The sequence below is a fragment of the Marinifaba aquimaris genome (assembly GCF_013328345.1).
GTDB lineage: Bacteria > Pseudomonadota > Gammaproteobacteria > Enterobacterales > Alteromonadaceae > Marinifaba > Marinifaba aquimaris.
In genome coordinates, this window is record NZ_JABULX010000034.1 from 1 (window position 1) to 43,226 (window position 43,226).

The 43,226-nt window shown below is 38.4% G+C and carries 45 protein-coding genes and 7 pseudogenes; 43 read left to right on the plus strand and 9 right to left on the minus strand.

The genetic code is table 11. The features are described 5' to 3' along the window. Window positions 1-277: 277 nt before the first annotated feature. Window positions 278-598 (plus strand): hypothetical protein, encoded by a 321-nt coding sequence (locus HR060_RS19220; RefSeq protein WP_217434961.1) that lies wholly within the window; start codon window positions 278-280, stop codon window positions 596-598. Window positions 599-620: 22 nt separating this feature from the next. Here HR060_RS19220 and HR060_RS16575 read toward each other — a convergent pair. Next, window positions 621-1,577: pseudogene (locus HR060_RS16575) on the minus strand (IS110 family RNA-guided transposase). Window positions 1,578-1,924: 347 nt separating this feature from the next. Between HR060_RS16575 and HR060_RS16580 the strand changes: the two are divergent. Continuing rightward, window positions 1,925-2,881: a glycerophosphodiester phosphodiesterase family protein gene (locus HR060_RS16580; RefSeq protein WP_174201406.1), complete on the plus strand. Its 957-nt coding sequence runs from the start codon at window positions 1,925-1,927 to the stop codon at window positions 2,879-2,881. A 62-nt stretch (window positions 2,882-2,943) separates the two neighbouring features. Here HR060_RS16580 and HR060_RS16585 read toward each other — a convergent pair whose 3' ends face one another. After that, window positions 2,944-4,008 (minus strand): RelA/SpoT domain-containing protein, encoded by a 1,065-nt coding sequence (locus HR060_RS16585; protein WP_174201407.1) that lies wholly within the window; start codon window positions 4,006-4,008, stop codon window positions 2,944-2,946. Between the two features lie 267 nt (window positions 4,009-4,275). Here HR060_RS16585 and HR060_RS16590 point away from each other — a divergent pair, with 267 nt between their 5' ends. Beyond that, a complete protein-coding gene (locus HR060_RS16590; protein WP_174201408.1) occupies window positions 4,276-4,389 on the plus strand; it encodes a transposase in 114 nt (37 codons plus the stop codon). Window positions 4,390-4,818: 429 nt separating this feature from the next. On the opposite strand, the pseudogene HR060_RS16595 reads toward HR060_RS16590, so the two are convergent. Then, a pseudogene (locus tag HR060_RS16595) lies at window positions 4,819-5,001 on the minus strand (tyrosine-type recombinase/integrase); the annotation flags it as partial. Window positions 5,002-5,589: 588 nt separating this feature from the next. On the opposite strand from HR060_RS16595, the gene HR060_RS16600 reads away from it, so the two are divergent. The 4 genes and pseudogenes from HR060_RS16600 (at window position 5,590) to HR060_RS16610 (ending at window position 7,271) form a co-directional block, all read left to right on the plus strand. Next, a complete protein-coding gene (locus HR060_RS16600) occupies window positions 5,590-6,324 on the plus strand; it encodes a PEP-CTERM sorting domain-containing protein (protein WP_174201410.1) in 735 nt (244 codons plus the stop codon). Between the two features lie 174 nt (window positions 6,325-6,498). Next, window positions 6,499-6,621: pseudogene (locus HR060_RS19895) on the plus strand (IS3 family transposase); the annotation flags it as partial. A gap of 139 nt (window positions 6,622-6,760) precedes the next feature. Then, the gene (locus tag HR060_RS16605) at window positions 6,761-7,015 is read left to right on the plus strand and encodes a type II toxin-antitoxin system Phd/YefM family antitoxin (RefSeq protein WP_174201411.1); all 255 of its coding nucleotides are present in this window, start codon (window positions 6,761-6,763) and stop codon (window positions 7,013-7,015) included. Then, window positions 7,008-7,271 carry a Txe/YoeB family addiction module toxin gene (locus tag HR060_RS16610; protein WP_174201412.1) on the plus strand — a complete coding sequence of 88 codons (264 nt, stop codon included), beginning with the start codon at window positions 7,008-7,010 and terminating at the stop codon, window positions 7,269-7,271. Before HR060_RS16605 ends, HR060_RS16610 begins: the two co-directional genes overlap by 8 nt. A gap of 412 nt (window positions 7,272-7,683) precedes the next feature. Here HR060_RS16610 and HR060_RS16615 read toward each other — a convergent pair. Continuing rightward, window positions 7,684-8,160, minus strand: a pseudogene (locus HR060_RS16615) (IS110 family transposase); the annotation flags it as partial. A gap of 117 nt (window positions 8,161-8,277) precedes the next feature. Here HR060_RS16615 and HR060_RS16620 point away from each other — a divergent pair. The 25 genes from HR060_RS16620 to HR060_RS16740 all read left to right on the plus strand — a co-directional run bounded on the left by HR060_RS16620 (window position 8,278) and on the right by HR060_RS16740 (window position 27,169). Beyond that, on the plus strand, window positions 8,278-8,781 hold the full coding sequence (locus HR060_RS16620) for a GNAT family N-acetyltransferase (RefSeq protein ID WP_174201413.1): 504 nt from the start codon (window positions 8,278-8,280) through the stop codon (window positions 8,779-8,781). Window positions 8,782-8,894: 113 nt separating this feature from the next. Further along, complete coding sequence (locus tag HR060_RS16625; RefSeq protein WP_174201414.1) at window positions 8,895-10,103, plus strand: lactonase family protein; 1,209 nt, start codon at window positions 8,895-8,897, stop codon at window positions 10,101-10,103. Window positions 10,104-10,157: 54 nt separating this feature from the next. Further along, the gene (locus tag HR060_RS16630; RefSeq protein WP_174201415.1) at window positions 10,158-10,412 is read left to right on the plus strand and encodes a hypothetical protein; all 255 of its coding nucleotides are present in this window, start codon (window positions 10,158-10,160) and stop codon (window positions 10,410-10,412) included. 339 nt (window positions 10,413-10,751) lie between these two features. Then, complete coding sequence (locus HR060_RS16635) at window positions 10,752-11,294, plus strand: M23 family metallopeptidase (RefSeq protein WP_174201416.1); 543 nt, start codon at window positions 10,752-10,754, stop codon at window positions 11,292-11,294. 120 nt (window positions 11,295-11,414) lie between these two features. Then, entirely contained in the window at window positions 11,415-11,816 is a 402-nt protein-coding gene (locus HR060_RS16640) for a hypothetical protein (RefSeq protein WP_174201417.1), read from the plus strand. 224 nt (window positions 11,817-12,040) lie between these two features. Continuing rightward, the gene (locus HR060_RS16645; protein ID WP_174201418.1) at window positions 12,041-12,559 is read left to right on the plus strand and encodes a GrpB family protein; all 519 of its coding nucleotides are present in this window, start codon (window positions 12,041-12,043) and stop codon (window positions 12,557-12,559) included. 29 nt (window positions 12,560-12,588) lie between these two features. Then, window positions 12,589-12,996 carry an Asp23/Gls24 family envelope stress response protein gene (locus HR060_RS16650; protein WP_174201419.1) on the plus strand — a complete coding sequence of 136 codons (408 nt, stop codon included), beginning with the start codon at window positions 12,589-12,591 and terminating at the stop codon, window positions 12,994-12,996. 285 nt (window positions 12,997-13,281) lie between these two features. Further along, window positions 13,282-13,875, plus strand: coding sequence for a Crp/Fnr family transcriptional regulator (locus tag HR060_RS16655; RefSeq protein WP_174201420.1), 594 nt, complete (start codon window positions 13,282-13,284; stop codon window positions 13,873-13,875). 166 nt (window positions 13,876-14,041) lie between these two features. Continuing rightward, window positions 14,042-14,479 carry a hydrogenase gene (locus HR060_RS16660; protein WP_174201421.1) on the plus strand — a complete coding sequence of 146 codons (438 nt, stop codon included), beginning with the start codon at window positions 14,042-14,044 and terminating at the stop codon, window positions 14,477-14,479. A 214-nt stretch (window positions 14,480-14,693) separates the two neighbouring features. Beyond that, the gene (locus tag HR060_RS16665; RefSeq protein ID WP_174201422.1) at window positions 14,694-15,182 is read left to right on the plus strand and encodes a GNAT family N-acetyltransferase; all 489 of its coding nucleotides are present in this window, start codon (window positions 14,694-14,696) and stop codon (window positions 15,180-15,182) included. A gap of 163 nt (window positions 15,183-15,345) precedes the next feature. Then, a complete protein-coding gene (locus HR060_RS16670; RefSeq protein WP_174201423.1) occupies window positions 15,346-16,095 on the plus strand; it encodes a DJ-1/PfpI family protein in 750 nt (249 codons plus the stop codon). A 118-nt stretch (window positions 16,096-16,213) separates the two neighbouring features. After that, complete coding sequence (locus HR060_RS16675) at window positions 16,214-16,561, plus strand: hypothetical protein (protein WP_174201424.1); 348 nt, start codon at window positions 16,214-16,216, stop codon at window positions 16,559-16,561. Between the two features lie 16 nt (window positions 16,562-16,577). Further along, window positions 16,578-17,204: a DUF2306 domain-containing protein gene (locus HR060_RS16680; protein WP_174201425.1), complete on the plus strand. Its 627-nt coding sequence runs from the start codon at window positions 16,578-16,580 to the stop codon at window positions 17,202-17,204. Window positions 17,205-17,251: 47 nt separating this feature from the next. Beyond that, a complete protein-coding gene (locus tag HR060_RS16685; protein ID WP_217434963.1) occupies window positions 17,252-17,914 on the plus strand; it encodes a glycine-rich domain-containing protein in 663 nt (220 codons plus the stop codon). Then, window positions 17,865-18,875: an alpha/beta hydrolase gene (locus HR060_RS16690; RefSeq protein WP_343044262.1), complete on the plus strand. Its 1,011-nt coding sequence runs from the start codon at window positions 17,865-17,867 to the stop codon at window positions 18,873-18,875. Before HR060_RS16685 ends, HR060_RS16690 begins: the two co-directional genes overlap by 50 nt. A 149-nt stretch (window positions 18,876-19,024) precedes the next feature. Then, on the plus strand, window positions 19,025-20,017 hold the full coding sequence (locus HR060_RS16695; RefSeq protein ID WP_174201426.1) for a CHAT domain-containing protein: 993 nt from the start codon (window positions 19,025-19,027) through the stop codon (window positions 20,015-20,017). Window positions 20,018-20,228: 211 nt separating this feature from the next. After that, on the plus strand, window positions 20,229-20,588 hold the full coding sequence (locus tag HR060_RS16700) for a VOC family protein (RefSeq protein WP_174201427.1): 360 nt from the start codon (window positions 20,229-20,231) through the stop codon (window positions 20,586-20,588). A gap of 694 nt (window positions 20,589-21,282) precedes the next feature. After that, window positions 21,283-22,266 (plus strand): glycerophosphodiester phosphodiesterase family protein, encoded by a 984-nt coding sequence (locus HR060_RS16705; protein WP_174201428.1) that lies wholly within the window; start codon window positions 21,283-21,285, stop codon window positions 22,264-22,266. A gap of 20 nt (window positions 22,267-22,286) precedes the next feature. Then, complete coding sequence (locus HR060_RS16710; RefSeq protein WP_174201429.1) at window positions 22,287-22,577, plus strand: DUF1330 domain-containing protein; 291 nt, start codon at window positions 22,287-22,289, stop codon at window positions 22,575-22,577. A 26-nt stretch (window positions 22,578-22,603) separates the two neighbouring features. Next, window positions 22,604-23,071: a DUF3291 domain-containing protein gene (locus tag HR060_RS16715; protein WP_174201430.1), complete on the plus strand. Its 468-nt coding sequence runs from the start codon at window positions 22,604-22,606 to the stop codon at window positions 23,069-23,071. Window positions 23,072-23,217: 146 nt separating this feature from the next. Beyond that, window positions 23,218-24,159 (plus strand): hypothetical protein, encoded by a 942-nt coding sequence (locus HR060_RS16720; RefSeq protein ID WP_174201431.1) that lies wholly within the window; start codon window positions 23,218-23,220, stop codon window positions 24,157-24,159. A gap of 8 nt (window positions 24,160-24,167) precedes the next feature. After that, on the plus strand, window positions 24,168-24,770 hold the full coding sequence (locus HR060_RS16725; protein ID WP_174201432.1) for a hypothetical protein: 603 nt from the start codon (window positions 24,168-24,170) through the stop codon (window positions 24,768-24,770). 10 nt (window positions 24,771-24,780) lie between these two features. After that, entirely contained in the window at window positions 24,781-26,382 is a 1,602-nt protein-coding gene (locus HR060_RS16730; RefSeq protein WP_174201433.1) for a sensor histidine kinase, read from the plus strand. A gap of 157 nt (window positions 26,383-26,539) precedes the next feature. Continuing rightward, a complete protein-coding gene (locus HR060_RS16735; protein WP_174201434.1) occupies window positions 26,540-26,725 on the plus strand; it encodes a hypothetical protein in 186 nt (61 codons plus the stop codon). A 60-nt stretch (window positions 26,726-26,785) separates the two neighbouring features. Then, the gene (locus HR060_RS16740; protein ID WP_174201435.1) at window positions 26,786-27,169 is read left to right on the plus strand and encodes a nuclear transport factor 2 family protein; all 384 of its coding nucleotides are present in this window, start codon (window positions 26,786-26,788) and stop codon (window positions 27,167-27,169) included. Window positions 27,170-27,245: 76 nt separating this feature from the next. Here the strand turns inward: HR060_RS16740 and HR060_RS16745 are convergent, their stop codons facing one another. The 3 genes from HR060_RS16745 to HR060_RS19805 form a co-directional block, all read right to left on the minus strand. Then, complete coding sequence (locus tag HR060_RS16745) at window positions 27,246-27,521, minus strand: hypothetical protein (RefSeq protein ID WP_174201436.1); 276 nt, start codon at window positions 27,519-27,521, stop codon at window positions 27,246-27,248. Beyond that, complete coding sequence (locus HR060_RS16750) at window positions 27,521-27,667, minus strand: hypothetical protein (protein ID WP_174201437.1); 147 nt, start codon at window positions 27,665-27,667, stop codon at window positions 27,521-27,523. The genes HR060_RS16745 and HR060_RS16750 overlap by 1 nt, the downstream gene beginning before the upstream one ends. Window positions 27,668-27,850: 183 nt before the next feature. Continuing rightward, on the minus strand, window positions 27,851-31,549 hold the full coding sequence (locus tag HR060_RS19805) for a methyl-accepting chemotaxis protein (protein ID WP_174201438.1): 3,699 nt from the start codon (window positions 31,547-31,549) through the stop codon (window positions 27,851-27,853). Between the two features lie 363 nt (window positions 31,550-31,912). On the opposite strand from HR060_RS19805, the gene HR060_RS16760 reads away from it, so the two are divergent. The 4 genes from HR060_RS16760 to HR060_RS16775 all read left to right on the plus strand — a co-directional run bounded on the left by HR060_RS16760 (window position 31,913) and on the right by HR060_RS16775 (window position 36,210). Then, on the plus strand, window positions 31,913-32,182 hold the full coding sequence (locus HR060_RS16760; protein ID WP_174201439.1) for a hypothetical protein: 270 nt from the start codon (window positions 31,913-31,915) through the stop codon (window positions 32,180-32,182). An 11-nt stretch (window positions 32,183-32,193) separates the two neighbouring features. Continuing rightward, window positions 32,194-33,645: a methyl-accepting chemotaxis protein gene (locus HR060_RS16765; RefSeq protein WP_174201440.1), complete on the plus strand. Its 1,452-nt coding sequence runs from the start codon at window positions 32,194-32,196 to the stop codon at window positions 33,643-33,645. A gap of 212 nt (window positions 33,646-33,857) precedes the next feature. Beyond that, a complete protein-coding gene (locus HR060_RS16770; protein ID WP_174201441.1) occupies window positions 33,858-35,672 on the plus strand; it encodes a hypothetical protein in 1,815 nt (604 codons plus the stop codon). A gap of 91 nt (window positions 35,673-35,763) precedes the next feature. After that, window positions 35,764-36,210: a hypothetical protein gene (locus HR060_RS16775; RefSeq protein ID WP_174201442.1), complete on the plus strand. Its 447-nt coding sequence runs from the start codon at window positions 35,764-35,766 to the stop codon at window positions 36,208-36,210. Between the two features lie 2 nt (window positions 36,211-36,212). Here the strand turns inward: HR060_RS16775 and HR060_RS16780 are convergent, their stop codons facing one another. Then, entirely contained in the window at window positions 36,213-36,455 is a 243-nt protein-coding gene (locus tag HR060_RS16780; RefSeq protein WP_174201443.1) for a TIGR03643 family protein, read from the minus strand. Window positions 36,456-36,636: 181 nt separating this feature from the next. Here HR060_RS16780 and HR060_RS16785 point away from each other — a divergent pair. From HR060_RS16785 to HR060_RS19525, 3 genes and pseudogenes are all read left to right on the plus strand, one after another. Beyond that, window positions 36,637-37,715 (plus strand): annotated as a pseudogene (locus tag HR060_RS16785) (IS3 family transposase). Window positions 37,716-38,164: 449 nt separating this feature from the next. Beyond that, window positions 38,165-38,626 carry a hypothetical protein gene (locus HR060_RS16790; RefSeq protein WP_174201444.1) on the plus strand — a complete coding sequence of 154 codons (462 nt, stop codon included), beginning with the start codon at window positions 38,165-38,167 and terminating at the stop codon, window positions 38,624-38,626. Window positions 38,627-38,882: 256 nt separating this feature from the next. Further along, window positions 38,883-39,137: pseudogene (locus HR060_RS19525) on the plus strand (transposase); the annotation flags it as partial. Window positions 39,138-39,446: 309 nt separating this feature from the next. Here the strand turns inward: HR060_RS19525 and HR060_RS16800 are convergent. Continuing rightward, window positions 39,447-39,893 carry a hypothetical protein gene (locus tag HR060_RS16800; RefSeq protein WP_174201445.1) on the minus strand — a complete coding sequence of 149 codons (447 nt, stop codon included), beginning with the start codon at window positions 39,891-39,893 and terminating at the stop codon, window positions 39,447-39,449. Window positions 39,894-40,034: 141 nt separating this feature from the next. Between HR060_RS16800 and HR060_RS16805 the strand changes: the two genes are divergently transcribed. The 4 genes and pseudogenes from HR060_RS16805 (at window position 40,035) to HR060_RS16815 (ending at window position 42,738) form a co-directional block, all read left to right on the plus strand. Further along, on the plus strand, window positions 40,035-40,526 hold the full coding sequence (locus HR060_RS16805; protein WP_246283202.1) for a hypothetical protein: 492 nt from the start codon (window positions 40,035-40,037) through the stop codon (window positions 40,524-40,526). A gap of 201 nt (window positions 40,527-40,727) precedes the next feature. Next, complete coding sequence (gene tnpA / locus HR060_RS19900) at window positions 40,728-40,907, plus strand: IS66 family insertion sequence element accessory protein TnpA (protein WP_425487466.1); 180 nt, start codon at window positions 40,728-40,730, stop codon at window positions 40,905-40,907. A 217-nt stretch (window positions 40,908-41,124) separates the two neighbouring features. Then, window positions 41,125-42,209: pseudogene (locus tag HR060_RS16810) on the plus strand (IS3 family transposase). Window positions 42,210-42,342: 133 nt separating this feature from the next. Further along, a complete protein-coding gene (locus tag HR060_RS16815; RefSeq protein ID WP_174201446.1) occupies window positions 42,343-42,738 on the plus strand; it encodes a VOC family protein in 396 nt (131 codons plus the stop codon). The last annotated feature ends 488 nt before the right edge of the window (window positions 42,739-43,226 follow it).

Sequence of the window (43,226 nt, forward strand, 5' to 3'; positions counted from 1 at the left end):
TTTGGGCTATTTAAGCCCAATGGGATATGAGCAACGATACGCTTAATATGATGTCCACTTTTGGTGGGTAAGACCAGCGTCACGGAGGATTTAAGTGTACGAATTAATAAAAACCTTACCTTATTGGCTACAGGTTTCACTACTCATCGTTCCTGTGTTAAGTTTTTTAATAGCCGCTTGTGCATTTGCAATAAATGTAAATCAGACAATATTAACCAATAAACTAAGTAGAGCCAAAATCGTGTCTGATTCTCTCCACTCGTTCATGGATGATGACATGATGCACTCTGCGTTTTATAAAATTGAATATAGTCAATTCCATTATGACAATGGGTTTCACGATTCTAAAGAGGAGCGTGAAATCGATAAGTTGTTGAGACATTTTTCAAATTTGGCGCTAATGTGGCAGGACGATTTGTTGACTCTAGATGATATGCATCCTGTTCAATATTTTATTTTACGAACTGTGAATGATCCAGAAATAGTAAAGTATTTATCTTTTATAGACTCTTGGGCAGAGCAAGCGGGAACAGGTGCGCACCCATACTCATCACTTAATAAACTATCAAAAAGTCTAAACGGGAAAGTGAGCGCCTAACAAGAGACTATGGCGTCAATAGTTAATTTTGACATATTGTTTCATCCCACATGACGCCATCTCTCAACATCGAATTGAGTATGACAACCGTTTTCCTCACACAGGCAATTATCGCTACCTTTTTGGGTTTACCATCTGCTACAAGTTTTTGATAAGTTGCCTTAAATACCGGATTACTCTGTATGGCAGACATCATGGCCATATACAAAACGGTTCTCACTTGAGCTCGCCCACCTTGTATTTTCCTCAGCCCTTTATAACGTCCACTTTCTTTGTTCATAGGCGCAACACCAATGAGTGCACTGGCTTGTTTATTGGTGATGTAACCCAATTCCGGGACATTACTAATGATTGATGCAGAAGCGACTTTCCCAATACCCGGCATACTTTGTAAAAGCGTATTTTTTGCCTTAAATTCATCATTATTTTCGATAAGCTTTAGGATTTTTTCTTCAATTTTATCGACCTGATTTTTAATCGCGGTCAATATTGGTTTTATTGTCATCGCTAGTGCTTTAGGTAAAATTTGGATTCGATTCTTTTCCATTGTTTGCATGACTAACAGCTGATTTCGGCGGAGCACTAAATCAGCCATAAGCCTCATATCATCTGGCTTGATATTAGATAAAGCGGGTTTAATTGCTTGCGCGTAATGCGCAATTAGTTGGGCATCGAGTTTGTCGGTTTTAGCGCGTTGACCAATGGCACCTGCAAAGCGTTTTACATGAATTGGGTTAGTAATTACAAAAGGTAAACCTGCTTTATCACATGCCATAATGAAGGGCATTTCTAATCTACCGGTGGCTTAGATAATAATGCGTTCAGGTTTATGTTTTTTAATCTTATTAACGGCTTCTCTAATGCCTTTATCATCGTTGGAAACAGTAAAGTAAATATCTAAAGGTCGAATATAAATATCGAGTTGACATTTACCGGTATCGACGCCGATGTTAATGCTTTGATTTGTTTTGGTATTCATATAAGCTAACTCTTGCATTGCATAATGCGGGCTCGAGGCCCAGTAGACTATTCGAGTATTTTGCTTGGAGTCTTTTAAAGCGTTCGTTCTTGTTATCGGTCTCTCAACTGAGGAGCCTTTGCTCAATCGAACTACTGTAAAAGAAGGCCTTAGTTGCAGCTAAGGCTTGGGTCTCACTTTACCGAAATAGTTTTGAAATGTGTGGGGAATTATCCATACAAGGTGCTCAAGAAAGGACGCAGAAAGCTTGGCTTGCGCTCATTCTTCGCTAATTATAGCCAAGCGTTTTGCGCCGCTTAGCAAGGCGTTAGCTTTCATCGAATATCGAGCAAGGATTCAGGTAATAAATGCTTATAAAAATAGTTAAGACATTTTTGATTTCTCTGTCTTGCATAATTACTCTAGGAGTTTTAAATGCTTATGTGTTCGTTCCTGATCTACAGCGACATGGCGAGATCGTGGCCTATCGAGGAGGCGGAAGCGCAGTTAACTATGAAAAATTAAATAAAACTGGCTGTACCTCCCTTTCAATAAAAGCATCAAGAGTCAATTATGTTGAGAATACACTAGAAGCTGTTGCTTCTTCCGTTGCAGCCGGAGCTAACGTAATTCATCTAAATGTTCACAGAACTAGTGATGATCAACTGGTTGTTTTTCATGACTGGACGTTAGATTGTGCTACAAACGGGTCTGGGCCGTTACATAAAACATCATTTGAGCAGCTGAAAAATATTGATGCAGGGTATGGATATACGTTTGATGATGGTGCGACTTTCCCATTTAGAGGAAAAGGTTTTGGGATTTCCAAGTTAGACGCGTTTTACAAACGGTATCCAAAGCATGAGTTTTGGTTAAACCTAAAGAATAACGACATACGTTCATTCGAAACTCTATATGAGTATCTATCTGGAAAAAAGTCTAGCCATATTATAATTACCTCTTCAAAAGGTATAGAGTGGTTTGGAAACAAGGATTCGTCTCTACGGTTAGCAAGCGTTGATAGTGTAAAGAGTTGCGGAATAGATTATCTCTTAATTGGATGGGCGGGATTAGTTCCTGAGTCCTGTAGGAATACCGTTCTTTTTATACCTCCATCGATGGCAAAGTATTTTTGGGGCTATCCTGAACGCCTAGCATCAAGATTGCAGAGCTATGGTTCGGATGTTTATCTTTGGTCTCGACATGAATCGATTACCCAATCCTACCATGATGTTGTCGCATCGGGTATTGGAGTTATCACTAGTGATCTTGATTTTATTCGTGCAACACAAGCTAACAAACGCGTCAATCAGGACGCTCGCTAGCTCGCGCCTATCGCGCGGGCGTTAGCTTTATCGGGGAAATTTCAACTTCCCCTACTAATAGATTACGATAGTAATATACGACTAAATTCAGCAAGGAATTCTGAAGTATCATTGATGTAGTTTGGGTAAGCTTTTTCTATAGATTTCAAGTCACTCCCAGCAACTAAAAGAACGTTAACATTATTGTCTTGTTCTAGCTCAGCATAACGTTTGAGTGCAGCAATTTTTTTACTTGATGAGTATAGAAAAGCGTTACCTGTTTGGGCTTCGTTATCATATACAAGTAACGTAAAACCAGAACTTTTTGACTTGTCTTTTATCTCGTCCATTTTAAATGCACTGTTGAAAGCATCTAATTTATGATAAGCGGAGAGCTGTGAGTTAAGCTGTGTTAGTTCCGTTTTATATTCTTGTTTTTGTTGATCTGAAATCTCCCATGAAGCATCTTTTAAAGCAAGGAATTCACCCATAATAACAAACAGACGCTTCCAATTAGAACTTGCTGCTTGTGGATTAGTTTTAAGAGTTTCCTTTTCGATAATATCGACAATTTCTACAGTTGTTGCCCATAGGTGTTGAAGTCTAGTCCTTAACTGAACTTCAATTTGGAAACCTTTCCATTCATGTTTGTCTTCGTTTGCATAACATTTGTATACGCGGTGAATTCCACGGTAGCCAGTTGTCTTTGGTTGTTGGATGTAATCGTAGACTTTTACATCATGAACAGTACGGCTAGAGTCGAGGCTTTTACCTAGTCGTTCAAGATCATCAAGAGTATCTACAATTACACGACATCCACCAATATCATGCATTCTCTTTAAACTAATAGCATTGTCGCTTGTGCCATCTAACGACTTTCTCTGAAGCTTATCGATAATTGTTGGTAAACGCTTTAGACGTCTCACAACTGTAGCTGTTTCGAGTAATTCAAGCTTCCGGACATGTTTCCAAACTAAATTTTTTATGATTTGCAATGGATATAAATGAGCAGCACGATAATTTTGGATTACTTCAATGGCATGCTCGTAGTCTCCTTCGTTCTTACGAATAACTCGACCAGCTTTTTCTACTTGCTTCCTAGAAAACGTCAAAGGTTGCTTTGTTTTTTCGTAGCTCTCGTTAACCATTGAAATGTTTAAACCTATGTATATTTGATCACTACATGATACTACTTGACATCAAATAAAGCTAACAAAGCGTTTAAGACGGATTCCCAACGCAGGGTGGCTTCAGTTTCAAGATATGCATTAGTGTTTATGGCATGATGTCTTAAATGTAGTGGTAGCGTTGCTCACCACATAACGCGGCGTTAGCTTTCGGACTTACCCAAAAAAAGTGGACTGATCTTCCCCTGAATAACTAGACATCTTTTATAGTTAGATAAGAGGTGATTTATGACCAGTAAAAAGAAAAATCAAAGCTACACAGAAGAGTTTCGTAAAGAGGCTGTTCGTCGTGCATACCAACCCGGTAATACGAATGCAACAGTGGCCGCTGACTTGCAATAAGAGAATTACTTTCTAAAAAAGGCAGCTGCGTACTTTGCGAAAAACCAGGAGTAAAGTATGCCCTAATACAGCAGTTTGTAGGACAATTTCGTATCACTATTATGTGTAAAGCGATGAAAGTCTCACGCTCTGGCTATTATCAGTTTATTCACCGTAAACCGAGCGATAAAGCCAAATGTCAATCAGCCCCTTAAATTAGTGTTGTATTTATTGTCTGACATACGGAATTTGAATATGGATTTACAGTCACAAGAAGCTTTTGAACATATAAAAGACCTTTGCAAAAAAGAATTCTTTACTTGCTACCCAAACTTTGAAGCCCCCATGCTAAGTGAATCGGACGCTGATGAGACACACCAAAGCGGTCGGACATAGAAATTCATCCAGATTAATTTTAAGTTTAAAAGCGGACATTAGCCCGCTGATGTTTCAGCTGTCTGTTAGACTAATAGTGCCAGAGGAGTGCTGGCCGAGGACATGAGTGTATATTTGAGTGGTGCGGAGGTCGTTGTGACCTAAAAGTTCCTGAACAGTACGAATGTAGGCGCCGGATAACAGCAATTGTGTTGTAAAAGAATGGCGAAAAATATGCGCAGTCACATGTTTGTTGACAGCCTAATCGAGAATATAGTGAACCTAATTCTAGCTGTGCTGCTAAATGATCCTGGCGAGCTGCTTTTTCCAACCATTCGAGCGCAAGCCTATTACCCTTCTTATCGACATCTATGCCATTTTAGTATGCCAGTCCAAGTTGATATTGAGCATTTGAATTGCCTTCTTCTGTTTTATGTCTAATGGACTCAATTGAATCTTTCACAGTCTTTACTCTTAGACTGATTATTTGGACTTACACACTGCCTAACATTGTAAGGAGAAATTCAGCCAGAGGAATCCTTTTGTTAGACGTCAAACTATCTTGGCCGGCCGGTCTTTTTGATTGTCGCCGAACATACGTTGTCTTTTGTCGATATACCGGTTTTCGTGATCAAACAAGTAAACGATTGACCCAGCCCCTTGTAAAAGAATGTTGAGTGTCAGTTGATTTTACACGTTTGTAGCATTGTGGGATCTGTTCTTTTTTGTATTTTCAAGAAATACCAATAAAAACAGTCTAGTAAGCGTGACCTTAATTATTGGTATGGAATGTGCTCTAGGTATGTAAGTGTGTTGGATTATTAACTGAGCCTAAAAACTTAAATCTTGGAGTCACATATGAAATTGAAAATTACGAGTATTGCTTTAACCTTAGGTCTGGCTGCGCAGTCTCATGCAGGCATCATCGCGTACACAGATTATTCTGCTTGGCAAGCTGCTTTAGGTAGCTCTTCACAAGTGACAGAAAATTTCAATGGTAGTGCAAGTAATTTCTCTGCCAATAGTACAGGCAATTCTATTGGAACATACACGACGTTGGATCTGATTGGCGGTGTGGGTGACCCAGGACCGACGGGGTTAACTGGCAACGGTTTTTTAGAAGGTGAAGTAGACTCAAGTTCTTTCTCTACAGACGATGGGCTTAGTTTACAGTTTAATGCTTCTAATATTCTTGGCTTTGGTATTCTTGGCCTGCAAAGCGACAGTAGCAGTTCACCAGGTGGTCTAGATCTTGAGGAAGTTGGTATCGAGTTTGGTGGCGAGAGTTTTTTGGTTAGTGATATATTAGGTTTAACAAATTCCTCCGATGGAAATTCTGTTTCAAGTGTAGAAAATAGCCAGCCTATTCCATTTATTGGTTTTCTGTCTGACACGCCAGCTTCTAGTTTCAGCTTTGTTCATGGTGATCGTGTCGCTCTGGGAGAAGTTAGCGGAGGAACTGAAGCATTCTATATCGATAGCTTGGTGCTGGCCCGGGTTGATGTTCCAGAACCTCCAGCAATTGCATTACTGGCGTTAGGGCTCACTGGGCTCGTTTTAATGCGTCGTAAGAATGCATGAGTTAGTTTGTCTGAACAGTTTGATTGTTGTCAAAGAGAGCCCATCGGGCTCATTTTTGTCTCTTCTGCCGTACCACCTTTCTACTTCTACTTCGCTAGCGCCAAAGTCGCTACAATTCGATTCTTCTGCTCAGCTCTCTTACCCAGACCCAGTTTTTAAAGTCTACAATCAAAACGCGAATTTAAAGCCTGTTTACCTAATACAAAATGGGTATCCGATATCACGTACATTCGGTTTAAAGGCCAGTGGCTTTATCTTGCCACCGTAATGGGTTTATTTTCCCGCGCCATTCTCGGTTGATCATCGAATACGAGTATGACCGAAGAACTGATACGGACTTACCCAAAAAATGGATATCTTTTATTGTTCCATAACCTGTACATGTGAAATAAATAAAACTACACTTGTCCTATTAATTGTACAACTCGAGGTTAATATGAAAATAGTGTCTTTTACTGAAGCGAGAAATGGCTTAAAAGCTGTTTTAGATAGCGTTGTTAACGATGCGGATACAACCGTGATCACACGAAGAGATTCTGAAGATGCTGTTGTTATGTCATTAGATTATTACAACAGCCTTATGGAAACAGTGCATTTATTACGCTCACCAGCAAACGCTGAACACCTTAATCGTTCAATAGCGCAATATAAATCAGGCAAAGTAAATCATAGGGAACTTATTGATGAGTAGTCGTTTGCTTTCATGGACAGATGAAGCTTGGGAGTCTTATGTGCATTGGCAAACGCAGGATAAAAAAACACTGAAGCGTATTAATAAATTGATCGCAGATGTTAAACGCTCACCTTTTGAAGGTATTGGTAAACCAGAACCTTTAAAAGAGAATTTAACCGGTTTTTGGTCTAGACGTATTGATGACACCAATCGTTTAGTCTATGCAGTTGATGATTATGCGGTAACAATAATTTCATGTCGTTACCACTATTAAAAAACTAACAGTAATCGGCAGCTAACAAACCCATTATGCGGGCGTTGGTATGACTCCCCCTGTCAATAAGCGCACAATATTTCCTGCTCTTAGTTCAAACCATAATTCGTTTTCTGTCGCTCAATGAAATTGAGTTAATGCAGAATGAAGTCAGTACTTTCGTCGGTTTACATGCTGATATTCTGAGGTTATTCACTTTCGTGAACAGAGCTGGCCTTACTTGTTCCGTCGTGGTATATATCTTCAGTCACCGCTCTTGGCATCCTGCCTCCGCTGGCACTCGTATGCATGCTCTTAGGTCTATGAAGCGGTTAAGCCCCATAGCTATCATAAAGCTTCCGCTCCTGCTCACGCTCCTTACCTACATCCATGTAGGCAACGCCGTCGGTGTTTATACCACTGCCGTGACTTCTCTCAGCAGTAAGGCTTTGAGTTGGTACTTCGCATCTTTTAGGTCTTTCATGGCCGTTTCACGGGCACGTGATAAATCACGCACCGCTTCATCTTCTGGCTCTGGCACATAGATAGGGCTTAAATCTTCTGATTTGAGTAATTTAGCCAGTTTTAATGCATCTCGTCTGTCCGTTTTGACGCGCTCACCGGGTTTCTTAGGGATAAGGGATGGAGCGACCACATAACAACAGTGCCCAAGTGATGTCAGCAAACGATATATCCAATAGCCACAAGGACCTGCCTCATAAACAAAGTGTAATGTGGCATTGGGGTATTTAGATTGCATCTGCGTCGCAAATTTTTTTATAGGGACTTTGCTATTCGGTATACGCCCGTAATGCTCCGCTTGCTTACCTCTTTGGTCTTCAATGTAAGCCGCTTCATTAAATGCTTTATGGGTATCCAAGCCAATGAATATTATGCTATTTTTAGACATGTTAGCCTCCAAGTTTAGTTCTTTGACAAACTAATTATGGCTCTGGCTTTGCTAACCCACGACATTGGAGGCTAACACCTTGTGGGGAGTCATTATATCTAGGCTTACTTTAAAATTATGATTCCAACAATTGAGACAGAAAGACTAAAACTAGTTCCACCAAGCGTAGATTGTTTTGAAGTATATGAAAAATTCTATACTGATGCAGACGCCTCAAAAGCTTACGGTGGACCAATAGGGAAAGAGCAAGTATGGGCTAGATTAAAGGCTGATATTGGATCTTGGTACTTGCTAGGTTTTGGTGTTTGGGTAATCCAACGTAAGTCAGATAATAATTACATTGGCACTTGTGGCTTTTGGCAAGGAAATGAGTGGCCGAGAGAACTGACTTGGTGGATAACACCAGAAGGAAGAGGGCAAGGAATTGCAACAGAAGCATCAAATGCAGCTTTGATACATGCATATAGCGAGTTTAACTGGGGCATAGTTGAAACCTATATGAATGATGATAATTTAGCAGCTCGAGCGCTTGTAGAAAAACTTGGTGGTAAAAAAACTAGACGAGAGATTTTTAATGATGGTTTGAGTCGAGATATTTATCAAATACCTAAACCAGCCTGACAAGTTACTCAGAAGGACGTAAAACACTTGGCTAATGCTCCTTCGTTGCCTATTTTAGCCAAGCATTTATGCGCCCATTAGTAAGGCGTTCTATTTCTTAAATTATCTGGCCAATGCTCAATAACAAAATATTAATATTATTTTTAATCTTTATCACAACTATTGTATCTAATGCATCAATGGCTAGTTCGTCGAACGATATTGAGCTTATCCAAATCCTAAAAGATGATGTTGGTGGAATTGATGGATTAGGCAATCCTAGAAGCATTAAAGTTACTTCTGATAACTCTATGGCTTTTGTCTCTAGTGGAGATGATAATGCATTTGCTATTTTCAGTTTGGATAATGAATTTAGCTTTTCATTCAGTCAAATTTTTAAAAACTCTTCCGCTGACATAAATGGACTTAAAGGTGCTTCAGGACTGATATATTTAGACCATGGGAATCAAGTAATCGTTACTGGGTTTTACGATGGCGCTTTGACCTTATTTTCTCGTAAAGATAAGCATTATAGTTTTAAAGAAATCATCAGCGACGGCCTGAGTTATGAACGGGTGATTGATAGTGATGAGCCAGTCGGAGATTTGGATAGCCTTGGACTACTTGGTGCATGGGATGTAATCAATACACGTGATGAAAAGCAACTCTTAGTGGCCAGCTATATGAGTAACAGCATTTCTATATTTGATATAACTCACGATGGAACGGTAACTTTCAATAGGGTTGTAAAAGACGCTAAACCATTTGAAGATGATTTGGGCAAACCAACTAGTCTCGCATTATCCTTTTTGAATAATGAACTCTATGTCTTAGGGTTTGAAGGCAATCAATTAACTATCTTTGATAGAAACAAAGAAGGTAATTTGCTGGCAAAGCAAGTTATAAAAAATGGTGTTGATGGTGTAAAACAGCTTGTTAACCCTCAAAAGATTGTTGTTTCACCAAATGGAATGTTCTTGTACATTGCATGTGCAGGAAGCAATTCTATTGTGGTCTTTAACAGGCTAGATAACGGACAATATAGATTTTTACAGTCTATAGATAATTCTCATATCGGTGGTTCGGGACTCGAGGGTGCTAGTAGTTTATCTATTTCGCCAGATGGAGCATTAATTTATGCGGCAGGGGAATTGGGAGTAGGCCTCTATTTGTTTAATGTAGAGGATAATGGAACGCTTAGTTTTAAGAGTAAACTATTAAGCGTACGTGATAATGAATTAAAAAAAATATCTTCAATTACACTTACGCCAGATAACCGACACCTTATGGTGGCTACCGGAAAGGAAAACTCGGTCTTTGTCTTTAAAATTGAGCCAAGGTAGCTGTAAAGAAACATAACTATGCTGTTTAACGCGGCGTTATTTTAAGGACGTAAGATGAATAGAAATAATCCAGATATAGAAACATGGCTTGTAGTAACTTTGTTCATTCTAGCTATCAGCTTACCTATAATTGTAGGGGTAGCATTTTATAAAATTTTCAGAAAATTCAAGCCCACTGAAGAAGCAACAGAAGAGTACGTTAGTATTAGTGCAAGTCGAAATGGTGATGGTTTTGCAAAAACATATTTCACAGGGCTTCTGCTAACTGCGCCATTTTACTACCTAGTTGCAAACATGCTTGGCTATTAAAATATAACAAGTCACTAAAGCGGGATAAATAAAGCTTGGCTTTTGTCTCGTCGCTCAACATTAAAGCCAAGTTAGTTATTCTCCCTGTTTTGGGGGTAAATAAGTAGGGACGCACATAGTTGTAAATGACGAGTTACAACAGGCTATTTAACAAGGGCTGAACACTGTTGGCTTTTGCTGCTGCTTTGTTTAATCTTACTGTGTATATTTTGCCCACCTCTAGGGTGTTAGATAAATTAAGTAAGGACGCATATGTATCATAGGAATTTGATAGCAATATTTAGCTTTTTTTTGCTTATATCATGTAATTCAACAAGAGCTAAAATTGATAAAAATTGTATGGAGCAACATTCATCTCGATTTTCTGAACCTGAAAACTCACTTTACAACTTACCATTTGGTGTAGGCGAAAGTTATGAACTGAGACAAGGTAATTGCACTTTTCATACTCATTCAGTTGAAAATAAAAATGAATTTGCATTTGATTTTATCATGGATATTGGAACGCCCATTCATGCGGCTCGTGCAGGGCAAGTGGCTGCAATTGAGGAGCGTTTTTTCGATGGTAATAATAAGACCAGTGATTTCAATTATGTCGCCATTGCACATGAAGATGGTACATTTGCATTCTACATACATATTACCAATAGTGGCGTGACTGTTGAGCTGGGCGAATTTGTCGAGCAAGGTGATGTGATTGCCTACAGTGGCGATACGGGTATGGAGTCAATTCCTCACTTACACTTTCATGTTATAGAACTCGATGATTCTTGCGTAGAAAATAATGTTATAGGCGCATGTTCATCTATCCCTATTTCTTTTAAAAATGCGAGCCCCAATGACAAAGTACTTCAGCAAGGGGTAACATACACTGCAATGTAACTAAGCTTACAAACTATTGAAGCGAGACTGCTGAAATTTGGCTCGGTTTCGCTTTGCTACAGATTTTAGCCAAATATCATCACCCCTTAATTATTTATTGTATTTTTTGAGGACAACTTTATGTTTAGACGAATAATATTAAGCAGTTTACTCTTATCTAGCATTTCTTATGCAGATGAGCAGGTGCTTTCCATTGAACCAAGGCTACCCGGCAATTTTGAATTGGCTTACCCAAATGAGTCGGCCACTTTTCCAGAGATCAGCGAATTCGAAGTATTAAACTTTGCTCCAATGAGTAACGAAAAAGGTGAGAGATGGGCTGTTATTACTATTAATAATCTGGCTTCTGGTCGAAGAACACTCAATCATAAACATCTATTAGGTTTAGTTGCAGATGGAAACAGAATACATCCGCAAGAAATCTCGCAGAGCTTTCTGGCAAACGAAACGCTTTCTATTGTTGTTAACTTTGGCGAAAATAAGTTTCCACTACTCGATGTCTATTCAAGGACACAAACATAAGAGGGCACTCAATTTCAGACGCAAAAAGTTTAGCTTGCGCTCCTTCGTCACTAATTTTAGCCAAATACTTTCCGGATCTTAGGGGGGATATACCGTACTTACCCAAAAAATGGACATCTCTTATAGCTAGCTAAGAGGTGATTTATTTTCAGTAACAAGAAAAACAAACCTACACATCTTAAAGAGGCTGCTTTATATGCTGAATATTGCCAATGGAAAATAAATTGAATAATAGAGTTATTGAGTTAGTTGACTACGATTCTAGTTGGCAGAAAAAATTCGAACATGAAAAGTTACTGCTTATAAAAGCGATTGGCGCTAATGCAGTAAATATTGAACACATTGGAAGTACTTCTATTGTGTGTTTGGCCGCAAAGCCAGTCATTGATATTTTAATTGAAGTTTCAAGCTTAACAGAGCTAGATTTTGCCAATGAAAAATTGGAAGGCTTTGGTTATGAAGCATTAGGTGAAAATGGTATTCCAGGCCGTCGATACTTTCAAAAAGGCGGCAATCAACGCACGCACCATGTTCATGCGTTTTTATCTGGTGATAAAAACTTAATACGACATCGTGCGTTCAAAGAGTACTTGATAGCCCACTCCGAAATAGCAAAACGATATGGAGATATCAAAAAGCATGCAGCTTTCTGTTGTAATGACGATATTGAAAGGTATATGTCCATGAAAAATGGATTTATTGAAAAATATGAACCACTGGCATTGGATTGGTATGGCATCTAACTAACTTTTAAGCAAGGGTATTATTGCTTATGACGCTTATTTTTAAAGTATTAATATTAGTTGAAGCATTAATTTGTTTTGGCCCGCTATTAATTTTTATAGGATTTGGCCTTATCGTAATTCCTTTTTCAGTTATGAGAGTTTTGGCAGGGCAGTTTGAAGTTTTGTTTCTTGTCGCTATCGAGATAGGAGGAATACTAGGCCTGGTCGCTTTGATTTGTGTTTTTCTGCATATTTTTAATCCAACCCAACAGTACATTTCGCCTACCAAAATACGTTACTTTATTGTTGCTGGCTTTCTATCCTTATTTACATATGCATGTACAGTTGAATTAAACCTTGGCTGGTACATTTATTTACTTGCTACTATCTTGGTGTGTATCCACTTTTTGTACTTAGGCCGTCGCTATGTGTTTTACAATATTTATCAATCATAACCGTGAAAAAGTATAACCAACATTGTTTAGACGACAGTTAAGGCGGAACGTTTTTATTAGAGTCAGCATTTTAATTTAATTGCTGATTTTCTATGTAGTTGCGGTGAAGGGCGCATAACACCTGAAAGCTATATTGATATTTTTCAAAAAATAGCTCTAATGGGTGGCTGTTTTTTATGAATTTTATAAAGCGAAAAAGTGTTAACCAAAGACTTAAACGAAGTTAATTAGTCCTGAAATCGTTCCTTGGAAATAAGAAAAACTCAACCCAATATTTGTAGTGCTATGAAATACTTTAGAAAAATGATTGAGCAGCATATTGCTGTCAATGATGATGAATGGGCTGATGCGTGCAGTATTTTTGATATTAAACGCGTCAAAAAAGGTACTACTGTGCATCATGCAGGTGAGGTATTTAGTCAGATATGGTTGATAAAAAGCGGTTTAGCCCGATCGTACTTAACGGATCTGAATGGAAAAGATCATACTTGGCAACTGTATTTTCGCGGTAAAAGTAAGCATGGATTAAATCACTTTATGGATGATAGTGTCAGCTTTTTTGAAAAAACAGGTTCAATGCTTAATTTTGAAGTACTTGAAGATGCTGTTTTTTATGTCACGTCACTCGATAAACTCAATGCGTTTATGTCACAGGATAAAAAGTGGGCGTTTTTAGCCACTGCCTGGATACACAACACCTATTATTCGGCCACATACAAACGTGTGCTTTCTTTGATGTCAGAGACGGCCGCAAAGCGATATGAGCGGTTACTCGATGAATACCCATTTATATTCAAACAAGTGAAGTCTTACCATATTGCCTCTTATCTTGGTGTTGCTCCGCAGACATTAAGTAAATTAAAAAATGAATCTAGGTGAATGAATTGGGTAATTTAGTTGTTTAGTCTGTGTTTTTTTAACGGAGCTTATCAATGAATTACCTGCAAATTGTTTACTTTGAGTACCTAGTACAATCATCTCTTTTAAAATTACTACAGACAAATCACATCGCTGTAACGGGCACTAAGCTTAGCCGAGGTCTGTCATGATAGAACTGACCAAAATTGGGGCGCAGCTTATTTTTATCGGAATCGCTTTTTTCACAGTCGGTCTAATTCAAGGCGCATTTATACCAAAAGTTAAAAATTCGCGAATGGCGTTGTCTGGTCATTTGACGGCGGTGCAATGCGCGATGGCGCTGGCTATTTTTGGTGTTATTTGGTCGCAGGTTGTGCTGCCTTTACTTTTAGCGCAGTTTGTTGCCTATGGCACGGCTTTGGGTTTTGTACTTATTTGGTTGGGGATCACATTGGCATCGCTCACTGGGGCAAGTACAGCCCTGCCAATTGCAGGCGCTGGTTTTTCTGCAAGCGATAGCATTGAGAAGGCGGTGATGATTTTGGTTCGTTTGGGGTCAATACTCTCATTAATCACTTGCACCGTTTTGGTTGTTGGATTAATACCCATTCTCGGTTTGTTTTAAAAATACCGGCCATCGAACTAAGTTTAATGCCGCTTTTCATTCAGTATCGTCATACATGTTCAAACAAACGCTTAAAACCGTTTGTTTGACGAGTAAATTAGTATGGTTTGAGATGAATCGATAAGGTAAAAATCTTCAGCAAGATTAACAGCGCTTATAAGGCCTGTTGTTCCACTTTTAAGTTTTATCAAATATCTTACTTTAGAGGATACGTATGCCCATTAGTCCAATTGAAGCGAAACATTGGAATAATATTTTAGAAATTCAGCATGCTTCTTATCAAGAGATTGGCGCGGAAAAGTTAACTGTTCTTAAAAGTAAAAATGAAGCCTCGCCTGATACTTGCTTTGTAAGCTTATCTGATACCGGGTTGGTGAATGGCTATTTACTAGCGCACCCATGGCGTGGATTATCCCCACCAAAATTATTTAAGCCTTTACCTGATATTAAAACCTCTGAGTATTTATACCTGCATGATATGGCGATAAAGCCTGAATTTAAAGGAAAGGGAATAGGGCGTTCGCTTGCTTTAAAACTGTTTGAAGTCGCAAAAAACAAAGGTGTTAACTGCGTTAATCTGGTGGCGGTACAAGGCGCTGAAACCTTTTGGCTGAGAATGGGATTTAAACCGGTTAAGGACGTTAATCTATGTTCAAGTTATGGCAAAGATGCAGTGCTAATGCAAAAGTTAATTGCTGATTAATGAGTAGCAATTAAATAGCATTGAAGGTTCAGAGCATTTTTGTTTTCCCAACTTTTCATTTAAGCTTCGCGCCAGTTCAATATTAATCGTAAATTGAATTTAAACCTTTTCAGCCATTGGTTGCGTCTAACCTTTGGTAGTCGTCATCTATAAAAGGAAAATAATGAAGTTTTTAACCCGCATTCTAATAATAGCCCTGTTTTTTTCTAGCCACGCAATAGCAGAACCTGCGAAAAAGGTATTGATTGTTGCCTCTAATATGCTTGATATGGGTGACCCTGAAAAGCACGACGCGAGAAATAATTTATGGGAATTTGCGCCGCCTTATCACACCTTTTTCAGCCATGGCTATGACATTGACTTTGTATCACCAAAAGGTGGAAAAGTTGAATTTATGATGCAGCCTCTTGGCATCAGCAGCTACACAATAAAATATGAAGGTTTTTTAGATAAAGCCAACCGTTCATTTTCGCCTGAACAAATTAATCCTGATGACTATTGGGGCGTTTATATTGGTGGCGGTTATGGTGTGATGTTTGATGTGGCTGATAACAAAAAAATACATGCCATTATTCGTCGTATTTATGAATCTGGCGGTATGGTTGGTGTAGGCGGTCATGGCGCGGGTGCGATTGCTAATGTGACTTTATCTGACGGTGACTTTTTAGTAAAAGGTAAAAAAGTAGCAGGTTTTCCTAACTCGACAGAAAAATCTAAACCATGGGCCAAACAGGGTACACTTTTACCCTTTTTTATAGAAACTCAGCTCAATAAAAATGGGGCGTTGGCGCAAAATAAACAGACACTTAAAGACAAACACGCAGTGATCACGGATAAGCGAATTGTATCGACGATGTTTTTACCATCTGCTGCATTGGTTGCAAAAGAAATGATACTTTCAAAGCCGCAATAAGCCTTGTCTTTATTACAGCAAATATCTTTTTTAGTGGCGATGAGAATGCACTTGTGCAGACTTTATCGCCATTAGCTTTTTTACCTTTGTAATATTGATTTAACCCTGTAAATAAAAGATGCGCTATTTAATTAAAATAACTTTAATACTGGGTGCTTTAGTAACGCTTATCTATCAGGTTTGTTTTTATCTGATGCCGAGTATCACTGTGGTTAATCTGTCTGGTAGTGTGATAAAAAGTGCCAAGGTTATTTTGCCGAGCAACCAACTCGATTTTGGTCAGCTGGCGGATAAAGAAACAAACACGTTATATTATTCACTTGAACAAGCTGATGGTGTCTATCAATATAGGTTCTCACTCGCTAGTCAGGTTGTACTTGAGGGGCGTTGCGGTTATGTCACGCAAAGTGAATACAATAAACGTGTTGTGATGACGGTTAGCGACCATAAAGTCAGGTGTGAATAAGTATCAAGGACGGTATATGAATAAAAGTATCTTGTGGGGAATAATGGTTGTCTCTGCCATTGTTGTCGCCAGTTATGCCGTTATATTGCTAATAGCGCCCGCTATTAGACCGCCGTTTATTCAAAACTTATTTTCAAATTTCCCGAGTATTACCCGTATTCATCTCGCTGGTGGAGCGATTGCAATTGTAACGGGGGCTTGGCAATTTAATACGACATTCAGGCAAAAGTACTTGTCACTCCATAAGTTACTGGGGCGTTTTTATGTCGGCGCTATTGTCTTTAGCGCAGTGACAGGTTTTATTTTGGCATTAAACTCGGTTGGTGGTTTTTATGCCCAACTCGGTTTTGGTCTAATGGCTATTTTTTGGCTGGTGATCACCTTAAAGGCCTATGCTGTTATACGCCAAGGTGATGTTAAGTTGCATGAGCGTTGGATGATTCGAAGTTACGCGGTCACATTGGCGGGCGTCACGTTAAGACTGTACCTTGGTATCAGCATTGTTTTAGGGATTCAATTTTCAGTTATCTACCCCGTTTTAGCCTGGCTGTGCTGGGTACCCAATCTTTTCTTTGCGCAGTGGTTTATTTCGACTAAAACAAAGACTGGTCATACTTTTAAAAAGCAAATAAACATTAACTGAGCTGTTTAACTAGCATCATCTTTAATTTGTCATCAGAGGAAGTTTTTTTGGAATTTACGCTACAAGGTTACATATTCGTTATTACTTTTGTATTAGTGTTTTTGTTATTGCTATACAGAAGACACAGAATAAAAACGAATCAGAGACGATTAGCATTTATCGACGGTTTTCAGTTTCCTGATAACGTTAAAATTAAAGTTCAAGAAAAGTATAATCACCTAACTGACAGTGATTTAGCGCTAGTTGAGAAAGGCTTGAAGGAATGGTTTTACATTTCTTTTTATGCCAAAGGAAAAGCGGCCTCTATGCCTTCACAAGTGGTTGATGTGGCATGGCATGAATTTATCCTCTTTACAAAAATGTACCAGGGATTTTGCGATAGCGCTTTTGGCTATTTTTTGCATCACACCCCCTCCGAAGCAATGAAATCGCAAAAAAGTGCTCAAAAAGGGATCAAGCTTACTTGGAAAATAGCGTGCACCAGAGAGAACATCTCGCCCAGTACCCCAAAAAAGCTACCTGTTTTATTTGGTATTGATGCCCGACTGAAAATTCCTGATGGTTTTAAGTACTCATTAAATTGTGATGGCCCACGAAGCCAAGGATATTGTGCAACACATATAGGTTGTACATCTACTCCATCTTGCTTTGGCGGTGACAGTGATTCAGGTAGTAGCGGTTGCAGCAGTTGTGGTGGTGGGGGTGATTAGCCGCATCAATACCACCAAGAATAAAGTGATTAAGCTTGCTTTATGTCAATACCTTGTTCAATTGCTTTTAAACCGTGCGATAACTTTTATGCGTTCAATACCTAGTAGAGTATTTATGAAGTATTTATTTTCTGCCTTAGTTTTATTTATCTCTTTTACTACTGTTGCGGATAGCGCACAGAAGATAAAGCCTTTTGAAATTCCTCGTAGCCATGTGATCGAGATTGACGACCCCGATTCAAATCGGGTGTATCCGCTTTTTATCAAATTACCACGCTCCTACCACAAACAAAAAGAGAAGACTTATCCTGTTATTTATTTAACCGATGCTTGGTATAGTTTTCAGATCGTCTCTGGTGCCACGCGATTTCCAATGAACAGTGGAAAAATGCAAGAAGCTATTCTTGTTGCTATTTCATACGAAAAAGATTCTAAAGGGCCGTCTAGTAGAATTCGCGATTATACCCACATCGAAGATAAAAGCTGGAAGTTAGCGACAGGGCAAGCTAACGCTCATATGACGTTTATTGAAAAATCAGTATTTTCGTTTATCGAAAAAAACTATCGAGTCAATGCGTCTCGCACTTATGTCGGTAATTCTTTAGGCGGACTATTTGGTGCCTATATTTTAATGACCAAGCCACAAATGTTTGATGATTATGTATTAGGTAGCCCATCTGTGTGGTTTAAAGATAATGATATTCTTAAGTTAAATACCAAGTTGAATCCAAATCACCACAGGGTATTTATTGGTGTTGGCACACAAGAAACACCTGCATTTAACACAAGTAAACACGATATGGTTCTGGGAGCAAAAGCGTTGGCTGCTAAACTATCAAGTGAACTTTTTCCTAATACCGAAGTTAAATTTTTGGCCATTGACGGGGCTGTACATGAAACAGCTTTTCCCACAACGGCTACCCAAGGATTGTACTGGCTGTTGAAAACAAACACGAACTAATACGCATTACACTGATAAACATGGATGTTTTTTCATTTTTGCTATGAACAATACGCCTTATCTGCTTTAACGTGCTGTTTAGCTTATTGGTGCTTTTCGTTAATTTAACGCCTTGTATTATCACACTAAATTTAATAATTAGTGCGCTGATGCAAAAAGTATCTGTTTTAATTCTCTTCTTTGTCGCTTTATTGAATGTCCCGTTTGCTTATGCCAACAAGGACAATGTGTTGTATGTGCAGTTGCAATCAACAGGTGAGCATCTTCATGTTAAGGCTAATCTTGATAATGATGTAATAGCATTTGAAGTCAGTGATGCTTTAACACAACTTGAAGCTGACTTTGGGCAACTTTGGGGCGAGCTTGATACTTGGCAGGTAAACAAAAAAAATGTAGCGCATTTGGTTTCTCAGTATGAAGCATCATTGCTGACACCGTTAAATCGATTACTTGAAAACGCTAAGCAGGTTCATTTCATCATAGATGAAACGAGCTTTGACTATGCGCTAGGTTTGATCCCTTATCGCGGTCAGCCACTGTTTTTGCAATATCCCATTTCTTACAGCACTGACAACGTTAAGGTACTAACAAAAAGCTATTATTCAGAGAATTGGCGCGGTTTATCCATTTCAGATGAAACCGCCGATCCAGATAATGCCGCTGCATTTATTGGCAGTTTTTTAACCCGTAGTGAGCACTATAAAATGGAAGAGGTGAACTACAGCCAATTTAAACAATTTGAAGCTAAAGATTTATTAGTTTTTAGTCTTCATGGGGTAAAAACAGATGCAAGTGCCATTATGACCTTAAATGAAGAATCAATAACGGCAGAGGATTTTGCGCACTTTAATAGTCAGTTAATCTACCTTGATTCATGCCAAATGGGCGCGTCTTTAAATTTTGCTAATGGACTTAAAAACTACGGAAATGAGTTTTTGATTGCTCCACTTTTTAGTAATGAGGCAGGAGGGTCTTCAAGTGAAACCATTAATGGCTTTTTCTCTCATTTAAAAGCGGGCCATTCACCCGCTGTGGCTATGTTCAAAGTTAGAAAAGCACTCTTTGAAAAATATAGCCAAGCACAAAACCCCGACGATGCTTATTGGAAAGCGTTTCCGTTTAGGGTTTATCAACAGATTTAAGCTATCTCGGAAACTTGTTTTACTAACACACATAATTGCGTTATTTGATTAAATGTTTGCCATTATCATCAAGCCTATTTTATTGTATTCGAGGTATGGTTAACTTGGCCTTAAAAAGGCACCTTAATAAAAAACAGAGCAAGTCACAATCTTGCAAGTTGTATCAGGTTTAGCTTGTTTTTATTCCGTATATTTTAAAAGGAAGATTAAAATGTCAGTAAAAAATGTAAGTAGCGTCATTTCTATTTTACCGGTTCAAAATTTTGAGCAGGCACTCACTTGGTATCAAACCTTGATGGGGCGCACTCCAGATATCGTGCCGATGGAAGGGATAGCTGAATGGCAAATTGTTGAAAATGCTTGGATACAAGTGTCGTTTGATCCAGAGCGAGCAGGGCAAACCACAGTGGTACTTTGTGTTGATAATTTAGCGGCTCAATATCAAAGGTGTATCGATGCTAATTTAGCTATTGGTGAAATTGTAGAATACCCTGAAATTATCAAAATGGCTGAGGTGAATGATCCTGAGGGAAACAAACTGTCTTTTGTTGAAGATATATCAACGAAGTAAAAGCGCTGCCTGCAAATCAGCTGTAAAAGCGAAGTAGTCATGCATCTGCCTCTGCTTCGCTAAGACAGTGTTATTTCATTCACTTACCTTTTAGGGCGACTTTTCTTTAAGCATGAAAATCATTTTTAAATCACTTATCAGTATTTTTTTGCTCTATCCATACTCATTTCTCATCGTTTGGCATTTTACCCTCAGCGATTCGGGCTTGGATGATGCCCTAAAAGGTCTACCCGGTATCTTATTTGAGGTAAGTGCTGTCATAGCGCTGATTTCAATGTGGGCTTTTACTTGGTTTATTCAAACTCGACACTATGCGGTTAAAGGTTTCTGGCTTGCCTTGGTGATTTATAGCGTTTTTCTGTGGCTGAGTTATCCAAAATCTTTTGTTATCAGTTTGGCAATTATTCCGCTTGTTATTTTTGCAATCGCTTGTATTAGCTATTCAAAAAAAACACTTTTTAACGGCTCAAGAAAATGGCTAACAAAGGCGAATAACAGTGAATGTGAAAGGTTACGCAAAATGGTCAACTTGATGACCAAATTAAAGATATTTAAGACCAAAACGCGAGGGTGATGAATTATTCTGGATGGAATCTTCTTATTTATTCCTGACTGACAAGTGGTTAGATTGATAATTAATAGGGCGAATGGCTTAAAAGACAGAACAAAATATGAATATTATTGGATATAAAGCATGGAAAGAAAAAAAATAATAGGTACCACTTTAATAGCACTATCCATTGTTTATCTTTTAAATGCCTCTTGGTTAGCTCCCAGAAGTGAAAGAAACCTGCAACTTTTGGCACACCGTGGATTACATCAAACATTTGAACCTGCAGGGGTATCAAATGATACTTGTACTGCCTATCATATACACCCCCCAACTCATCAATACATAGAAAATACCCTTTCCTCCATGCATCAAGCATTAAAAATGGGCGCTGATATTATTGAATTTGATATTCATCCCACTATTGATGGTGAATTTGTTGTCTTTCATGATTGGGAGCTAGAGTGTCGTACCAATGGAAAAGGTGTGGTGCGCGAACAAACGATAAGCTATTTGAAGACACTGGATGTCGGTTATGGTTACACAGCTGATAGTGGCCGAAGTTATCCTTTTAGAGGAAAATTTATTGGCAAGATGCCAACTTTAAATGAGGTGTTAACTGAATTTCCCCAGACTGAGTTTTGGGTCAATATTAAGAGCAAGTCCAATAAAGAGGTAGAGGCCCTGACGCACTACCTTGCAAAGAATAAAACGCTGAACCGGAAGAAACTTACCATATATGGCGCCGCCGAAAATATTGATTTATTTAATAAGCTCAATCCTGACATGAAAACTTTTTCAATGCAGCAAGCAAAAGACTGTATAAAGTCTTATATTATTTACGGTTGGCTAGGGCTATTGCCTGACAGTTGCCATAACAATATTATTGCTGTCCCAGTTAATTATCAGTGGTTAATTTGGGGCTGGCCAAAACGATTTGAAGCACGACTAAAAACAGTTAATAGTAGGGCTGTCATCATTGGTCCACTTATCAAAGGCCAAGTAAATCAAGGTATTGATAGCCTTGAAATATTTCATGATGTTAATGCTAATTTTCGTGGCATAGTAATGACTAATCGGATTGATATTCTGGCTAGCAAGAATGATTTGAGCAATCAATGCGAATAACAAAAACAATGGAGTAGAGCGTGAAAGGGTATTTAATATTAGATTTTTCAATAAAAGACTTTAGTAAATTTAAAGAATACATTGAGAAAATTCCAGCATTTATAAATAAGCATGGTGGCAGATACATAGTCCAGGGGGTGGTTCCTGAAGCGATTGAAGGAGACTGGCAACCTGAAAGAGTGGTGGTGTTAGAGTTTCCCAGTAACAAGCATGCTAAAGCCTTTCTTGCGGACCCCGATGCTCAACCTTTATTTTCTATTCGTCACTCGACAACACAAAGTAAACTTATATTAGCTGAAGGTTGTTTGTAAATTTATTATTTATCACGGAGGATACTATGCACTTAGCTCAACTTAATATTGCTGATACTAAATACGCTTTAGATGCGCATGAAATGAAAGACTTTGTTGATAATTTAGCGCCTATTAACGCCATTGCAGAATCGAGCCAAGGCTTTATTTGGCGATTAAAAGACGAAGCAGGCGACGCTACTCATATTCAGTATTTTGATGATCCCAATATCATCATCAACATGTCTGTGTGGGATTCAGTTGATGCGTTAAAAAGTTTTATGTTTAAAACCCACCACCGAGATTTTCTTCGCCGTAAAAAAGAGTGGTTTAACCCTATTGCTGAAGCGAGTTATGTTATGTGGTGGATACCTGAAGGTCATATTCCAACGCTGGATCATGCCGTTGAAAAACTAAAACTGCTTCGCGATAAAGGCGATAGCCCTGCAGCATTTAGCTTTAAAAACCCTTACAGTGCTGATGAATATATAAAAAGTAAATCGCTAGCTGTTTAGTCAAAAAGACTGATTTTTGTTGCTTTGTTATGAGAGGTTTATTAAACCTCAAATTATAGGTAAGCATATAAAAGATAAAGATTTTTAAAAAATATAAATTTATTCAACTATGCTTTTATTATGCAGGCATATATAGGGAATAGGAATTGAATAAATTCTTAATTGCAGTTTTGTCGATTATTTTTAGTCACAGCATTCATGCAGAAAGTAATGCACGACTAAAGTTTGATATAAGTACTCGGTTGTCGCTAAATCAAACTAACGACGAAATAGGCAGTATGACCCCACTTGGCTTTGATTACCACAATACGATCGCTGATACGCACAGTGATGTCGGCACCTTCGTTTTACAATTGTATGCTACAAAAATTAATAACCTATCGCCACACCCTCCATTTTTTGATGAAGAAAATGATTTCAAATTAGTCACGCGAATTTTTAATTTTAATTACACTGGTCTGGGGCGTTCATTACCAAATGTAAAAGTCGGCCATATAGAGCTGCCTTATGGCATTGAATATCGGGTAAATACCAACGGAACCTTGAGACAATACAGCCATGGTATGAATCTTGGGCCAAAGGCAGATTGGGGGATAAGCCTCAATAAACAACATGAAAACTTAGAGTATGAATTCTCACTAACCACAGGCGGTGGGCAAGATTTTACCAACCAAAATAATTCCTATGTTTTTACAGGTTATATTGGTACACCATCCCATCATAATTTTCACTATGGCGTTTCAGTTAATAAAAGCGAAATTAATCGCTTTGAGCGGGAAAGTTTAGCTTTTGATGCTGCTTACTATTATCAACTTTGGAGCATGTTTTTAGAAATCCAAGTAGGTAGTAAAGGAGGCTTAGATCATCACCAAGCGTTTGCTGAATTAAACTATACAACTTCATCTCATGATTGGCTTTTTTATCTTCAAACTCGTTATACCGAAACAGAAAATACAACTACCCGAAAGGATTTAATCGTCGGCGGCAAATACCGTTTGACAACAGATTTATCCGGAAGTGTTCAAGTTATTGAATTTATTGAGCAAAATACTACTCAAGTTCTAGCCCAACTAAGATATCGGTTTTAACAATGGTCATGAAAATAATACTCTTCTTTCTCACTTTGGTATTTAGTAGTCAATTATGGGCCGAAGCCTATTGTGGTTTACGGGATCCAGTATCGATCATCAGTAAGTTATACCCATCCTTTACCGGTTTTCGCTCAATAGTGCGAACAATAGACGCAGAAACTCGTATTCAAGTAGCAAAAGAATTACCAGGTATGCCTCTGCACTTTGGTGAGCTAGGCCGGCATACCTTATATGTTATTCAGCGTAACAATAACATTTTAGGATTTGTACACGTGCGGTCTGAACAGTCCCGTTGGGGGTTGATTGAAGTCGCTTGGGCAATAACACCTGATATGAAAATTAAAAGTTACGAATTTCAGCGTTGTCGCCACACGGATAGGAAAATGCTAGAAACAAAGTTAGCTAAAAGCCTTTTTTCTGGGAAAAGTTTATCTGAATTAATGAGTGAATATGACTTTAATGAGAACAAGGTCAGGTCTCAGTTTTATGATGGTATTGACTATGATGGTGATTTAGCAATTAGTGTTTTTAAATGTGCAATGAAAACGTTACTTGTTACACAACTTGTTTGGCAGCAAGAAATTGAAGTTCTAAACCAATCACATTGAGCAGGGATTTATGAAAATTGCAGTACAGAGCCAAATGTTAGTGATGAGTTGTTTTGTTGTTAGCTTGATTTCGTTCAGTTTACTGGGGGTTCAATTTTATAAAAGTTCTACCTTGCAAACTCGCTCTGTATCCATTGATTTAGAAAATACGGAGATACATCATTTAGAGAGCATGTTGGGTCAATGGTTTACAACGATTGATTTGTTTTTTAACAACAGGCAAAGCTACTTGTTAATTGGCATTGAGCAACAGGGAGCGCAGATCATAAGTAAATTAAACAGTCTACCTAAAAGTCAAAAATACATCCCTAGAGCTATTGATACCCTAAAAGTCGAACTTACTGAAACCCTAGCATTAGTTAATGCTGCAGCCATTATTGGACCAGAAGATAAAAATAACTGGTTGATTAAATTAGATAAAATAGACATTAAAACCAGCAAGATAATTACGAATTATGAGTTGATAGCTAGACAACTAGACGCTTTGTCTAAATTGAGCCATGAAGATTATTTAACGCAAAGAGGATATCTAGTTAGTTCTTTTTACATAGCAATGTTTTTAACCATATGTTTACTTACTTTATTAGGAGTGTGGAATAGTAAAAAAATTATTTTGCCTCTGAAAAAATTAAGCGATTTAACACAACAAAATTCAAGTAGTACCGTTAATACAGAGTTAAAAAATGCACCGGATGAAATAAAGCTCATCTATAAAAGGTTAACAACTTCTTTTATGCATTTGGCTGAAGGTAAAAAGCAGGCTGAAAAAGATAGTATTAAAATCAAAGAGCAAAATTTAGCCTTACAACAAAACATCAATCGGCTGGAAGAAACCCGAAAGCAATTAGTTGCGAGTGAAAAACTTGCCTCTATTGGGCAATTGGCAGCGGGTGTTGCACATGAGATAAACAACCCTGTTGGTTTTGTACTGTCAAATTTAAGTAGTCTTAATGATTATCATCAAGACATAGCTTTGTATATAAGGAACACCATCCCCTTACTCGCTGCTAACCCTAAACTGCAAGAGAGTTTTAAAACCAATGATGTAGAGTATATTCTCAATGATTTGGCACCACTTATCAGTAACTCAATGACCGGACTAGAACGTGTAAAGGCGATTGTGAATGATCTAAAAGTGGTCAGTTATAATATGCCTGAAGAAACACATGACGTGCATATTGAAAAGGTGATTGAACAAGCCGTTAACTTGGTTAAACCCAGTTTGAGTCAGAAAATTAAAATTATAGAAGAGATTACATCTTGCCCAGTTATAAAAGGGTCAGAAACAAAACTGATTCAAGTATTTGTAAATCTGATTATGAATGCGGTTGATGCCATTGAGGTTAATAGTGATTCACCTGGTGAAGTTTTCATCGTTACAGAAAGTGATGATAAATATACTTCAATAAATGTTATAGATAATGGTTGTGGCATGGACAGCGATACCATTAAGCAAATTTTTGACCCTTTTTACACCACTAAAGAAGTTGGAAAAGGCACGGGACTTGGCTTACATATCTGTCATTCTATCGTACAGAGCTATCATGGTGAAATTGAAGTGAGCAGTACTCTAAATTTAGGAACAACATTTAAGGTTACTTTTAGACATTAAGTTATTTTTAAGTCACTGTACTATTGGAAAAAGACAGAGAAAAACCACTTATCTATAGATGATGTCAAATCAGCGGGTTGAATGAGCACAAAATTAAAACATTGTGTTAGAACTAAGTCATGAGCTTGTTATTAAAAGCAATTGTTAAGGAAAAATTATGAATAAATCGACATTAGCCAACCCATTATTAATTGCTGGCGGCATTATCTTTTTTAACGGTGTCGCGGTTTCGGTTATTACGCTTGCTACGCAAAGTATGGGGTTTTCGGGTGTTGGCATTGGCTCTATTATTACAGGCCTAGCCCTGAGTGTGCTGGGTTTAACTTATAAATCGAGTAATTAATACTAATCGATTAATGCCGATCGAACTTTAATTTTTTAACCGATTGAAAAAGGACTTATTTTGGATAACACAATTAAACAACAGCTGATTGAAACCTACATTAACGCCTACAATCGTTTTGAAATTGATAAGATGCTTACTGTATTAACTGACGATGTCACTTTTGAAAACCTAGATAATGACACTGTCACTGCAAAAGCAGATAACAAAGCAGAATTTGCTGAACTGGCTCAGCAAGCTAAAGTGGCTTTTGCAGAGCGAGAGCAAAAAATAATGGCTATCGAACACCTAGATAATCTTTCAATAATTGCTATAAATTACTCAGGCACATTAGCGATAGACCTCTCCAATGGTTTAAATGCAGGTGAGACCATAATTTTAACCGGCCAGTCAGAATTTAAATTCAAAAACGGGTTCATTTCATCAATTAGAGATATCAGTTAAATCACATTTTGAATTGAAAAATTGCGTTTAAACCTTGTTAAAGCTTAAACGCAGTGAGTTTGAATTAAAGTTTTGCCTACTGAATGCGGCGCCAAATTTCAAACTCTTTTGTGCCGTTTACTTCACCTTCGTGATACCAGTATTCAACGTTTACTCCATTTTCTTTTTTAGTCTCAATCCAGCCCTTAAACTTATAACGTTTGCCGTGATGCTCGCTGCGCGTGCCTTCTTTGATGGCTTCTGTGTAGTATTGACCGTCTACTTCAAAGTTACCGGCTAAATAGCCAAGAAATACGCCATTTTCAGTATTGGTCAGTGAAAAAATATCATCTTTTACTGATTTTACAGCCACTAAAGACTGGTTATTTGCAAACAGTTTTCTCCATCTGGTTTTATGTACTCGCCTTTGACAAAGTACCAGTTGCCATTGAATGTATGAGCTAATGAGTTGAAACTCAGTAACGTTAATGCACATAAACCTATGAGTATATTTTTCATTTCCTCCCCTTTTTTATTGCTTGTTTTGCAATTACAGCATATCAATTGTGCTTGATTTTGAACGGGCTGCTTATCTTAAGTGAGGGGTCATTGAACGATTATCAGTGCAGGGTAGAGATAAAAAAGCGGCTGCTTTAAATCTATAAGCAGCCGCTTGTCATTAAGTGAAAGGTAATACTGAGGTTAGTAGGAGGATGGCAATAAGTGCTGGCGATTAGATTGATCTGTAGTGAAAAAATCCATCATCACTTGCATTTGCCGTGCTTGTTCAGCCATAGCAGAGCTCGCTGCCGTTGCTTCTTCTACTAATGCCGCATTTTGCTGCGTCATTTGATCCATTTGATTAATCGCTTGGTTAACCTGACTAATCCCTTTGCTTTGCTCATCAGCTGACAAACTAATGGCTTCGATAATACTGTTTACTTTAGCCACCGAGTCGATAATTTGATTGAGTCTATCACCTGATTCATTAACCATCTTAGTGCCAAGATCCACTTTTTCGACACTATTTTGGATCAGGGTTTTGATTTGTTTAGCTGAATCAGCCGAACGTTGGGCTAAGTTTCTGACTTCACCTGCAACAACGGCAAAGCCTTTACCTTGCTCACCCGCACGAGCCGCTTCTACAGCTGCATTTAGTGCGAGTAGGTTAGTCTGAAAAGCGATTTCATCTATGGTACTGATGATATCGACAATTTCATTACTGGCTTGGTTGATTTCACTCATGGCGTTGATGGCATTTTTTACCACTTGGCCGCCATCACTGGCTAAGGTCGATGCATCTTTTGCCAACTGATTTGCCTTATCAGCATTGTCAGCATTGGTTTTAACGCTTGATGTCATTTCATCCATACTCGCGGCGGTTTCTTCTAAACTGGCTGCTTGCTCTTCTGTACGCTGGCTTAAATTCAGATTGCCTTGTGCGATTTCATTCGCGCCCGTACTGACCGTGCTACATGAAGTTAAAATACCGTTGATGATTTCAGTCAGTTTGGTGCTGGTCGTATTGGCATCATTTTTCAATTGCTCGAATGCGCCGGAAAAATCTTGATTAATGCGATAGGTTAAATCACCTTGGCTCATTTTTGATAAGGCATTGCCTGTTTCCTCGATGATACCTTGTGCACTTTCAACTAAATGATTAAGGCCCGTTGCTAAAGTTAAGAAGAAATCACGCTTGTTGGTTAAGTCGATGCGCTCCGTTAAATCGCCATTTGATGCTGCATCAACTAAATGATCAATTTCTTTTTCAATCGCTACTTCTTCAGTACGGTCGAGCCATTCAACAACCGAACCTAAACGCTGTCCTTGGCTGTCAAAGACAGGGTTGGCCGTTAGCGCAAATGTTAAACCGTTAACGGCAATTTCAGTTTGATAAGTAGCTGTTAAGTCAGCAAGCATTTTGGCTTGGTGAGCGGGGTCTTGATGGAATTGATCCATGTTTTTACCTACTAAATGACTGGCATCAAAATCCGGTAAAGCGGCTTTTAACTTATCTTCATTGCGCATAAACATGTTTTGCATCGACTGATTGCAATACACTATTTTACGATTGGCATCGGCTACCATCGCGTTGGTCGATACATAATCGAGCGCGGCTTTGATGCGGGCATTTTCATCGGCAACGCGGCGCTCTTCAATTTGTTTTGCCAGGGCTTCTGTAATGTTATCCCACTCGATAACCGTGCCTAAGCGCTCCGTTTGCTCTGAAAATATAGGTGTTGCTGTAATATCTAAGGTCAGTTCGTTAATACGGTAACGGTTTTGTTCAACTTGCTTTAACTGCTCAATACGCGATATTTCAGTCTCTGGTGTTTGATATAAATGCTGAAGCGGTGAACCCAGTAATTGGTCGGCATTAAATTGCGGTAGCACTTGTGCTAACTGGTCGGACAGCTCATTCATTAAGTTTTGAATTGAGTGATTGAGATAAATGATATTTTGTTCATTATCGGCCACCATAACGGGTGTATTAGCCACATCAAGCGACTGACGAATACGCGCATTTTCGTTGGCTAGGGCACGCTCTTTTGCCTGTTGCGCCAATGTTTCAGTTAAATCTTGCCATTCAACGACATAACCAATTTTTTCTTGTTGATCATTGAATATTGGCGCAATGGTTACTTCAATAGTATTGCCATTAATTAACAGCTGTTCGTTATGAATAGAGGTGAGGCTATTGAGCAACTGGCGTTGTAGGTTCGCATCTTGGCTAAATTGTTCAAGTTGATATTGATTGAGTTCTGCAGCATTAAAATTGGGGATTAATTGATTAATAGATGATGATAATCGTTGCACTAATGCATTCATCGAATCGTTGAAATAAATTATATTATTACGATCATCTGCAACCATGACCGACGTATTAGCCACATCAAGCGATTGTCTGATACGTGCGTTTTCATTGGCAATAATGCGCTCTTGTTGCTGCTTTTGTTTTTCTCTAGCAAGTTGGGCTAGCGCCTCTGTTCTATCTAGCCATTCAAATACCAAGCCTAAACGCTCATTTTGTTCATCAAAAATAGGGGTCGTGTTAATGGCAATGGTGTGCTCTGCAAACATCACTTCAGTCGAGCGGTTTGTTTTAAGTGCTATTAACGCTTGAGTCTCATTATTTTTATCTGCAGCAAATTCAACAACAGGCATACCAATTAATTGGCTTGAATCAAAATGACTTAATGTTTGTTTAATGGCTGGGGTTAATTCAGCCATTAATTGGCTGATTGAATGATTAGCATAAATGATATTTAAATCGGCATCGGCCACCATGACGGGGGTATTGGCCGCATCGAGTGCTTGTTTGATACGCTCAGATTTTGCGTGCTCATCGGCAATCTTGGTATAGAGGGTTTCGATTTCACAGCCTAGTTGTAAGGTACTTTGACTAATTTGTGCAAATTCATCTTTACCTGTAAATGATAAATCTTGAATACCTTTAATTTGATTGTTTTGTACTCTTTTTTGCAGCATTTCTACGAAATTAACTGCTTTTTTAGAGCGTGAATAGGTTTGACGTATCACTAAAATAAGCAAGGCCAAAATCAGCGAAACTAAGCCAATGAAAATGATCTTAGTGGTTTTGTTTTGTTCATCAGCACTTTTTTGACTTGATACAATTAAGTGTGCGATTTCGTCTCTTAATATGATTTCAAGCTCATGAACAGATGCGCGCATCGAACCGCGAAAACCCTTATCACTATTCAAGCCTATAGCTTGTTTAGCACTGACTAAGGCTTGCAATTTGATTTGATAATTGATTAAGCCATTTTTAATCGCGTCGGTGGCTTTTAAATTAGCAGATGCTAAGTCATCTAATGTGCGCTCAAGCTGCAGTTGATGATCTTCTATGTACTTCATCTCATGACGAATCAAGAAATCTTTTTCTAAACGGCGCAAGGTTAAAACATCTATCAATAATTTAGGGTTGTTCTCGGTCTTAATCAGTGCTTCGACTTCTTTTATTGCTAGTCTAAGCTCTGCGCGAAGTCCTAAGTCTTTGTTTAAACCCATTACGACATAGCTTTGAACCATTTGGTCAAAGTAACCAAAATATTGAGCAAGTTTTTCGTTAACCGTTTTTGCAGACCAATCTTCGGCCAATTCATCTGATAGCGCTGTGATCTTTGAGACGTCTTTATTTATTTGAGGTCGCAAATCTTCATGGCGTTTTTTGTATTTCATTGTTAAACGCGCTAAAAAATCTTTTTCATGCCGCCTTAGCATTAGCATATCGGCTTTTAAGATCTGAAGTTCTTGTACTAATGTTTGATATTTTTGCTGTTTAGCTTGATTGAATTCGGTTAGGAAGAAAATGCCAACCATGGCTAGAGAAACTAAAAAACCAACCATAATAAGTAGTTGGCGAAAAGTTAAGCTATTCACAAATGAGACCTATATTATTGATATTGATAATCAATTTTATTATAGGCAGAGAATTGGCAATCTCTACTATATTGCAGAAATATGACAAAAATAATTGAGTGGTTTGTTAGTAGAACAAATTTGTTGTTATTTTTAAGCAGTTATCAGTTAAAGAATAAGCAGGCTGATTGAGCTCGACTATATTTAAGTGATTACAGATGTGTGAATTAAGTTAAGTGACTGCTTCGTTAATAAAGTCGGTCTAAGAATTAAATGTAGTATCACTTAACATGCTTGGGGCAGAACATGTTAAGCAACATAAAAATATCGACTCGCTTGTAGTTGGGTTTTGGTACGATACTCGTTCTTTTGGCATTAATTGCTATGTTCAGCATTATTGCACTGAACAAAGCCACGCATAACTTTTCTGATTATCGGTCTCTCGCTCGCAACACCAACTATGCAGGACTTATCCAAGCCAATTTACTCAGTGTCAGAATTGCAGCACTTGATTACATCAATGAAGCATTAAATATTCAAAAACAGCGTTTCAACGCGTTATTAGATTTATTAGAAAGTGCTAAAAAAGAAGCCATTAGCCAAGAAGAAATCAAAACCTTCAATGAGATAGAAAGACTACTATATACTACTTAGAAACGTTTGAGATGATTGAGGGTAAAATTGCGCAACGTCATCAATTAGTCAATGGCACACTCAATGTAATTGGTCCAACAATGGAGCGAAAACTATCTGATATTTTAGTCAGTGCGCGCAATGATGGCGATATGGAAGCGGCTTATAACGCGTCATTAGCGATGCGAAATTTATTGTTAGCTAGGCTTTATGTGATTAAGTTTCTCGATACAAATGCTGTGGCAGATGAGCAAAGGGTAAAAAAAGAGTACGCAGAATTTGAGCGCAACCTGAATAACCTCGACCTAGACCTACAAAACCCCACTCGCAGACGATTATTAATTGATATTAAGCAATATAAAAGTGATTACATTAATAGTTTTTATAAAGTGGTCGATGCTATTAATACCCGTAACACGCTTAAAACTGAACATCTCGATAAAACAGGTCGGCAAGTTGCAATGGTTGCCGAGGATCTTAAGTTATCCATCAAAGCGATGGAAGATAAATTTGGGCCAGCTTTACTGGAAGAAAAAAGATACTCGAGATGGATGGTGACACTCGTCAGCTTGTCTGCTTTTATTTTGGCTGGCTTTTTGGCTTATTTACTTTCTCGTTCAATCACCATTCCTATTCACAAGGCTGTCATTGTTGCTAACAAGTTGGCTGAGGGCGATTTAACCACCAAAATCGAACGCACATCTAAAGATGAAACTGGCCAGTTATTAGATGCGATAAACAATTTAGTTGATAACCTATCGAATATCATTCAGGAAGTGAGGGAAAACTCTGATGATCTGACACATGCAGCCCATTCATTAAATCAAACTTCACAGTCGATTAGCCGCTCAGCTAATGAGCAAGCGACCAATGTATCGACCAATACACAATCGGTCACATCGATGACGAATTCACTTAACGATACGACCAATAATTCCATTAAAACTGGCGAAATTGCCAATGATGCAGCAGTTGAAGCGCTTGAAGGTGGCAAAGCAGTAAAACAAACACTGCAAGCGATGAATGTGATCGCTGATAAAATTAAGGTGATTGATGATATTGCTTATCAAACCAATTTATTAGCTTTGAATGCAACAATAGAAGCTTCTCGCGCAGGTGAGTACGGTAAAGGTTTTACCGTGGTTGCTGCAGAAGTTAGAAAACTCGCAGAGCGCAGCCAACTTGCCGCTCAAGAGATAGGCTCGACTGCCAGTACTAGTCTGAAGTTGGCGCAAAGAGCAGGTGAGTTGCTAGAGCGTATCGTCCCTTCAATTAACGAAACTGCACAGCTGGTGCAATCAATATCCATTGCTTCACAGTCGCAATCTCGCGATGTAAATCAAATTAACTTATCCATGGATAGGCTCAATGCATTTACCAAAGACAACAATAGTTCGAGCCAGTCGTTATTGGTGACATCACAAGGGTTAAAGTCTCAAGCTGAGAGGTTACAAGCTGCCGTATCATTTTTTAAAACGGTTTAACTTTACTCGCTTAAATTAATTTTCAATATTGAAATAGGGGATGTGTAATGACGTACCCCTATTTTTAGGTGTTATTCTAAATCATTGATTTTATTTGTTTTTCTATTTTTTATTTTTGCATTGTTTTCTATTTGCATTACCTGAACCTTGTCTATACTGAGAAAGGCTTGCCCAGCGATAGGGCCCTTTAATAATCAATAAGGTGATATGGAATGAGTAATGCAACATGGCGTGAAACAGCTGTAGATACTTGGTGGAACAATGATGAAAATTGGAGTACCAATGAGGTTCCATGGGATATAGCTAGGTTTTCTGAGACAAACATCAATACGGTCAGTTTTGATCCAAATAAGGCCGCGATCATAGATAGTATTAACTTTGATGAAGATGCTTGTGCATATAATTTTTATTTTACTACCTCAGATAACCCTTCATTAACGGTTAAAGGAGAGGGGGTTTTTAATCACTCTCAGTACACTCAAAATTTCTGTGTCATGGCTTTGAGTCATGGCATGAATAACCCGCAACTACTTTTTAAGAATAAAGCCGTTGCGGGTGGTCAGAATATTCGTTATCACGCAGGCCCCGTTAACTTCGAAGACGCAGGTGGTGGGGTAATTCGATTCATTGATGAATCTAATGCAGGTGCAGCACAATTTTATATTTATACGGGTGCTAAAAAACCACAATCAGGTTATACCGTAGGCGCGGAAGTTAGCTTTGGTGATAATGCTAAAGCGGGCACGGCTTCTTTTACTGTTTACGGTACATTAGGTACAGATGGCGATACCTTTGGCAATGCTGTCTTTCATGATGAGTCGAGTGCTGAAAATGCAACTTTCACTAATCAGGGTGGAACGGTAGACAGCGGTGATGGTGGCAATACACAGTTCTATCAAACCGCCACTGCAGCCAATGCTTGCTTTTACAATAAGGGAGCAACACATCCAACTGCATTTGGCGGCGATGTCGCTTTTGATAGCCAAGCATCAGGTGGTTTTGGTACTTTTCACAATTATGCATCAAGTGTGAATACCGGTTATGGTGGTGTAACCAGCTTTAATAACAATCCGCCACAAGTTTCTGGTGTTGGTGCTTCAGCAGGGCATGGTAAATTTTATAATTATGGCGCAGTGAGTGGAGATAAATGCGGTGGCGGCCACTGTGAATTTAGCTCAAAAAATGGCAGCCCCACAGCAGAACATGGCACTTTTTATAATTATGGTTCCAAAGTTATTGCGCAAAGTCCATCTACCGCGGGACATACTATCTTTTCTTTAAATGCGGGCAGTAGTTACACACCAACAGCTGGCTCTGCAACTTTTTATAACTTTTCTGCTGAGGTAGCAGGTGGCACAGCTGGCTACACTGAGTTTACAATTTATGGTCAGCCTACAGGCTCAGAAACGCCTCCAACAGCAGGCAACGCGCATATTTATAATCACGGCAGTAACCAACAAGGTGCCTATGGAGGTTATACCGCGTTTAAAATGGGGGCATCGGCTGGCCAGAGTAATATTCAGCTTTTAGCTGGGGTCAGTGGTGGCTATGGTGGTAAGGTCATTTTTGCTGATGATTCAACTGCAGGCTCTGCAATGATCACGGCCTATGCTGCCAGTGATGAGACCGGAGGGGGAGAAGTGGCTTTTTACGATAGCAGCGACGCTCAAAATGCCACATTATCGCTTGGAAACTATACTCAGTTAAGTTTGAGTTACCATAATGGCACCACACAGTTAGGCACATTACAGGCGAATAATTGTTGTCTTGATATAGCTTTGGGGCAAAAGGTTACCGACCTAGCTATAGCCGATAGCTTTGAGTTAGCAAATGGCAGCCAGTTACACTTTTACTTTATAGAAGCCAAAGATGGTACGTTTGAAACGGGAACGCAATACAAAGTGTTAAGCGCCCCTAATTTATCATCGTTTAATGTAAGCAGATTCTCTGCTAATGATATAAACTCAAATAAACCGGTTTTCTCATTGTCTGGAAATAGCTTGTATGTGAGCTATCAAGCGAGTTAACCTGTTTCTTTAGGATACAAGCGGCCTTGAGCCGCTTGTGCTAATTTTTGCCACGGAAGCATTAACAAACTCAAGGAAGTGATTCAGTCATATGAATATTCACGCCTCTGCCATCGGCATTATCGTTGCCTTTGCTATTATCATTTACCTCAAGGTGAGTAAAGCTGAAAGCCATCGTTATACATACTCGCTATTGTTGCTGACTTTTCCATTTTACTATTTTGCATTTGCTATTGTTGCCGTCGACTTTGAAGCGTTAGCTTACGAGAGCTTATTTGCAGTTGGCTTTTTTATTATTGCCCTGTGCAGTATTAAATTACCTGATAATGCAAAGTTTGCATGGCTTGCTTTTGGGTATTTTTTACATGGGCTATATGACTTGTTCCATAATAAGTTTTTTATCAATTATGGCACGCCAAACTGGTGGCCTGACTTTTGCGCCATGGTCGATATTATTTTAGGCATGTATTTAATATTCTTATCGATTAAGGCACTAAACGTTCAGCCTAGCAAAAAACACCTGAGTCAAACCAGATAGCATTACCTTTGTTTGTATTGCGTTGGGCAGTAGCCACGACTGATTGCAGGGTTACGTAGTTTTAAATGTTTACTTTGCCTGCCCGATACGCGTTTTCGCCACAATTTAAAACTACTGGCTTTGAGCGAGTTACGCATCAATTTAATAACGTCACTTTCTGATAAACCATATTCAAGAGCTATTGCTTCAAATGGTGTTCTATCTTCCCATGCCATTTCAATGATTCTTGATTCGTCTGATGTCATCTTGTTTTACTGTTAATTGGAATCCTTAATGCTTTACGGTGCTATTTATAGAATGGATTAGTCAATAATCCACCTCATTCATAAACGCTAACAATTGCTTTACAAATTGACCTTTCCCCCAAGTTTAACACTATGACTTTGATGAGATTTCCAATAAGGTTGATTCACTGGAGATCTCAAAATGAAAAAACGTTACACAGAAGAAAAAATCATTCCTACTGCTATCAAGCAGCATGAACCGGGTAATAAGGTCAATGATATTTGCCAAGATATGGGAATATCTTCAGGCACATTTTACAACTGGCGAAGCAAATACGCAGGTTTGGAAGTCAACGAAGCCAAGCGACTTAAAGAGCTGGAATCATAAAATGTTAAGCTCAAACGATTGTTGGCTGAAAAGATGCTGGAAGTTGAAGGGATGATGGATGTGCTATCAAAAAAGAGGTAAAGCCTTCTGATACAAAGCGAGTAGCGAATCACTTGATTGAACTATTCAATATCAGTGAACGTGAAGCTTGTAAGCTGTCTGATATCAGTCGAACAGCGTTTCGCTATTTACCTATAAAGAAGGCTGATAAAGTCCTGAGAAAGCGATTAAAAGCATTAGCAATCGAATATCCACGATACGGTTATTTAATTCCAAATGGGCTTCTTAAATCGGAAGGCTTAGTGAAAAACAATAAGCAAACCTATCGGATTTACACTGAAGAAGGGCTTCAGGTTCGCAAAAATAAGCGTAAAAAGATGCAGCGACCTAGGTTACCAATAGAAGTACAATCAAAGCCAAATCAACGTTGGTCTATGAACTTTGTATCAGACCAACTATCCAATGGTAGGCGTGTTAGAACACTTAATGTGGTCGATGACTATTCACGAGAAATGCTTGGTCAGCTCGTATCGTTATCAATTAGCGGTAGGCAAGTCCCTCGCTTTCTGTCTCAACTAATTGAAACACGAAAACAGCCTCACTCAATTGTCTGTGATAATGGTATAGAGTTTACTAATAAAGCCATGTTCTTCTGGTCGAAGGAAAGTGCTGTGAAGCTAAGTTTCATTCAGCCCGGAAAGCCCACTCAGAATGCCTTTTTGGAAAGCTTAAACGGGAAATTCAGAAACGAATATTTAAACCAACACTGGTACCGAACTATGAAAGAAGCGAGGCATGAAATCGATAAATGGCCTGTACATTACAATCATATTCGACCACATAGCTCTTTAAATTATTTGTTGCCTGTTGAGTTTGCTACACGGGCTGCTTAATATGAACTATCTCATTGAAACAGTGATACTAATTCAGGTGAGAGGTCAGCACTAATCAATTTTGGAACTTACAAGCAAAAGAGCCATATGACCGCTTTCAAATGACCTGGTAGTTCATATGCGCTATTACAACTCAAAAAGTTCTACAGAGTGAGTGGATACTTATCACTGGCAAAGTATGAATGAAATTCATTAATAAAAGTGGTCGTATTTAGTTGTCCAAAACAAATATGCTGAACACTGAGAATTTAAGCTATTAATTGTCGTTCTTGGTGCATTTCTTGCAAGAAATTAACTGCCACGGGTGACTGAGTCTGTGCAAATATAAATTAAAAACCTGCTATTTTTTGTTGCTCTTGTTAAATAGCTTCTAAAGGGCACTGTTGAAAACTCTGATCCGACTATACATTATGTCACTTGATGATTTTATAAAATATTAGGAGTTCAAAATGCAAATCTCATCAGTAAATTATTATGAAAAAATCAGTATATTACAGCAGAATAAGCCCGTTCATGCTGAACCATTAACTGTCAATAAATCTCAGGCATCAGAAGACTTATTTACTCTTAGCCCGATGGCAAAGAATAAAATGGAGGATGCCAGGCAGATAATGAGTAGATATGATATTAAACATATGTCTTTTAATGGTCTTGGAGAAATGAGTAGTGAGTTGAGGGAGGCTGACCTGATGACAGATCAAGAATGGCTCATGATGAATACTCCAAGGGACCATAACCCAAGTATACAAGGCATGTTTACGACAGATATGAATAAACCTGTTGATATTATATCAACTTTTGAATCTGAATTGGACGCTAAAAAGCGACTTGGACAAGATAGAAAATTACTAACTATAGGGGAAAACCGCCTTAGTCTTCTCCGTTTTTTAGATTCGTTGTCGTCAAGCTGAGAATCATTAATTTAACTGATGGTTATAAATTTGCAAAATTGATTATCAGGACGGTGAAGTTTCACTATGTTTAATGGTATGATTTGGGCATAGGCTTCTTGAGTGATTAACACAATTAGAGACAGAAAAATAACACTATTTAGACAATACCCAATTCGGCGAGGATTTTGTCTAAAAATACTGTGAATCAATTTGCTCTGATCCAATAGTTTTGGACACCTGATTAAGTGAGTAAACTAATTCACAGAGGTGAATAATTACATCCCCAAAGAAAACCAGAAAAACCTATTCAGCAGAATTCAAAGAAGAAGCCTTAAAGCTAGCAATCACAGTTGGAGTAGCACAGGCTGGACGTGAACTTGGCATTTATGAATCTCAACTTTACGCATGGAAAAGTTAGGCACAAAAGAAAACACCCACATCTGAACGAGAAAGCTCTTTAGCCACAGAAAATGCGAAGTTAAAACGCCAATTAGCCGAACAAGCCGAGGAGCTAGAAATACTAAAAAAGGCGGCTGTAGATTCAACTTGTCAACGCAACACTACTTTCAATTACTTGTCTTGGTGTTTTAAATTCTAGTACCTTTCTAGGACGATTATTTTACAACTAATTAGTCTATTGCCTCTGTTGGCAGACACCTGAAGTGGTAAGCCAAAAAACTGAACAGCGAAAATATGTCCGAAGCAAACCGCTGCAAATAACTAAACCAATGTCAGGTAATCGCTCATAGCTGTCAGATGAAGTCTAAACCTATTCATTGAAAATGTACGATCAGACACGAGCTGATGCTCAAATACTAAAATTAACCGAAAACATAGATTAGCGTTGATTATTTCTTCCTTTTGTTGCCTTATTTTCTGACAGGTCATTCAAATGCTCCAGTATTTTTAATGATTTTATTGCAGCTGGAACACCTTCCGCAACTTCACGACTTTCTCTTATCATTGTCAAATAATCTACTCTGGTAGATAAATTATCTTTGATATTTAGTGGAGCCATTAGTCTAAGGTGTTGCTCTGCTGATATTAAGTTACTTTGCCTTAGCTTTTGAGTCATAGAAGCACGTTCATTGGTAGATATATTCTTTACATTATATTCTCCGGCAATAACTTGCCACTTTCCTTCCGCACTTTTGCCGGCCAAACTTATACTAATTTGATCTTTTCGGGTTGGTAGTGTTGAGATTATATCTGATGTGTTCTGAAATTTAGCAACTTGCTGATTGTCATATTTAGTTTCAATTGAGTTTACATTACTCACTTTCATATCAAATCCTTGTTGAATTAAAACTATTTATGAGGCGAAATCTGTGCCAGCTTTATCGGGTGAAGATCAAAAAAAGTTGGTTTTGCTCTTACATCGCCAATTTTAACCAACAAATTTTTGTCTCTGTGATTGGGGTGTTATATGTCTGAGTTAACCTTGGTGTACTTCTTGCATTATGTACTTGTTACTGTAGTACGTTATATATTTTACTCCATGGGTAAGTTTATGAATATCTCATCTTTAGGGCAAAACTTTTCTGCGATTAATTTATCTAGTGATCATAAAGTTCCGCTTCAATCAAAAATAGAAAATAATACTAGTCAGAATGACTCTAAAGCTAAAAAAATCGACATGAGAAATATATCTATTGATGAAGTTAATACTTTGATCAAATCAGGCGAAACCGCGCTTCTTGATGTAGTTCCTTTTATATCACCCAACATGCTTAAGCAATATGACTATGATACAGAAAAAATAGGTAAAATTAGGGTGGATTTAATTGGGCAAGTTGAAACATCAATAGAGTTTAAGAAAAGCATTGGTGAAAATACTGAGTTTCTAGAAAACGTCCTAAACAAGTTTAAAAACTTAGATGGTGTTGATTTAAATAAAAAGATAGATCTTTTTGTGTAAGCCGTATAAGACAACGGACTATGGCGTAAATAGCTAATTTTAAACTTTTGGCTCTACCCACATTAGACCAGCCTACGCATAGAACTTGAGGTCACAATCATTTTCCAAAAGTATATAATATGTGCCATTTTCCGTAAGTGTTCAGTAAACACCACGTTCAATAGGTTGTAAAATCTCAGGAAGCTAACTCCAACTCTCAAATTGGAGAGAGCAATTAAAACATTTCGAAGCCAAGACCAATGGCAGGAGATATTGGTAGAGCAACAGAAAAGCGGTTTAACTATTTCAGCACTTTGTCTGCAGCATAATATTTCAACCTGTAGTTTTTACGCTCTGCGAAAAAACAAAGCGTCATCACTGCCTCTAATTAAGCATTTGTAGATACAACGGTGACAAAAAGACTAGACAAAAGTGCATTGGGACGTTGAGCAAAAGATTGTATTCGATCTCTCAGGTGTCTGGTTAACTCTGCTAATAGTAACTGATTTGCTTTAATCAAACAGGACACTTTAATAATGCAATATAATCCAATTATTGAGCAGTTAAATGACAAAACGAACAAACTGAATTTACACAGCAGAATTTAAACAAGAAAGCTGTGGCACTAGTAATAGAGCAAGATTACAGCGTGCCCAAGGCAGCATCGTCATTAGGTATTACCGATAAATTACTTTATAACTGGCAAGCTGAGCGATCTGGTGCCAGTTTAAATGCAGATGAAAGAACAGAGCTCTTAAGACTACGCAAGGAAAATAAAGCGCTAAGGATGGAGAAAGAAATCTTAAAAAGGCCAGCGCTCCTGCTAAAGGTCACCAAGTAACGTTTGAAACGATTAAGCAGTTATCTTTAGTGTTCCCAGTAGTAAGCTGTGCAAAGCGATGAAAGTAAGCCGTAGTGCTTATTACGCATGGCTTAAACAGCCAGCAAAGGTCATTACTGTAGATCAACTGAGCTTGTTTCGAAATGCAAAGCACTTCCTTCGAGAAAAGCCGAAATAGCTTGGGCTATCGAGAGATTAGAAAAAAAGTTACGTAGCGAGGGCTTCAACGTCAGTTATTATGGCGTTCAGAAATTAACGACAACACATGGTCTAGTAGTAACACAACGAGTGGCATGCAAGGTAACAACCAAACGTAAACACAGTGATGTTGTTGCTGACAATCTGCTGAATCAGAACTTCAACCCAATTACGACCAATCAGGTATGGGCTGGTGATGTGTCGTACTTGAGAACTGGCGAGGGCTGGATGTACTTAGCTATTGTAATGGACTTATATTCTCGTCGTATTGTTGGCTGGTAAATTGATAAACGAATGACGACTGATTTAGTGAGCAAGGCAATGATAGAAGCTTATAACTTACGTCAACCGCCTAAAGGCTTAGTGTTTCACTTTGATAGAGGGTCACAGTATACCAGCAAACATATCGTAAGCTGTTAGCAAACTATGGCTTAAGAGAGAGTATGGGTGATGTCGGTGCATGTTGGGATAATGCTGTTGTAGAAAGATTCTTCGGCAGCTTAAAACATTATTGGTTGTTGAAAGTACCACAGTCGACTCGTGCGCACATGGGAAATGATGTGACAGCGTGTATGTGTTACTACAACTTATAACGGCTTCATATTGCTAACGGTGATCTATCGCCAGTAGAATATGAGCAAAGTTCCTTAAGAAAAGTGTCCTGATTTAGTTGTGCAGAATACTTGAGCGTGGAGGTAAAAAAGGCGACATCTAAAGACATATACAGTTACTGGTACCATTATCAAAATATAGAGTACTTTGTAAATCAAACAGCCAGCATCTTAAGGAAGTTATTGAGTGGTAAAATTTGGATACACAATAAATTATGTTTCTGATGTAGATATGGCTTTGTCATTCTTTGAGAAAGCATTTGAAATGAAACGACGCTTTATCACTGAAGAAAACGACTATGGAGAATTGGGTACTGGTGAAACAGTTCTGGCCTTTGCATCTCATAAGTTAGGGCTATCAAATTTCTCTGGTGGGTACATAAGCGCTACTGAATCGGATAAGCCATTTGGCATTGAAATAGCACTTGTAACAGATGATGTTAGTGCGATTCATCAGCGGGCAATACAGCACGGTGCGACAGAGCTAAAATCGCCTGAAACAAAACCTTGGGGGCAAATCGTCTCTTATATTCGTTGCCCCTCTGGAATCTTAATTGAATTATGTACTCCGGTTAAAGATTAAGCTAAAACAAGGCATTGCAGTAGATAAACCGCTGCATGCCGCGTGATAAGCGCAGCTAGCATACAGAAAAAATCGAGATTTATGGAAATATAAAAAGATTGAGGCTGATTTTATGCATTGATCTTCTGTTTAATATGATGAGGCTCAATCTGTTATAAATTTCATTCAAACAGAGAAACTTGAGGTTACTTACATAGACTCTGTATCATTTAAAATAAGGGGTAATGGCAGAATAGATTTATCTGTCTTACATTAAAGTGTACTAGCTCAGACTTGATCTTACAGTTACCCGTTTTTCAATCGGTGACTGTCAGTTTAGATTTGAGCTAAATTCTTCTCAGCCCAAATCGATTTCCATCAAGTAATGTTTCAAAGGGCGTTCTGCCACTACTGTAACGGCATGATTATTTGGAGACTTTGTTAGAGGTAAAATTCAACTAACGAATGAGGTTAAAAATGCCAAAGAAAATATTAACAGCATAATTTGA

Coding starts and splice junctions, on each gene's coding strand:
- HR060_RS19220 (WP_217434961.1), top strand. CDS start 278: ATGATGCACTCTGCGTTTTATAAAATTGAATATAGTCAATTCCATTAT.
- HR060_RS16580 (WP_174201406.1), top strand. CDS start 1,925: ATGCTTATAAAAATAGTTAAGACATTTTTGATTTCTCTGTCTTGCATA.
- HR060_RS16585 (WP_174201407.1), bottom strand. CDS start 4,008: ATGGTTAACGAGAGCTACGAAAAAACAAAGCAACCTTTGACGTTTTCT.
- HR060_RS16590 (WP_174201408.1), top strand. CDS start 4,276: ATGACCAGTAAAAAGAAAAATCAAAGCTACACAGAAGAGTTTCGTAAA.
- HR060_RS16605 (WP_174201411.1), top strand. CDS start 6,761: ATGAAAATAGTGTCTTTTACTGAAGCGAGAAATGGCTTAAAAGCTGTT.
- HR060_RS16610 (WP_174201412.1), top strand. CDS start 7,008: ATGAGTAGTCGTTTGCTTTCATGGACAGATGAAGCTTGGGAGTCTTAT.
- HR060_RS16620 (WP_174201413.1), top strand. CDS start 8,278: ATGATTCCAACAATTGAGACAGAAAGACTAAAACTAGTTCCACCAAGC.
- HR060_RS16625 (WP_174201414.1), top strand. CDS start 8,895: ATGCTCAATAACAAAATATTAATATTATTTTTAATCTTTATCACAACT.
- HR060_RS16630 (WP_174201415.1), top strand. CDS start 10,158: ATGAATAGAAATAATCCAGATATAGAAACATGGCTTGTAGTAACTTTG.
- HR060_RS16635 (WP_174201416.1), top strand. CDS start 10,752: ATGGAGCAACATTCATCTCGATTTTCTGAACCTGAAAACTCACTTTAC.
- HR060_RS16640 (WP_174201417.1), top strand. CDS start 11,415: ATGTTTAGACGAATAATATTAAGCAGTTTACTCTTATCTAGCATTTCT.
- HR060_RS16650 (WP_174201419.1), top strand. CDS start 12,589: ATGACGCTTATTTTTAAAGTATTAATATTAGTTGAAGCATTAATTTGT.
- HR060_RS16655 (WP_174201420.1), top strand. CDS start 13,282: ATGAAATACTTTAGAAAAATGATTGAGCAGCATATTGCTGTCAATGAT.
- HR060_RS16660 (WP_174201421.1), top strand. CDS start 14,042: ATGATAGAACTGACCAAAATTGGGGCGCAGCTTATTTTTATCGGAATC.
- HR060_RS16665 (WP_174201422.1), top strand. CDS start 14,694: ATGCCCATTAGTCCAATTGAAGCGAAACATTGGAATAATATTTTAGAA.
- HR060_RS16670 (WP_174201423.1), top strand. CDS start 15,346: ATGAAGTTTTTAACCCGCATTCTAATAATAGCCCTGTTTTTTTCTAGC.
- HR060_RS16675 (WP_174201424.1), top strand. CDS start 16,214: ATGCGCTATTTAATTAAAATAACTTTAATACTGGGTGCTTTAGTAACG.
- HR060_RS16680 (WP_174201425.1), top strand. CDS start 16,578: ATGAATAAAAGTATCTTGTGGGGAATAATGGTTGTCTCTGCCATTGTT.
- HR060_RS16695 (WP_174201426.1), top strand. CDS start 19,025: ATGCAAAAAGTATCTGTTTTAATTCTCTTCTTTGTCGCTTTATTGAAT.
- HR060_RS16700 (WP_174201427.1), top strand. CDS start 20,229: ATGTCAGTAAAAAATGTAAGTAGCGTCATTTCTATTTTACCGGTTCAA.
- HR060_RS16705 (WP_174201428.1), top strand. CDS start 21,283: ATGGAAAGAAAAAAAATAATAGGTACCACTTTAATAGCACTATCCATT.
- HR060_RS16715 (WP_174201430.1), top strand. CDS start 22,604: ATGCACTTAGCTCAACTTAATATTGCTGATACTAAATACGCTTTAGAT.
- HR060_RS16725 (WP_174201432.1), top strand. CDS start 24,168: ATGAAAATAATACTCTTCTTTCTCACTTTGGTATTTAGTAGTCAATTA.
- HR060_RS16730 (WP_174201433.1), top strand. CDS start 24,781: ATGAAAATTGCAGTACAGAGCCAAATGTTAGTGATGAGTTGTTTTGTT.
- HR060_RS16735 (WP_174201434.1), top strand. CDS start 26,540: ATGAATAAATCGACATTAGCCAACCCATTATTAATTGCTGGCGGCATT.
- HR060_RS16750 (WP_174201437.1), bottom strand. CDS start 27,667: ATGAAAAATATACTCATAGGTTTATGTGCATTAACGTTACTGAGTTTC.
- HR060_RS16760 (WP_174201439.1), top strand. CDS start 31,913: ATGTTCAGCATTATTGCACTGAACAAAGCCACGCATAACTTTTCTGAT.
- HR060_RS16765 (WP_174201440.1), top strand. CDS start 32,194: ATGATTGAGGGTAAAATTGCGCAACGTCATCAATTAGTCAATGGCACA.
- HR060_RS16770 (WP_174201441.1), top strand. CDS start 33,858: ATGAGTAATGCAACATGGCGTGAAACAGCTGTAGATACTTGGTGGAAC.
- HR060_RS16775 (WP_174201442.1), top strand. CDS start 35,764: ATGAATATTCACGCCTCTGCCATCGGCATTATCGTTGCCTTTGCTATT.
- HR060_RS16780 (WP_174201443.1), bottom strand. CDS start 36,455: ATGACATCAGACGAATCAAGAATCATTGAAATGGCATGGGAAGATAGA.
- HR060_RS16790 (WP_174201444.1), top strand. CDS start 38,165: ATGCAAATCTCATCAGTAAATTATTATGAAAAAATCAGTATATTACAG.
- HR060_RS16800 (WP_174201445.1), bottom strand. CDS start 39,893: ATGAAAGTGAGTAATGTAAACTCAATTGAAACTAAATATGACAATCAG.
- HR060_RS16805 (WP_246283202.1), top strand. CDS start 40,035: ATGTCTGAGTTAACCTTGGTGTACTTCTTGCATTATGTACTTGTTACT.